Genomic DNA, 55,799 nt, shown 5'->3' with positions numbered 1-55,799 from the left:
AACCAGGCGCACCGCAACATCACGGAGATCCGCGCCGCGCCCAAGGGCACGCTGCGCGTTCACTCGCGGGTGATGTTCGGGCTCGGGGTGCTGCCCACGCTGGTGGCGGCATTCAGTCGCCAGTATCCGGACATTCATGTCGACCTTGTGCTTTCCGAGGACAAGACGGACCTGCGTCGCAACAACTTCGATATCGACTTCCGGATTACACCGCCGGTGGAGGCCGGCCTGAAGCGCCGCATCCTCTTCCGGAGCCAGCGCTACCTGGTGGCGTCGCCGGCCTATCTGGAGCGGCGGAGGTCGCTGGCGCAACCAGGCGATATCGTCGATCACGATTGCCTGGCCTATCTGTTGCCGGGCAGCCACTATAGCTGGCACTTCAAGCGTGGGGAGGCCGTCGAGGAAGTGAATTTCAAGCCGCGGCACGTTACCAACAGCGGCATGGCGCTACTCGAGCTGGCGCGCCTGGGGGAGGGTATCGCGCTGCTGGACGACTACACGGTCCAGAACGACATCTCGCGCGGCACGCTGGCGCGGCTGCTGCCGGATTTCCGGGTGACCAACACCACGTTCGAGGAAGGGATGTACGCAACCATCCTGGACACGGCGATGATCCCGGCCAAGATTCGCCTCTTCCTCGACTTCGTCGCCGCACATGTTTCGGGCGACGAGCTTCGCTTCAGCGCGTACGGCAAGACGGGCGCACTCGCCGAGAACACGGGCGACTAGACGAGCAGGCGACACCGCGGGCGCGGCGCGGCGCGAAGTCCCGTCCCGCGCACGCGCAGGAGGGCGCCGTCCAGCGGGCCATCGGCCCGCAGCCTGCCGCTGTCGCGGATTGATGTGATGTAGAGATTTTTCAGATCCGGCCCGCCGAAGCATAGCGAGGTGGGGTGCGCCACTGGCAGGTCGATGCGGTGCGACAGCCTGCCTCATGGCATTTATTTGCCAACCCAGATACGCCCTCGACATCTCGCGCTCCACTGGAGTGGCGGGGCGCGTTCATACCGTCAGCTTTTCAGATTGCCGGACGGCGCCGGCGTTGCCTCGGCACGCGAGGCCTGGCGGACAAATCCTATTGGCTTTTGGCCGCCGGGAATATGCCGAATTCTCGCAGAACACAATCAACATCATTGGCGGGAATTGCAGGCAAGGGCCGTTCATATAATCGGTCCCAAGCCGATCGCAGCCAGGTGATCGACGCGCAATCGGCGCGTTATCGACGATTTGCGCAACGCAGCGATATACGGCAGCCATTCGATTCAAGGGGACTCCTATGAGACATGTACACGGCGCGCTGCAGCGCGCATTTTTCCTGGTGAGTGGCGCCCGTTCCGCCTCGGGAGTCCAGGCATGAGCGAGAAGCCGGTCCTGATGGAGGTTTCCGACGGCGTGGCGCTGGTGACGCTGAATCGCGCGCCAGTCAACGCACTGAACCGCGAGATGCGCCGCCAGATCGTGGCGACCTTCGATGAAATCTCGGAGCGTGACGATGTCCGCTGTGCGGTCCTGACCGGTAGCGGCAAGGTGTTCTGCGCCGGCGCCGACCTGCGAGACCGGCCGAATGCCGAGGTCGCTGGCGACTTCCTGGAGCACAACCGCATCACGCGAGAAACCGGCAATGCCATCAAGGAATGCGCGAAGCCGGTCATCGCGGCTGTCAACGGCGCCGCGCTGGGCGCGGGCCTGGGGCTGATGGCCGCCTGCGACATCCTCTACGCCTCCGAGGACGCTACCTTCGGCATGCCGGAGATCAACGTCGGCCTGGCGGGCGGCGCCTCGATGCTGCGCACGCTGTTCAGCCGTTCCACCGTGCGCCGCATGTTCTTTACCGGCCAGCGGCTGTCGGCCCACGACCTGCTGCGGCGGAACGTGCTGGAAGACGTCCTGCCCGCTGGCGAGTTGCTGTCCGCGACGATGGACCTGGCGCGCGAGATCGCGTCCAAGGCGCCGCTGGCGGTCGTGTACGCCAAGCGCGCGACCAATATGGTGGACGTGATGCCGCAACGCGACGCGTACCGCCTCGAGCAGGAATTCACGATGGCGCTGTCCCGCACGGAGGACGCCCGCGAAGCGCGCATGGCGTTCCTGGAAAAGCGCGCTCCGCAATTCAAGGGACGCTAATCATGACGCAACAGACTGAACGGCCGGGCGGGCGTCCAGGAAGGGGGCTGGAAGCCTTCTTCCACGCGCGCAGCATCGCCATCGTCGGCGTCTCGGAAGATCCCACCAAGATAGGCGGACCGCCGGTGCACATGCTGCTGAAGCATGGCTATGCCGGCACCGTATATCCCGTCAACCCGAAGGGTGGCACCGTCCAGGGGCTGCCGGTCTACACGTCGGTAAGCGAAAGGCCCACGGCGCCGGACCTCGCCATCCTGGCGGTGCCGGCGGGCGCCACGGCAGTTGCGCTGCGCGACAGCGCGGCGCGCGGCGTGAAGGGCGTGATCGTCCTGTCTTCCGGCTTCGCGGAACTGGGCGCCGAGGGCGCCGCGCTGCAGGCCGAACTGGTCGACATCGCGCATCGACGCAGTCTTCCGCCGCCACGGCGCGCTGCGCGTGCGCTCGGCCGAGGAACTGATCGACGTCGGCCACGCTGCCGCGCTGCTGATGCCGGGGCGCCCGCTGCGCAACGATGGCCTCTGGCCCTCGTGCGGCCAGAGGGGCAGGGTATCGTCGTGCTGGACGCGTTGATGATTCCCGTCGCACAAAGTGCAAAAGCCGTACAGAGTGCACAGGCCGAGCAGGCCCCCCGAGTATGAGCATGCAAACCGAATATCGCGAAAGTCGCGTGACGATCCCCGATCCGACTGCCGGGTCCGAGGTCTACCGCCAGCACGCACGCCAGTGGCTGCGTGCCAATTTGCCCGGCTTCATGCGTGCCGAGAGCCTGGACTACCGCACACCGACGCTGGACGAGTCGCGCGCCTGGGAGGCGGCCATGTACGACGCCGGCCTCGCCGGCATGACATGGCCGAAAGCCTACGGCGGCTACGGCCTGACCCTGCGCGAGCATCTGGCCGTCAACAAGGAGATCGGCGCGCTGCCGATGCCGGAAAGCGTCAGTTCGATCGGCAAGGAGCTGGCCGGTCCGATCATCATGACTGTCGGTACGGAAGCGCAGAAGCAGTCCTTCCTGCCCAGTATCCTCGCCATGCGCGAATACTGGTGCCAGGGCTTCTCGGAGCCTGACGCCGGCTCCGACCTGGCCAGGCTGCGCACCAGGGCCGTGCAGGAAGGCAATCACTGGCGCATCAACGGCCAGAAGATCTGGACCAGCGGCGCGGCCAAGGCGCACTACTGTCTGCTGCTGACCCGCACTGGCACAGTGGTCGACAAGCATCGCGGACTGCTGATGTTCGCGGTGCCGATGAATACGCCGGGCATCCGCGTGGTCCCGATCAAGTCGATCGATGGCAAGGTGTCGTTTGCGGAGGTCTTCTTCGACGACGTGATTGTACCGGACAGCGCCCGCTTGGGCGTGCCGGACGAAGGCTGGAACGCGGCGATCCGCGTGCTGTCAATCGAACGCGCCACGAATCGCATGTACCGTCCGTGGCGCTTCGAATGCGAACTGGGTCACCTGGTCAGGGCGTGCAAGTCGGACGCGCAGCTATCGCGCATGCTCGACGACGGCTACATCCTGCGCCGCATTGGTGACGTGGTGTGCGAGATCGACGCGCTCAAAGGCCTCGTCGAGCGCACTGTCGAGCGCATGGAGGCGGGCGAAGCCATCGGCGCGCGCGGCTCGCTGACCAAGTTGTACTGGTCGGAGTGCCATCAGGCATTCGCGTCGCTCGCGCTGTCGCTGATGTCGAAGGTGGGTCCGCTGTCGAGCGCGGAGGCCCGGCGGGCGCGCCAGGCATTCAGCACCGCCTACCTGTTCTCGCGCGCCGAGACGATCTACGCCGGCACCTCGGAAGTGCAGCTCGACGTCATTGCGCAGCGCATCCTCAATCTGCCCAAGGATTTGAAATGACGACGCGAGATGACGATCTGCGGCCGGAGGAATTTGCCGAGGCCGCCTGCGCGGCGATTGACGATGCGCTGCCGCGCGTTTTCCGCGATGCCGCCCGTGTACTGGCCGAGGCGGGACTGTTCGGCGTATGCGCCGGGGAGGGCGAGGGCGGCCTCGGGCTGCCCATCGACTTCGCGCTGCCCATCGCGAACGCGGCCGGCAAGCTGCAACTGCGTATGCCACTGCCCGAGCAGATCCTGCTGGCGCGCGCGTTTGGCGGCACGCCGGTTGCCGCCGAACTGGCGTCGGGCGGGAAGGTTGCAACCATCGCATGGCAAGGCGACCTGCGCAACGGGCTGGCCAGCCATGCGCGCCATGCAGCGCTGTGCGACTGGGTGCTCGTGCAGGATGACGACGGCGCCGCACTGCTCGACATGGCTAGCCTTACCGTGCAGGAGGACGGCGCGCTGGACCCGGAAGCACCGCAAGTCTGGCTCAACCTGCGCGGCGCGAGCGTGGTGGCGCGCCTCGACGCAACGGCACGTGCGACGTTGGATCACGAGTCGGCCCTCCTGATGGCGGAACTGGCCAACGGGGCGGCCGAAGGGGCGCTGGCGATGGCTGCGACCTATATGGCCACGCGCGTGCAGTTCGGACGGCCGCTGTCGGCCAAACAGGCGGTGCGTCACCTGCTGGCGCGCATGAAGCTGTTGCAGGAGGCGTCATCGGCGGCGGTGCGGCGCGCGATGACGTGCAACGAGTATGGCCAGCCGCGCAGAGCCCGCCCGGCGCTGGCCGGCGCCATCGCGAACGCGGCATTCGTCATCGAGAAAGCCATTCACTTGCACGGCGGCATGGGCTTTAGCTGGGAGTTGCCGCTGCATTACTCGCTGCGCGAGGTGCGCAAGCTCGATGCGGCATTCGGCGCGGGCGCGCTGGCGCGTGCCGTGGGACAGGAATTCATCGGGAGTATCTGAAGAATGAGCAAGCTACAGGATCTGGCCGGGCGCGTGGCGCTCGTAACCGGCGCGGGCGCCGGTATTGGACGCGCGACGGCGCGCCAATTGGCTGCCCGCGGCGCGATTGTCGGGGTGAACGACCTCAAGAACGAACTTGTCGATGCGGCCGTGGCGGAAATCCGCGCGGCCGGCGGGGATGCGTTCGCGGTGACGCAGAACGTCTCGACGCGCGACGGCATCGCGCAGGCGGTGGGCCGCGCCATGGAGCACGGCGGACGATTCGACATCCTCGTCAACAACGCGGCGTGGGTGCGCTACCAGTCGGTGCCGGAGATCATGCCTGAGACGCTCGACCGCATGCTCGACATTGGCTTCAAGGCGGTGATCTGGGGCATCCAGGCCGCCACCGAAGCGATGGACCCGGAATGCGGCGGCACCATCGTCAATGTCGCATCCACGGCTGCGCTGTCGTCGGCGCCGAATTCGGTGGTCTATTCCGGCATCAAGTCGGGCATCCTGGGCATCACCCGCGCGGCGGCGGCGGAACTGGGCGCCCGTCGCATCCGCGTCAACGCGGTCTGCCCGTCGGCCGTGCCGACCGAAGGCACGCAGCGCAATCGCAATGCCGAGCGCGATGCCAACCGCGTCGTCCGCACCCCGATGGGCCGCCTCGGCAACGTCGACGACGTGGCCGCCGGCATCTGCTTTCTCGCCAGCGACGAGGCACGCTTCATCACGGCACAGGCGCTGGTGGTGGACGGCGGCATCACCTTCAGCAATATCTGACGATGCAGACGGTCCTCATCACTGGCGCCGCATCGGGTATCGGCCGGGCCGCGGCACGCCGCTTCGCCCGCGAGGGCCGGCGGCGCGTGCTGGTCGATCGTGACGCTGCCGGCCTTGTGGCCACGCTATCCGGCATGGACGGCTGCGGGCAGGGCAGCCGCCGGGTACTGCGCGGCAACGGCCGGGCTTGAACGTGACGGTGCTGTGCCCCGGTTTTGTGCGCACGGAACTGGTCGAAAGCCTGATCGCGTCGGGCCGCCTGGACCCGGAGCAGGCCGTGGCGAAGATTCCGCTCGGCCGGATGGCGGATCCCGCTGAAATGGCCGAGGCGCTTTGCTTTCTCGCCCTGACGGCAGCCCATCTGAAACGGGCCAATTCGGGATCGGCCCGCTCGTCTCATCCGTCTCAATCGCCTCGCAGCAGCGCGTAGTAGGGATCGTCCGGGCAGCGCGCGCCGTTTGGCACGCGCGGGCCGAAGCGCTCGGCCTCGGTGCCTTCCGGCGTGCCGAGCGGACGGATCCAGTCGTAGACCACCACGCGGCGCGCAATGCGCCATTCTCCGTTTCGCTTCTCGAAGCGGTCGACATAGCGTCCGGCCAGGAACACCTCGTGCTGGACGCCGGCCGAGTCGGCATCGCGCTGCAACGCCTGGAAATATGATTCGACCGCTGCCCAGTCGCCCCGCAGCGTGATCGACAGGTTTGACACGATGTGGACCGATCGCTCGCTTTTCCTCAGCTTGGCCAGTGCCAGGTCGATGAAGCCGGCGGCGCTGCCGGAGTAAGCGCCGTGCCGGTCGGTCGCGTCTTCCCAGTACGCGCTGCTCAGCGCCGCCTCGTCGCAGCGGTCGATGCCCCGGCAGTAGCGATACATGCACTCGCGGATCGCTTCGCGATCAAGCAACTGTTCGATGGCAGAATAAGCGTCGGTGGGTGGTGTTGTCATTCGGGAGTCTCCTTGGCAACAAGCGGGCGGCCATCGGCACGGCCATCCCGCGGGTGGGAAATCGGGCCTACCGGGCCGGCTTCGCGGCGTAGCCGGGCGGGAGCATGGCCATCAGGTTGCGGGCCAGGCCGCCGTCCACGAGGATCTCCTGGCCGTTGACATAAGACGCGCGCTCGCTGACGGCGAACAACACCGCGTCGGCAATGTCCTCCGGCATGGCGATGCGGCGTGCCGGCACAAGCTCGGCGCGCCGGATCAGCACATCGTTGTCCTGGTAGAAGCGCTCGCTCAGCGGCGTGCGCACCAGGCCGGGACTGACCACGTTGCTGCGGATGCCATGGTCGGCCAGTTCCAGCGCAAGCTGGCTGGACAACATCAGCAGCCCGGCCTTGCTCACGCTGTATGCGCCGCCGAACGGCAGCGGCACGCTACCGCCGATCGAGGCGACATGCGCGAGCGCGCCAGCGCCGCGTTCGATCATGTGCGCGCCGAACGCCTGGGTGCACGCCAGCGCGCCGGTCAGGTTGACGGCCAGCGTGGCGTTCCAGCGTTCGAGGTGCATCTCCATCAGCGCCGACGGCATACTGACTGCGGCATTGTTGACGAGCACTTCGCACGGTCCGAGCAAGTTCCGGCATGTATCGGCGGCCTTCCGCACGCTTTCGGTATTGGCGATGTCGCAACCGAGAGCGATTGCGGTACCGCCGCCCGCGCGCACCTGTCCGACGACGCGTTCAATGGCTGCCTCGTGTTGTGTCCCGGGCCGATCGAGTACGCCGACGGCGGCGCCGGCGCGGCCAAATGCCAAGGCGATTGCGGCGCCGATGCCGCCCGCACCGCCTGTGACGACGCAGACCTTGCCGCGCAGGCCGAGCCAGTCGGCGCCCGTGTCGAAAGCACGGTCTACGGCGCCATCAGATGCTGGATAGTCCATCATTCGTTCTGTTTTTGAGGCAACTCGAGCGAATCGAGCATTGCGGAAGGGTTATTCGGCACATCCGGCCGTCGGATACACGTCTCCAGCTCGATTATCCAGCATACGAATTCCGCTATTGCAGGGCATTCGGTTGATTGTGTTCTGCAGGGCAGGGGCATATTCGCCGGCCCCCCGGACTCCTAAGATACCGGGGAAGATGTGCCGCCCAGGGCGATCGGCGGCCGCACGAGGCCGCGAAATCAGGCGGTCCTCCAAGACAGCGACATCAATGGAGACAACCAAGGCTGTCTTGCAGTATGCCTTCGGTAGAAGGGTCCGGCGTCAAAGGTGATCGTCACGCTCCTGCAGCCGTATTTGCAGCCCGATAATTATTAAATCTATTTACGGGATGTTGTACTAGGCCAATTTCATCAACCAGCTGGCGCTCTCTCGGGAGCGCCATTTTCTTGCCCACTTCCCTATGATCCTCGAACTTGGCCGGGTCGATCCGGCATCCGCCGCTCGGAGCAAGCCCATTCTGTCTGCCGTGAACCTCGTCATGCTGCATGCGGGCGCAGGATGCCCTGCCGGCCGCCGAGTCCACACACAGCGGGTGGCAGTGCCAGGGCACAGCCGTACCACAAGTTTGGTCGCTCAACAGCAATCCCTTTCAAAATTCAAGGAATGAGAAGCAATCGTATTTAGTTGGATACATTAGGCGGCCTATGTTTTCCGGATTGCCGTCATGATTGTTTTCCCATTTTCCGTTCGCCGCTTCGCCTGGCATGCCGGCCTCGCGCTGCTCCCCGTTGCCCAGTCCGTCCACGCCGCATCGCAGGACGCGGCCGCACCGACGGAACTGCCTGAAGTGCGCGTCAGCGCAGGCACTAGCGGGTACATGCCATCCGTCGCCAGCGGTGCCACCCGAACAGAAACGCCGCTACACGAGGTACCGCAGTCGGTTCGCGTCGTGACTTCGCAACTGATCGACGACCTGGGTGCAACGCGCCTGTCCGAAACCGTGGACTACGTCAGCGGTATTGCCCGCCTGAACGATTTTGGTGGTACCTGGGACAATTACGCGATCCGCGGCTTCAGCAGCACCGATATGGGTTTTCTGGTCAATGGCTTCCCCGGTGCCCGCGGCTATAACCCAATGCGAGACACTGCCACGGTGGATCGGTTCGAGTTCCTGAAAGGCCCGGCCGCAGCGCTCTATGGCAACAGCGAACCCGGCGGCACCATCAACATCGTTACCAAAAAGCCGCAGTTCACCCGGGCCAATACCGCAGACCTGAGTATCGGCTCGCTCGGTTTCCGGCGAGCGGCGCTGGACAGCACTGGCCCAATCACGGAGAACGTGGCCTACCGGCTCAATGTAATGGCGGAAGACGGGGCCAACCGCAGTTCGCTGCTCGACAACAGCAAGTACCTCGTGGCCCCTGCTTTCGCCTGGGTAATCGACAATAAGACGCTACTGCAGTACGAGGGCGAGTTCATGCGCGCGCGCACGCCGCTGGACCGGGGCCTGATCAACGTCAACGGCCGCATCGACCTGCCTCGCGACCGCGTCTTGGGTGAACCAGGGGACCCCAACCTGCATCTGTCCAGCGACACCCATCAGCTCACACTGGACCGTGAACTGGCGCCTGGCTGGCGCACGCGCATCGGCATGAGCTACAAGGAATCCGGCTTCTACGGCGAAGCCGCAGAGTTCGGCAGCCTGCTAGCCGATGGTCGCACCCTGACCCGCCGCAACAGCTGGCGCAGCCTGCCGTCGCGGGACACCTCGGCACAGGCCGAAGTGGAAGGCAAGTTCCAGACCGGTGGTCTGGGGCACACTGTGCTGGCGGGAGTGGACGCATCGCGCCTCTATATGGGCATGGATATCGCCTACTCCAGCATTGCATCCAATCCGTATGCTATCGACATCTACCAGCCGGTGTACGGCCAGCCGCAGCCGCCGGTGGCGCCGAGCATCAGCACCCGCGAGAATCAGCGCAGCCTCGGTGTGTACCTGCAGGACCAGATCGATCTCTCCGAACAATGGAAGCTACTTGCCGGCGTGCGGCTGGACAACTATCGCCAGACGGTGGACAACCTGATCACGGCGAAATCCACCAGCCAAAGCCAGAGCGCGGTGTCGCCACGCGTGGGCCTGACTTGGCTGCCGGGCGCGCAGACCTCGCTCTACCTGTCGCTGGGCAAGTCCTTCCGTCCCAACAGCGGTGTGGACGAGGCGGGGAATGCCTTCGACCCGCAGCACTGCCGGGCGCTGGAGGCCGGCGCAAAGTGGCAGTCGGCCGACCAGCGGCTGGGTGCGACGCTGGCAGTGTTCGATATAGTCAAGCAAAACGTGCTGACCCGCAGCCCCACCAATGCCAACTTCAGCGTGGCTGCAGGCGAGGTACAAAGCCGCGGACTGGAGTTCGATGCGTTCGGCCAACTCGACGCGCACTGGCGCGTTAGCGGCAGTTTCGCCCTCGTCAACGCCAGAGTGACGAAGGACAACGCAATTGCCGTGGGCACGCGCCTGACCAACATCCCCAAGGTAAGCGCGAGCCTGCTGGCGATCAGAGAGGACGCAATGCCGCTAGGCGGGCGTTACGGTGTAGGCAGCGGCCTGGTCTACGTGGGCTCGCGCTCCGGCAATGCAACCGACACCTATTCGCTGCCTGCCTACGCCACCGTCAAGCTGGTGACATACTGGCAGATTGATCGAAACACCCGGATCTCGCTGGACGTGCACAACCTGTTCAACAAGAATTACTACCCCGCATCATGGGGAAACCTAGCGGTCACCCCGGGCTTGGGCCGGCAGATCGTTGCCGGCCTGCGGTACCAGTTCTGAAGAAAACCGCCCACGCCCCTGAATCTCTGAATTCCGGAATGTCTGCCTTTGCAGGGCTCGCCGCGTATCCACCCTGTTCACCCGTCGTTCGGGACCCGCAGGTCGGTGAGGCGCCTTCTCTTTTGCCAGCCCGGCGTAAAAAAATGGAGCCTCGCGGGCTCCATTCGTTCAGCAGGTCGGTACACCTTACAGCGCGGCGTCCTTCAGTTTCTTCAACGGGCGAACCTTGACCTTGACGGTGGCCGGCTTTGCAGCGAACCACTGATCTTCGCCGGTGAACGGGTTCTTTCCGAAGCGCTTCTTGGTCGCCGGCACTTGCAGGGCGGTGACCTTGAGCAGGCCGGGGAGCGTGAACTCGCCCGCGCCCTTCTTGTGCACCGCGCTCAGGACGGTGTTTTCCAAGTGGGCCAGCACGGTCTTGACGGTCTTGGCGTCCAGCTCGGTCTGGGCGACCAGGTGGGCCAGCAAGCTCGCCTTGGTGAAAGTGTCCTTCAGCGGCTTCGCTACCGGTGCAGCCGCAGCGGCCTTCTTTGCCGGTGCTACTGCTTTTTTGGCCGGCGCTGCCTTTTTGGCGGCGGGCTTGGCCGGGGTCTTTACGACAGCTTTCGCTTTGGTTGCCATGGATTCTCTGGTCTGGTTACTCGTTGATATGTCGCCGTAGAGGCATTCGCGAGAATAGCAAATTCCATGCGATGTGTGCGACTACGCGAAACCAACAATTACAACTGCGCATCGATGGTGGCAGCGATCCGGTCGCAGGTACGCAGGCTGGCCAGGCCGAGCAGGGCGGCCACGTCTAGCCTGGAAACGCCGGCAAGCAGTTGGCGCCGGCAGAAGGTGTTGCGCAGGACGCGCGGGCTCATGTCATCGCCCTCGAACCCGACCGCCTGCAGTGCATCTCGCACTATCTTTCCTAGGCTAGCGTCGGTGGTCGGCTTGCCGAGTTCAGTGAGCGTGAACAGAAGGTCGCCGGCGATCGGCAGCGCGGCTCGCCGATCGAGCCACAGGCGCAGAATTGGCAGGGCGAAGTCGGGAACGCTGACCGTCCGGGCATCCCGGGCTCCATGCGCTGGGATGGAGAGTGCAGGGTGCCGCTGGTCCAGTATCAGATGTGGAAGGGCCGCTGCCCTTCCTTCAGCCGCAGTGAGATCTGTGGCCAGGAATAGGGCCACGATCGCTCGGCCGCGCAATTGGGCCAGATCGTCGTTGGCTTGCGGCTGTACGTGCTCCTGCAACCGTGCGTCTTCGCTTGCATCGAGGAAGAGCGGAATCGGCTCCCCATCTGGCCAATGCCCTTCCCTGACTAGCTTTTCCGCTGGATTGCTCTTGCGCACGCCGGCGGCGACCAACTGGCGGCATAGTCGATCGCTCAGCTTCAGGTAGCGCATCCGGGTGCTGGCGGTGTACGCGCGGGCCTCTGGGGTGAGCCAAAAGCTAGCGATATGATCAGGCCCGAAGCTGGTCAGTGAGGAATCGGTAGCCATACCATGTGGCCCTTGGCGCAGACCGGGCAATCGCGTAACGACCTGCCAGTGAGTCGCGGGTAACGGTCACGGTAGTCGTCCATGGCGCTGCAAGTGTCTTCCGCAGGGGCCACGACGCCTAGCAGCCTGCGGCAGGTGGCAAGTTTGGCGGCGCGGTGGCGATTGGCCAGCAGGCCGTAACTGCGGATGTGCTTGAAGCCGCTGGGCGGAATATGCAACAGGAAGCGACGGATGAACTCGTCGGCCGCGAGCTCATGGTCGGCTTGCGGCCCCATGTTTGTAGTCCTTCCACTGGAAGGTCACCGCGTCGCCGTTGAAGCGCTGCAGCCGGTGGTTGCAGATAAGCCGGGACGGCAGGCGGTCCAGTGCTCGCCATCGTGCGCGATATCGCCGCCCGGCACCACGCAGCGCACGTGCGGATGATGCTGCAGGTTCTGCCCCCAGGTATGCACGATCATGATGCTGCCGATGGCAGCGCCCAGGTGCTTCGGATCGGCAGCGATCGTGCGCAGGGCGTCTGCGCCGTCAACATTTTTCTGGGAAAACATTATTTCGCGTGTGCCCCCGGTGTATCCATGCACGTATATGGCATTGGCGGGAATGGCTTTGCAGTGGATTCAGAATTTTTGCATATGTCTATGCAATTATTATTGGGATAAATCTATAAGCGAAAAATATAACCAGGGCTCGTGCACCATCCCTCCCATTATCCAGATCCACTTTTTCTCCAGCGACCAGAATAACTAAGTGCTCGCAAACCGGGTCATCCTCGTTTTATGACAACCTCCACCTATCTGGCACCTTCATTTCAAATGGTATGGGAATAATTAATTCTGTGTTGAATAAAAATCGACGGCTATATTTTTCTTCGCAAAATATTTCCGCACGTAAAATACAATTTTTGTGTCAAAAATCTAATTTACCGACCGAATCATACGCTTTACACCTTCAACAGAAGAACCATGTCCCATCGGTCAATACCCGGTCCGTAGCCATCCGGCGTCATGTCCACGGGGACAAAGCCAAACCGGAGGTAGAACTGCTTCGTATGCTGGCTGGTGCCTAAAGTCACGCGTGATATGCTGCCGGATGCGCTTATAGCTGCGAGCCGCGTTTCCATCAGCCTGCGACCCAGGCCCTGCCCGTGCAGGATTTGATCGACCATACCCCAGCAGAGAGATGCTGTTTCGTTGTCCGATTGAACGATATGGCCCCCGCAGGCGACAATCCGGCCATCCCGCTCGATAACGTGGTATTGCTGCATCAATCCCGCCAAGAATTGTTGAAACGAAGCCAGCTCTGATTTATCAAAGAATCGCGGCGTGTTACCGTCGAAAAGACGCAGACAGGCGTCGCTATCAATGATTTTATAAGGACGGATATTATCCATTTTGGCTCAAATTGAGACTTCTATTGGTGATACCGTACAGTGAGTATATCGGCATGGCCTCGCAGGTTATCTCGCCATGCGCTCGTCGTAGTGCATCGTGGTCGCTAGAACGATCCGGCATTTGATCCTCGAGAGCCCGAGTCGGCGTACTAAGGGCAGGGAGAAGATCGTCGGAAGGACACTCGCTGAGCAATAGCTGCAACGCACCCCGCGCCGCTGCAGGGCGTCGGCAACATCATTGCGTAGCATTACATCGCGGCTGTGAGCAAAGATATCGAGTTGCATCGACTTCAACACCCAGAATAATGTGACCGTTCAAGGCATGAGGAGGGATTCTAATCCATCTGGCTGCTCAGGAGCCGGTGGGGAGTGGACGCATCAGCGGCGACCAGGCGGAAACCATGCCAGCGCGGCCAATGGGCGGATACGCGCTGGAGTAGCCAATGGGATACTCCGTCCATACCGAATCCACTTCCCGCATCAAGCGCCCGGCGAGAACATGGTCGCCCAGCTTGGATGCCTTTGCCTCGAGGCTCTCCAGCTCAGTTGCCGGCAGCTCGGACAGATCAAATTGACAATTGAGTTTTCGTTGTCGGAAGGTCGTTTTTGGCCGCATCAGGCACCTGAGGAACAACGCGCATACGTTGGTCAACTACGGCGCTCGGCATCGAAAGGGCCTGCCGATCAGCAGTAGCATCGCGGAGTCCGCGCTGACCCAGGTCGTCAGCCATCGCATGGGACAGGAGGCGACAGATGCGCTGGACGGACGAAGGGGCGCACTGCATGGTGCAGGTCGGGGTCGCGGTTTTGAACGAGGAGTTCTTGCCCGACCGCATCTCCGCACTCGAGATCGCCGCCTCGCGTCACCGCCAATGAGCCGGACATGTATCGCCAGACCGGCACGCCCTGCTTGATTTCCTCGGCAAGCGCCGGCCAGGAAGTCTCCCCTGGGCCCAACTCGATGAGGCGAGTTATGACTTTTGCGTCATATGCGCCAAGCTGAGCGAGGCAGAACGACCGAAACGATAAAAATGTTGCCAATCATGGACTTTAATAGCAGTAAAGTCTAAGTTTGTGAACATATCTCGGTCTTGATCGCCAGCGCCACCAGCACTATAATGTTCGCAATAGCAGACCTAAAGCGTTTTATAGTTCAGGATTACAGACATTATGAAACGAGACGAATCTCCACTTCTGCCTCTTTCCCGGCTCACTGAAGCCAAGCAGCTTGGTGCGCGTATCACCCAGCTGCGCCAAGGCCTGAGGCTACGCCAGGCGGAGGTTGCTGCACGCGCCGGGCTCTCCCGGGGAACCGCGATCCTGATCGAAAAAGGCGATCCGGGGCGGACTCTTACGCAGATCCTGCGCTATGTTCATGCCCTGGCGCCGGAAGTCACCCTGCAGGCGCTCCTTGCAGGGGATGTGCCGGCATTGATCGCCTTGCATGCGCGCAAGCTGCCACAGCGCATTCGCTCCGCAAGCAAGGCGGAACTGCGTGAACTCGATTTCTAAGGAGAAGCCTTGGCCCCTCGTCGCGCTCCCAGTAAGGTAGCGGTATTCGCCCACATCGCCGATCAGGCGGAAGGGCATCACTTCGTGCCCGCAGGACTGCTCGGTCGCGAGGCGTCCGCGGGTCGGGAAACCGTCAGCTTCGCCTATGGCACGCGTTACCTGCAGCGGCCGAACGCCATCGAGGTAGACCCTCGCGCGCTCACCTTGGCGCAGGCGCGGCAGGCGGAGCCCGGCACGGTGTGGTACCCGCTGCCCGAGGTGAACGAATTCGGGGGGATCCGCGATGCTGCGCCCGATGCCTGGGGCCGCCGCGTCATCGAGGCCCAGCTCAATGCCGCGCCGAACTCGCTCGACGAATTCACCTACCTGCTGGAGGCTGGCAGTGACCGCGTTGGTGCGCTGGACGTGCGGGAGGACACCAAGAGTCCCGCTCGCAAGGGGGCCGGGGGGCTGATCGATCTGCCATACCTCTTGCAGGTGGCTGACGCGGTCGAGAACGGCGAGCCCATTCCGGCGAACCTGCAGCCATACCTCGGCGGCGTGCCGTCGGCCGGCGGCGCGCGCCCGAAAGCTTCCGTGCGGGAGGCCGACAGCGTCCTGTGGCTGGCCAAGTTCCCGTCCAAGACCGACACGCTCAACATGGCAGTCCTCGAGGCAGGCGCCCTGGAGATCGCGCGGGCCGCTGGGCTTTCCGTTCCGCCGGTGAAGGTGATCGCGGTCGGGGGCAAGCCGGTGCTGCTGATCCGTCGGTTCGACCGGTACTGGGCGCCGGCCGGGCAACCGCTCGCGGCCATGGCGCGCGGCTACGACACCGAGCCCATGCCTGGCTATACCGAGGGCCGCATAGCGCAAGTCAGCGCCTTGACCCTGATGGGATGCCCGGAGATGGAGTCGATGGCCAAGGGCTACAAGGATCTGGCCCAGACGATTCGCGAGCAGGTCGTGGCGTCGTGCGTGAAAGCCGACAACGAGGAGCTGTTTGCCCGCATGGTGCTCAACATCTTCCTGACCAACGACGATGACCACCTGCGCAACCACGCGTTTGCCTACGACACGCAGCTGCAGGGCTGGCGCCTCAGCCCGCTGTATGACGTCGTGCCGCGGGCGTCCGTCTCCATGGAGCGCCGCCTGCACCTGAGCGTGGGCACGCAAGGGAAGCTTGCAACCCTCGACAATGCGATGAGCGAATTCTCTGCCTTCGTGGCGGACCGGCCTACGGCGCTCGACGTGATCCGCCGGGTATGGGGTGCAGTGCGGGGCTGGAAGAACATCTATGAAGCCCTGGGAGCCACCCTGGATCTGATCCGCACGCTCGAGCAGGCCGTCCGAAGCCTCTCGGACATTGCGAGTCCGGCGCTAGAGAAGGACATCCGGCGCGGCGTGGACGCCAAGGCAGCATAGGGGTGAGGTCTCTTGGCCACGCCGTTTCATCGACGAACGCCGCCGCTGGCGCGCTATCGCCACGCGACAAGGGCCGGGGCGCCCGGGGCTGGCCAATGACTGGCAGCACCAGGGGGTGCTCTTCGCCGGGCATCGGGCTGGGCGGCAGGCCGTGGACGCGGCGATAGCGCGCCAGTTCTGCCACCAGTTCGTCGGTGGCCGGCACCAGCCGCGTCTTATTGCCCTTGCCGGTCACCTCCAGCCACCAGCGCTTCATCCCGTGGACATCGCGCCGGCAAAAAAATGCCCCCATGCGGGTCTCGGCCACCTCGGCCGCTCGCAAGCCCCTCAGGTACAGCGAGCCCCGGTGCTGTACATGGTGGTGGCATGGCGCATTGCCCGGCTGATGCGACTGGGCAGAACCTTCCCGGAGTTGGACGCGTCGCCGTTCTTCGACGCTGATGAGGTGCGCGGTGCATACGTGCTCGCGAAAAAGGCTCGTCCAAAGACACCGGCTAGGCTCAATCAGATGATTCGTCTGGTGGCCTCTCTGGGCGGATTCCTTGGGCGCAAGAGTGAGGCGATCCCGGCGCCAAAACGATCTGGATCGGCATGCAGCGAACAATGGATGCCGCCTTCATGATTCAGGCGATGCGGGAGGACTCATGAGTTCTGTATAACGAATGGGTCAAGTCGGCAAAGGATCGTTCAACACTCGCTTTCGGTGATCGCCGAAATCTCGCCGGCATCGCCATCGGGCAGCGTCGACCTGGCCGGATCTATACCTTGGCCGCGGTAGGCTGCAGGCGGTACGCCGAACTGTTTGCGAAAGTCACGGCCGAGGTGTGATGCGTCGGCAAAGCCGCAGCTCAACGCGATGTCGACGACTGTGCGGTCCGAGCTGGTCAACAACCACGCAGCGGTCCGCAGCCGCACATGCTTGGCGAATGCCTGCGGGCTCTTGCCGGTCTCCGCCTTGAACAGGCGCTCGAGCTGGCGTGGCGACAGGTCGAGCTTGCAGGCGAGCGCTTCAAGCGGGAGCGCCCGGCCGACGTGCTGCTCCATCAGCAGAATCGCGCGCTTGACCTTTGGGTGCGTCGCGGGCTCGAGGCCGGGCGGATGCGGCTGCGGCGCATTGCCCTTTTGCATCTCGCCGACGAGCAGGATCCGCAGCGCCTTCTGCACGGTGGCGTGATCGAAGTGGCGCAGCAGGATGGCGGCGGCGACGTCGATCGACGCGCGCCCGCCTGAGCAGGTGATGCGCCGGCGGTCGATCACGAACAGCCGGTCGGCAATCAGCAGGTCCGCATCCACCGACGGGAAGCGCTCTATAAAATCCCAGTAGTGGAACCAGCTGACGCAGGCGCGGTGCCCCTCGAGCACGCCCGCGCGCATCAGCGCAAAAACGCCGGTGCAGATGCCGACGATCGTCGCGCCGCCGCCCGCCGCGCGACGGATGAAGTCAAGCGTCTCAGGTCCGGCCTGTGGTCCCGAGTGCAGTAGCCCGCCGACCACGACCACATAGTCGAATGGCTCCGCGTCGTCGAAGGTCTCCCACGGCGCGACCTGGATCCCGCAGCTCGCGCGTACCGGCGCGAGTGTGTTTCCGATCACGCTCCAGACGCACCGCACCGGCTTGCTGTAGTCGCCGTCGTCCGCCGATAGCCGCAGCATGTCGACGAAACCCGAAAACGCGGTCAGCGTGAAGTTCGGCAGCAGCACGATGCCGAAGCGGACGCGCCGTGGCGCCGGCTCGGCGACAGGGGAAATGGGAACGTCGGTTGTCATGGCTGCATCCATCTTGAGATGGCTCGCGCAAGCGGGCGGATCTGGGTTGCGGGGCGGCGGCGTATCGGTAGCGAACACCGGTGATGCGTACGGCATCCATGCAGCCCTCGCCGCCTACCTGCACGACGCGGCTCCGTCACAGCCAGCGTCGCCGATCCGCATGCCGCGGACTTGCACTTTTCCGACGCGAATCATCGCCAAAGCGAACTTCCGGCCTGTTTGGACGCGCGCCTGGCGGCGGTGTCCCACGTCGATGCCGCTTTTGTTCTATCGGCAAATTCTACGCTTTGATGTACTGACATCCAACGACACCTACCAGGCAATAGCAAAGAGGCAGCCAGATGAATGTCAGCGTTTTCGACCTGTTCAAAATCGGCATCGGTCCATCGAGTTCGCACACGGTCGGCCCGATGATCGCCGCATGCCGCTTCGTATCGCACCTTGAGGATGCGAACCTGCTCGGTTTCGTGCGCCGCGTGCGGGCGGAGCTGTACGGTTCGCTCGGCGCAACCGGCAAGGGCCACGGCACCGACAAAGCGGTGCTCCTTGGCCTTGAGGGGCGCTTGCCAGACCGGATCGACCCGGACCTTATTGAACCGCGCCTCGCGCGGATCCGCAAGGACAAGCGCTTGTTGCTGCTTGGCAAGCATGAGATCGGCTTCGACGAAAAGGAGCACATCGGCTTCTTTCGCCGTCTGATGAGCAGTACAGGCAGCGTCGTGCATTCGAACGGCATGCGCTTCCAGGCGTTCGACGAGCAGGGGCAGTTGCTCGTGGAAAAGGAGTATTACTCGATCGGCGGTGGGTTCGTGGTCAATCGCGATGGCGATCGCGTGAATGGTGCGCGAGCCGCAGCCGACGCGCCGTATCCGTTCCTCACCGGCGCCGACCTGATCCGGGCGTGCCGCGACAGTGGGTTGTCGATCGCCGAACTGATCTTTCGCAATGAATGTGCCTTGCGCCCGGCCGATTCCGTGCGCGCCGGGCTGCTGGCGATCTGGCAGGCGATGGCTGCCTGCGTCGAGCGTGGCTGCAAGGTCGAGGGGGAGTTGCCCGGACCGATGCGCGTGAAACGCCGCGCGGCCGAACTCTACAACCGGTTGCGCGCGCGTTCCGAGGAATCGCTGCGCGATCCGCTGTCGATGCTTGACTGGGTCAACCTGTACGCGATGGCCGTCAACGAAGAGAACGCGGCGGGCGGGCGTGTCGTCACCGCGCCGACCAACGGTGCGGCCGGCGTGATCCCTGCGGTGCTCCATTACTACGTGAAGTTCGTGCCGGGCTCGAATGACGACGGCATTGTCGAGTTCCTGCTGACCGCAGCGGCGATCGGGATGATCTACAAGGAGACGGCGTCTATCTCGGGCGCCGAGGTCGGTTGCCAGGGCGAGGTCGGCGTTGCGTGCTCGATGGCCGCGGCCGCGCTCGCTGCGGTGATGGGCGGCACGCCAGACCAGGTCGAGAATGCCGCCGAAATCGGCATGGAGCACAACCTAGGGATGACCTGCGATCCGGTCGGTGGGCTGGTGCAGATCCCATGTATCGAGCGCAACGCGATGGGAGCGATCAAGGCGCTCAACGCATCGCGCATGGCGCTGAAGGGCGACGGCCAGCACTATGTGTCGCTCGATTCGGTGATCAAGACGATGCGGGAGACCGGCGCCGACATGAAGACGAAGTACAAGGAGACGTCGCGCGGCGGCCTGGCCGTGAACGTCATTGAATGCTAACGAAAGGGTCCACGAAATGAGCCGCTATTCGATATTCAGTCTGTTCCGCAACGGCCTGTCTTATCACGAGAACTGGGAAAAGCAATGGAAGAGCCCGGAGCCCAAGCGCGAGTATGACGTGGTGATCGTCGGTGGCGGCGGGCATGGTCTCGCGACTGCGTACTACCTCGCGAAGGAGCACGGGATCACTAACGTTGCCGTGCTCGAGAAGGGCTGGATCGGCGGTGGCAACACCGCGCGCAACACGACGATCGTCCGCTCGAACTATCTGTGGGACGAATCCGCGGCGCTCTACGAGAAAGCGATGAAGCTGTGGGAAGGGCTGTCGCAGGACCTGAACTACAACGTGATGTTCAGCCAGCGCGGCGTGATGAACCTGGCGCACACGCTGCAGGATGTGCGCGACACCGAGCGCCGGGTGAATGCGAACCGCCTGAACGGCGTCGACGCGGAGTTTCTGACGCCGCAGGAGGTCAAGGAGATCGAACCGACGATCAACCTGAACAGCCGCTACCCCGTGCTTGGTGCCTCGATCCAGCGCCGCGCCGGCGTCGCCCGGCACGACGCGGTCGCGTGGGGCTTCGCGCGGGGCGCCGATCGGGCCGGTGTCGACATCATCCAGAACTGCCAGGTGACCGGCATCCGGCGCGATCACGGCGCGGTCGTCGGTGTCGACACGGTGAAGGGCTTTATCAAGGCAAAGAAGGTCGCGGTGGTCGCGGCCGGCAACACGACCACGCTCGCCGACATGGCGGGCGTGCGCCTTCCGATCGAGAGCCATCCGCTGCAGGCGCTGGTGTCGGAGCCGATCAAGCCGGTTGTCAACTCGGTGATCATGTCGAACGCGGTGCACGCGTACATCAGCCAGTCCGACAAGGGCGACCTTGTGATCGGCGCGGGCATCGACCAGTACACCGGCTTCGGCCAGCGCGGCAGCTTCCAGGTCATCGAAGGGACGCTGCAGGCGATCGTCGAGATGTTCCCGGTGTTCTCGCGCGTGCGCATGAACCGCCAGTGGGGCGGCATCGTCGATGTGTCGCCGGATGCCTGCCCGATCATCGGCAAGACCGACGTGAAGGGCCTCTACTTCAACTGCGGCTGGGGCACGGGCGGCTTCAAGGCGACGCCGGGCTCGGGATGGGTGTTCGCGCACACCATCGCGCGCGACCAGCCGCATCCGCTGAACGCGCCGTTTTCGCTCGACCGCTTCTATACCGGCCACCTGATCGATGAGCACGGCGCCGCCGCCGTCGCGCACTGAACGCCACCAGGAGAAAGAAATGTTGCTGATCGAATGTCCGTGGTGCGGCCCGCGCGCCGAATCCGAATTTTCATGCGGCGGCGAGGCCGACATCGCGCGTCCGCTCGAGACCGAGAAGCTGTCTGACCGCGAATGGGGGGACTACCTGTTCATGCGCACCAATACCCGGGGCGAGCATCGCGAGCAATGGATCCACGCCCAGGGCTGCCGCCGCTGGTTCAAGGTGGAGCGCGATACGGTCAGCTATGACATCAAGGGCTACGAGACCTTCGGCCAGCCCGGCGCCACCGCACCGCATGAAGCACCGCAAGTAAGGGGCAAGAAATGAGCCAGAAAGACCGTCTCGGCACCGGTGGCCGCATCAATCGCGCGGTTCCGCTGACCTTCACGTTCAACGGGCGCACGTATCAGGGGTTCCAGGGCGATACGCTTGCGTCGGCGCTGCTCGCCAACGGCGTGCGTTTTGTCGCGCGCAGCTTCAAGTATCACCGTCCGCGTGGCATCGTGACGGCGGACGTCGCGGAGCCGAATGCCGTGGTGCAGCTCGAACGTGGCGCGTATACGGTGCCGAACGCGCGCGCGACGGAAGTCGAGCTGTATCACGGACTCATCGCGACGAGCGTGAATGCGCAGCCCGATCTCGAACGTGATCGCATGGCGATCAACCAGAAGTTCGCGCGCTTTATGCCAGCGGGCTTCTACTACAAGACCTTTATGTGGCCGCGCAAGATGTGGCCGAAGTACGAAGAGAAGATCCGCCATGCGGCCGGTCTTGGCAAGGCGCCCGACATGCGCGACGCCGATCGCTACGACAAGTGCTACGCGCACTGCGACGTGCTGGTGGTTGGCGGCGGCCCGACGGGCCTCGCGGCAGCGCATGCGGCGGCAGTATCCGGTGCGCGCGTGCTCCTGGTCGAAGATCAGTGCGAGCTTGGCGGCAGCCTGCTTTCCGCTCGCGCCGAGATCAACGGCAAGCCCGCGCTGCAGTGGGCCGAGCAGATCGAGGCTGAACTGCGCAAGATGCCGGAGGTGACGATCCTGTCGCGCAGCACCGCGTTCGGCTATCAGGACCACAATCTCGTGACCGTGACGCAGCGCCTCACCGACCACCTGCCGGCAGCGAAGCGCCAGGGCACGCGCGAGCTGCTGTGGAAGATCCGTGCAAGGCGGGTGATTCTGGCCACCGGCGCGCACGAACGTCCGCTCGTGTTCGGCAACAACGACCTGCCGGGCGTGATGATCGCGTCGGCGGTGTCGACCTACATCCATCGCTACAGCGTGCTGCCGGGACGCGACGCGGTCGTGTTCACCAACAACGATCGCGGCTACCAGGCGGCGCTCGACCTGAAGGCGTGCGGCGCGAAGGTGACGATCGTCGATGCGCGCGCATCGACCAATGGCGCGCTGCCGGCCGCCGCGAAGCGGCAGGGCCTGACCGTGCTGAATGGCGCAGTGGTGACGGCTGCATCCGGCAAGCGGCACGTCTCGTCTGTCGACGTGGCGGCTTATGCAAACGGCAAGACCGGGCGCAAGCTGTCGACGATCCCGTGCGATCTGGTCGCGATGTCGGGCGGCCTCAGCCCGGTCCTTCACCTGTTCGCGCAATCGGGCGGCAAGGCGCGGTGGAGCGATGAGAAGGTGTGCTTCGTGCCGGGCAAGTCGATGCAGGCCGAGGCGAGCGTTGGCGCGGCGGCGGGCGAGTTCAGCCTGGCGCAGGCGCTGCCGCTCGCGATCGAAGCGGGGGCCGCCGCTGCCAAGGCTGCCGGCTTCAGTAACGCCAGGCGCCCCGCCGCGCCAAAGGTGACAGCCGTCGCCGAAGGCGCACTGCTGCCGCTGTGGCTCGTCGGCAGCCAGGAGGCCGCCGCGCGCGGGCCGAAGCAGTTCGTCGACTTCCAGAACGACGTGGCCGCGTCAGACATCCTGCTCGCCGCGCGCGAAGGCTTTGAATCGGTCGAACACGTGAAGCGCTACACCGCGATGGGCTTCGGCACCGACCAGGGCAAGCTCGGCAACATCAACGGCATGGGGATCCTGGCGCAGGCGCTCGGCAAGTCGATTCCCGAAACCGGCACGACGACGTTCCGCCCCAACTACACGCCGGTCACGTTCGGCACGTTGGCGGGGCGCGAGCTCGGCGACTTCCTCGACCCGGTGCGCAAGACCTGCATCCATGAATGGCACGTCGAGCATGGCGCGCTGTTCGAGGACGTCGGCAACTGGAAGCGTCCGTGGTACTTCCCGAAGAAGGGCGAGGACCTGCATGCGGCGGTGAAGCGCGAATGCCTCGCGGTGCGCAACAGCGTCGGCATCCTCGATGCATCGACGCTCGGCAAGATCGACATCCAGGGCCCGGACGCGGTGACGCTGCTGAACTGGATGTACACCAATCCGTGGAACAAGCTCGAAGTCGGCAAGTGCCGCTATGGCCTGATGCTCGACGAGAACGGCATGGTGTTCGACGACGGCGTCACGGTGCGGCTCAGCGAGCAGCATTTCATGATGACGACGACGACGGGCGGCGCCGCGCGTGTGCTGACCTGGCTCGAGCGCTGGCTGCAGACCGAGTGGCCGGACATGAAGGTGCGGCTTGGGTCGGTGACCGATCACTGGGCAACCTTTGCGGTGGTCGGCCCGAAGAGCCGCAAGGTACTGCGCAAGGTCTGCGATGACATCGACTTCGGCAACGAGGCCTTCCCGTTCATGAGCTATCGGAACGGCACCGTCGCCGGCGCGAAGGCGCGCGTGATGCGGATCAGCTTCTCGGGCGAGCTGGCGTACGAAGTGAACGTGCCCGCGAACGCCGGCCGCGCGGTGTGGGAAGCGCTGATGGCCGCGGGGGCCGAGTTCGACATCACGCCGTACGGCACGGAAACGATGCACGTGCTGCGCGCGGAGAAGGGCTACATCATCGTCGGCCAGGACACGGACGGCTCGATCACGCCGTACGACCTCGGTATGGGCGGAGTCGTGGCGAAGTCGAAGGACTTCCTCGGCAAGCGCTCGCTGACGCGTTCGGATACCGCGAAGGAAGGCCGCAAGCAGTTCGTCGGCCTGCTGACCGACGACGCGCAGTTCGTGCTGCCGGAGGGCGCGCAGATCATTGCGCTGGACACGCAGGTGTCGACGACCGACCCGACGCCGATGCTCGGCCACGTGACGTCGAGCTATTACAGCCCGATCCTGAAGCGCTCGATCGCGCTGGCCGTGGTGAAGGGCGGCCTGAACAAGATGGGCGAGAGCGTGGCGATTCCGCTGGCAAACGGCCGGCGCGTGACCGCGAAGATCTCGAGCCCGGTTTTCTACGATACGGAAGGGGTGCGCCAGAATGTGGAATGAATCGAATATCGCTACGCCGGCGGCAGGCGTGCCGGCGTCTGACGCGCGCAAGCGCGGCGTGCGGCTTGAGTCGCCGTTCGTCGGCGCGGCCGATCTGCTGAACGCGCACCAGGCGCGTGCGTCGGAGCACTTCGTGATGCGCGAGCGCGCCTTTCTTGATCTCGTCAACGTGCGCGGTGATCTCTCCGACCCTGCGTTCGTCGACGCGTTCGAGGGCGTGGTCGGCTGTTGTCCGCCGGCCGCACCGAACACGGTCGCGCGCGGCGCCGCCTATGACGTGCTGTGGCTCGGCCCCGACGAGTGGCTGGTGCGCTCGAACGAACCGGTGCCGGCGGGCGTGCTCGAGCCTGAACTCGCCCAGGCGATCGTCGGTGCGTACGCGGCGGCGGTCGACGTCGGCAGCGGCTACACGGTCGTCGAGATCAGCGGCGGGCGCGTACGCGACGTACTGGCGCGCGGCTGTCCGCTCGACCTGCATCCGCGCGTGTTCAAGCCGGGCCAGTGCGCGCAGAGCCACTACTTCAAGGCGTCGATCGTGCTGGTGCCGACCGGCGTCGAGCGCTTCGAGGTCGTCCTGCGGCGCAGCTTCGCCGATTATTTCTGCCGCATCATGCTCGACGCCGCGACGCCGTTGACATCATGAAGCCGGTCGACAACGCGTTCAGCGCACCACTCGCCGGGCTCGATGGGCCACTGCTGCCGGGCCGGGGCTGGAGTGTGTTTATCGATGCGTTGGCGGTGCCGGTGCGGATCGGCATCCATCCGCACGAGCACGAAGCACCGCAGCCGATCGTGATCGACGCGCGTCTGGGATATCGCCACGAGCCGAGCGAGGACGGTGAGTGGATCGACTACGACGGCTATTGTGCGCGCCTCGCCGCGTTTCTTGCGTACAAGCCGCATACGCGCCTGCTCGAGACCCTGGTGGCCGAGATCGCCGAGCTGTCGTTTCGCGAATGGCCGGCGCTCGACACGTTGACGATTGCCGTGCACAAGCCGAAGATCCGGCCCGGCACGCAACGCGTCGGCGTCGCGCTCGAGTGGACACGCGCCGATTACCTCAGGCGCAGCGGGCAGGCGGGCTGAGCGTTTCCCGGGCCGTGTCGGCGCCGTGCAAACGCGTGTCGGTATTGGACATAGGTTTGCCGGGCTCCCCGACTACTCTCATAGACGCTGCCGCGCATGCCGCACCGATCGGCGTGTCGGCAGCGTGAGTCATGTTCATACGAGGAGAGAATTCAATGAAAAAGGGAGCGACTGCGGGCCCGGTCATGGCGCTGATGTTTTCCGCGTCTGCCTTTGCCCAAAGCGGCGTCACGCTGTACGGCGTGATCGACGAAGGCGTCAACTACACCAATAACGTCGGCGGACACAGCCTGACCGAGATGGCAAGCGGCTTTGCGCAAGGCAGCCGTTGGGGCCTGAAGGGGACGGAAGACCTGGGCGGCGGCCTCAAGGCGTTGTTCCAGCTCGAGAACGGCTTCAATGCGAGCAACGGCAAAGCGGCACAGGGCGGATTGCTCTTTGGTCGGCAAGCCTACGTCGGCCTTTCCGACAATCAATTGGGGAGCGTCACGCTCGGGCGCCAATATGATTCGGTGATCGACTATCTCGCGCCGACGACTGTTGCCGGAAACTGGGGGGGAACCATGTTCGGCCACCCCTACGATAACGACAACATGATCTACTCGTTCCGCGCCAACAATACCGTCAAGTACACGAGTCCCTCCCTCGGCGGATTCCAGTTCGGCGGCGCCTACAGCTTCAGCAACGACACCAACTTTGCCAACAACCGCCAGTACGGCGCGGGGATGCAGTACGCGAGCGGAGGCTTGTTGCTGGCGGCGGCCTATCTGCAGGCGGACAACCCGTCGGCCACGTCAGGAGGCGCCATTAATAACGGCGGCGACAAGAACTTCCTTGCCAGGCGTTTGCGCATATTCGGTGCCGGCATCAACTACACGTTCGGTGCGGCGACGGCCGGCTTCGCCTACTCGAATTCGAACTTGACCGCGCCGCAGTCCACCTCGTACATCTCCGGATCGATCCTGCCGGCCGGCGGTACCCTGGACTCGCTCCGGTTCCAGAACCTGGAAGTGAATTTCAAGTACCAGTTCACGCCCGCTTTCTACGCCGGTGCCATGTATACGCTCACGCTGGAGAACTTCCGCGCGTCCTCTGGCGACGCGAAACCGAAGGTTCATTCCTTTGGCCTGATGGCGGATTACAATTTCTCGAAGCGCACGGACGTCTATCTCCAGGCCGCCTACCAGCGCGTCGCCGGCGACAAGACCGGCACCGCACTGGACCTGGCCGACTTGCCCGGGGCGGCGAACGCCTCATCGACGGCGAGGCAGTTCCAGGTCCGTGCTGCGATTCGTCACAAGTTCTGAGTTCAATCCATTGCGGTTATGCCGCGAGTCGCGACAACGACTCGTGGCAGAACCGGGCCTGCAGGTCAGGAAGTCTTGTCAGCTATTCCGGGATAGCAGGCAGTTTCAGCGGACGCGTCGTCCGACGCCAGCGCTTCCAGCGCGACGCCACGGGTCTCGATGCCGAGTACCCACACTGCGAGTGCCGCTACCGCGAACGAGATCGCGCCGAGGGTGAACACGCCGCCCTGTCCGAACACCGGCAACACCACGCCAACCACATAGGGCCCGATCAGCGAGCCGATCCGCCCAATTGCCGACGCGAAGCCGGACCCCGTCGCGCGCGCGCCGGTGCCGTACTGTTCCGGCGTGTACGTGTAAAGCACCGCCCACATGCCGAACAGGAAGAACTGCATCGCCAGGCCGGTGCCGACGAGCAGCGTGACACTGCCGCCGTACATCGCACTCTGCCCGTACAGGTACGCCATCGCGCCGCCGCCGAGCAGCGACGCGATGCAGGTCGGCTTGCGGCCCCAGCGCTCGACCAGCCACGCGGCACACAGGAAGCCTGGTATGCCGCCGAGAGAGATCAGCACCGTGTAGTACACCGATTGCGTGACCGCGAAACCGCCCTGTTGCAGCAGCGCGCCGAGCCAGGACGTCAGGCCGTAGAAGCCGAGCAGCGCAAAGAACCAGAGCAGCCATACCATGGTCGTGCGGCGGCGGTATGCGCCGCTCCAGATCTCGCGCAACGCGCCGCGCCCGCGCACCGGCGCGGCCATCAGGCGCCGTGCGGGCGCAGGCAGCGTCGCGACGCCGGCGGAGCGCATCACCCTGGCTTCGATGTCGCGCATCACTGCGTCGGCCTCTGCGTGCCGGCCCGCGTGTTCGAGCCAGCGCGGCGATTCGGGCACGAGGCGCCGCACGATCAGTACGAACACGGCCGGGATCGCGAGCAGCGCGAACACGGTGCGCCAGCCGAATTCGGGCAGCACGAAGTACGAAACGACGCCTGCCGTGATGAAGCCCAGCGGCCAGAAGCCGTCCATCAGCGCGATCAGGCGCCCTCGGTTCGCGGCGGGGACGAATTCGGACAACAGCGTTTGCGCGACCGGAAACTCCATGCCCATGCCGACCCCCAGCAGGACGCGCCAGGCGATCAGCGCCTCGACACTTTGCGCCGTCGAGCACAGATACGACGCTACGCCCCACAGCACCATGCTCCACTGGAACACGGGCCGGCGCCCGAAGCGGTCCGCGAGCAGGCCGGCGAGCGCCGCTCCCAGCACCATCCCGAAGAAGCTGGCGCTGGCGACCAGGCCGGTCGTCGCGGTGGACAACCCGAACTCCTGCTTGATCGAACCTAGTACGAAGGTCATCGTGGCGAGATCGACCGAGTCGAAGAAGAAGGCAACGGCGATGATGATGAAGATCAGCTGGTGATAGCCGGAAAACGGCAGACGTTCGAGCCGGGCGGCGGCGTTCGCGCGCGCGGAAATGGGGGATGGGATTGGCATGGCGTCCTTGGAAAAAGTAAGGGCCTCGAATCAGCTTGCCTTAAGACCCGGAATCTTAAGTAGACGCGGTAATCGACCGCCGATCTGGGGGAAAACCGTCGCCGGCTTGTGTGAAACCGTCATCGGGGCTGAGCGGAGCGGCTGCGCTCAGGATGGGCGCGGCGAGCGCGGTATAGCTGGCGCAAGCTCCGATGTCGGCGACGTTCAAGTGCGCGTCGGATTTTGCACACAGGCGCCCCGTTGTCCCGGACTACTCTCGAAGGCGCGGCCGCGCATGCCGCGCGCCGATTGGCGCGCCGCGGCACGCTTCAACCATTGATGGAGACAAAGCGATGAGCAGCAACCGAGGTGTCGTATATCTTGAGCCGGGCAAGGTCGAGGTGCAGAAGATCGACTATCCGAAAATGGCCGATCCAAGCGGCCGTGCGATCGGCCACGGCGTGATCCTCAAGGTCGTGAGCACGAACATCTGCGGGTCGGACCAGCATATGGTGCGCGGGCGCACGACCGCACCGGCCGGTCTCGTGCTCGGTCACGAGATCACCGGCGAGGTGATCGAGGTCGGCCGCGACGTCGAGACGCTGAGGATCGGCGATCTGGTTTCGGTGCCGTTCAACGTCGCGTGCGGGCGCTGCGCGATGTGCAAGGAGCAGCACACCGGCGTATGCCTGAATGTCAACCCGGCGCGTGCGGGTGGTGCGTACGGGTATGTCGACATGGGCGGATGGATCGGCGGCCAGGCGGAGTACGTGATGGTGCCGTATGCCGACTTCAACCTGCTGAAGTTCCCCGACCGCGACCAGGCGATGGCGAAAATCCGCGATCTCACCTGCCTGTCGGACATTTTGCCGACCGGCTATCACGGTGCCGTGACTGCGGGCGTGAAGCCCGGCTCGACCGTTTACATCGCCGGCGCGGGTCCGGTCGGCATGGCCGCGGCGGCTTCGGCGCGCCTGCTCGGCGCGGCCTGCACCATCGTCGGCGACATGAACCCGGCGCGTCTCGCCCACGCGAAGGCAATGGGTTTCGAAGTGGTCGATCTGTCCAGGGACGCGACACTTGGCGAGCAGATCGCCGAAATACTTGGCACGCCGGAGATCGATTGCGCGGTCGATTGCGTCGGTTTCGAGGCGCACGGCCATGGAGCGTCCGGCCACGCGGAGGAGGCGCCGGCGACGGTGCTGAATTCACTGATGGAAATTACGCGGCCCGCCGGCGCGATCGGGATTCCGGGGCTCTACGTGACCGACGATCCGGGCGCCAAGGATGCAGCGGCGCAGCACGGCAGCCTGAGTATCCGCTTCGGCCTTGGCTGGGCGAAGTCGCACTCATTCCATACCGGGCAGACACCAGTGCTGAAGTACAACCGCAACCTGATGCAGGCGATCCTGCACGGTCGTCTGCCGATCGCGGAGATCGTCAACGTGTCCGTTATCTCGCTTGAGCAGGCGCCGGAAGGGTACAAGCAGTTTGATGGCGGTGCGCCACGGAAATTCGTCATCGATCCGCACGGGATGCTGGCGGCGGCGTGATCGGGCGATAAAGGCCGTCCGCGCCTGCTGACAAGGCAGAGAATTGCGAGTGTTGTCTCCCCTCTCCAATTTATGGAGAGGGGCGGGAGAGGGGAGCAAACCGGCGACCTGGTCGCTTTGTATCGCCACGCCACCGCATGAGTCAGTGAATCACGCGTGCATCACCGGAGAATACTGCGCCGACCCCACAGACCCGGGCGTCTTCGCCAGCGGCGCGATCTGCTGCCGGCGTTCGCGCGTCGGCGCAACGCCGAACGAGTCGCGGTAGCTCTTGCTGAAATGGCACGCGGACTGGAAGCCGCAGGCCATCGTGATGTGCATGATGGACATGTCGGTCTGCAGCAGCAGCTCGCGCGCGCGGCGCAAACGCAGCGTCAGGTAGTAATGCGTCGGCGTCATCCCGAGATGGTCGCGGAACAGGCGCTGCAACTGCCGCTGCGACATGCTCGCCAGACGCGCGAGCTCTTCGCGCGACAGCGGTTCCTCGATGTTGTTCTCCATCAGCGAGATCACCTCGAACAGCGACTTGTTCGCCGAGCCGAGGCGCGCCACCAGCGGCATCTTCTGCTGCGCGCTCGTGTCGCGCACATGTTCGACGATGAACTGCTCGGCGATCTGCGTGACGCGTGCGCTGCCGACGCGGATGGTGATCAGGTTCAGCATCATGTCGAGCGGCGCGACGCCGCCCGTGCAGGTGATGCGGTCGCGGTCGATCACGAATAGTTCCTTGAGGAAGCGCGTGTCGGGAAACTCTTCCTTCAGCGCCGACATGTTCTCCCAGTGGATGGCGCAGGCGTAGCCGGCGAGCAGCCCGGATTTGGCCAGGGCGTAGGTGCCGGTACACAGGCTGCCCAGCGCGATGCCCTCGCGCGCCGCGCGGCGCAGCGCCGACAGGTAGTCCGCCGTGGTCGAGCGCTGCACGTCGACGCCGCCGCAGACGAACACGATGTCCGGCCGCCCGATGCTGTCGGCGCGGGTGGTGTCAATTGCCAATCCGTTGCTCGCCGTAACCGGGCCGCCTTCCGGGCTGACGATGGACCAACGGTACAGTTCCTGGCCGCTGAGGTAGTTTGCCATCCGCAGCACCTCGATCGCGCTGGTAAACGCAATCATCGTGAAGTTGGGCAACGGCATGAAGGCGAAGTGGGACAGCGACGCGGTTCGGTCGGGCGACATGGGGGCGTTCCTTGAATTCGGATGGCGTTCAGGTCTGAAGCCTGGCGACCGTCGATGGCTTTAGTGATAAATCGGGCGCAACAAACGTGCCATACGGCGAAACCCTATGTTTTGGGGCGGCGAGCTCGTTTGGGCCGAGCGGTGTTGCACTGGATGCGTGACAAGCCGCACTCGCGCTGCCGCGCGCGGCACTACCGTAGTGCAATGCAGCATGCGGGAGTGACGTGATAGGAATCCGCTTTTTTTGCACTTGCCCGTGTGCGTCCCATGACCGACTTGTGCAAATCGGACGCGAATGGCGGAAAAGGAAAAGAACGCGTCTGAATTCACCAATCGACCCAATACCCGAACGACAAGAATAGACCCGTCGGCAACGCTGCGCCGACGAGGCAGGAAGACCCGGCAACGAGGGCCTGTCCCGCCTGTCAGGCAGCCATCTCAATCCCTCACGGAAGCTCTATGTCGAACACCCAGTCATTCTTCTCGCAGCCCTTGGCCGAGCGCGACGCGCTGGTGCGCGGCGCACTCCTGAAAGAACTCGAGCGGCAGCAGTCGCAAGTCGAGCTGATCGCTTCGGAAAACATCGTGTCGCGCGCCGTGCTCGAAGCGCAAGGCTCGGTGCTGACCAACAAGTACGCGGAAGGATACCCGGGCAAGCGCTACTACGGCGGCTGCGAGTTCGCGGACCAGGTTGAGTCGCTTGCGATCGAACGCGTGAAGCAGCTCTTCAACGCCGGCTTCGCCAACGTCCAGCCGCACTCCGGCGCACAGGCGAACGGCTCGGTCATGCTCGCACTGGCGAAGCCGGGCGACACCGTGCTCGGCATGTCGCTCGACGCAGGTGGTCACCTGACCCATGGGGCGAAGCCCGCACTGTCGGGCAAGTGGTTCAATGCCGTGCAGTACGGCGTGAACCGCGACACGATGCTGATCGACTACGACCAGGTCGAAGCGCTTGCGCACGAGCACAAGCCGAGCCTGATCATCGCCGGCTTCTCCGCCTATCCGCGCAAGCTGGATTTCGCCCGCTTCCGCGCGATTGCCGATAGCGTCGGCGCGAAGCTGATGGTCGATATGGCGCACATCGCCGGCGTGATCGCCGCGGGCCGTCATCCGAACCCGGTCGAGCACGCGCATGTGGTCACGTCGACGACGCACAAGACCCTGCGCGGCCCGCGCGGCGGCTTTGTGCTGACCAACGACGAAGAGATTGCGAAAAAGATCAACTCGGCCGTGTTCCCGGGCCTGCAGGGCGGCCCGTTGATGCACGTGATCGCGGGCAAGGCGGTCGCCTTCGGCGAGGCGCTGCAGCCGGAATTCAAGACCTACATCGACAACGTGCTTGCCAACGCAGCAGCGCTCGGCGAAGTGCTGAAGTCTGGCGGCGTCGACCTGGTCACGGGCGGCACCGACAACCACCTGCTGCTGGTCGACCTGCGGCCGAAGGGGCTGAAGGGCACCCAGGTGGAGCAGGCGCTCGAGCGCGCCGGCATCACCTGCAACAAGAACGGCATTCCGTTCGATACCGAGAAGCCAACCATCACCTCGGGCATCCGGCTCGGCGCCCCGGCCGCGACAACGCGAGGCTTCGGCGTCACGGAGTTCCGCGAGGTCGGCCGCCTGATCCTCGAAGTGTTCGAGGCGCTGCGCGCCAACCCGGAAGGCGACCAGGCCACCGAACAGCGCGTGCGCCGCGAGATCTTCGCGCTTTGCGAACGCTTCCCGATCTACTGAACCGCGTACCGACAAGACTGGAGCAACCAATGAGCGCGCTGCATCAGGACAGCATCATCATCGACGGCCTGAACATCTCCAAGTTCGAGCGCTCGGTGTTCGAAGACATGCACAAGGGCGGCATCACCGCGGCGAACTGTACGGTGTCGGTGTGGGAGAACTTCACCAAGACCGTCGACAACATCGCACTGATGAAGAAGCAGATCCGCGACAACGGCGCGCTGCTGACGCTGGTGCGGACTACCGACGACATCCTGCGCGCGAAGCGGGAAGGCAAGACCGGCGTGATCCTCGGCTTCCAGAACGCCCACGCTTTCGAGGACAACCTTGGCTATGTCGAAGCGTTCGCAGACATGGGCGTGCGCGTGGTGCAGCTCTGCTACAACACCCAGAACCTGGTCGGCACCGGTTGCTACGAGCGCGATGGCGGGCTGTCCGACTTCGGCCGGGAAGTCATCTCCGAGATGAACCGCGTCGGGATCATGGTCGATCTGTCGCACGTCGGCGGCAACACGTCGTCCGAAGCGATTGCGTTCTCGAAGAAGCCGGTCTGCTATTCGCACTGCCTGCCATCGGGCCTGAAGGAGCATCCGCGCAACAAGAGCGATGCGCAGCTGCGGGAGATCGCCGATGCGGGCGGCTTCGTCGGCGTGACGATGTTCGCGCCGTTCCTCAAGCGCGGCATCGCGGCGACGGTCGATGACTACATCGAGGCGATCGACTACGTCGTGAACCTGGTCGGCGAGGATGCGGTCGGTATCGGCACCGACTTCACGCAGGGCTACAGCACTGATTTTTTCGACATGCTGACGCACGACAAGGGCCGCTATCGCCGCCTGACCGATTTCGGCAAGGTGATCAACCCGGAAGGCATCCGGACCATCGGCGATTTCCCGAACCTGACCGCGGCGATGGTGCGCGCGGGCTGGAAGGCGTCGCGCATCCGCAAGATCATGGGTGAGAACTGGGTGCGCGTGTTCAAGGACGTGTGGGGCGCGTAATCCACACATAAGCCGCCAGTTCTTTCACGCAATCACAAAACACGGGACGTGCCCGCGCGACACAAGCGGGCACGCTGGCGATGCCGCGCCTGCGCGATGACGCGATCGGCCATTTTTCCTCACGGAGTCACCACGATGCAACCGCAACTGCCGATCGACGTCGATCCCGATACCGGCGTCTGGACCACCGATGCGCTGCCCATGCTGTATGTGCCGCGCCACTTCTTCACCAACAACCACGTCGCCGTGGAAGAGGCGCTCGGCCGCGATACGTACGCGGAAATCCTCTACAAGGCCGGCTACAAGTCCGCGTACCACTGGTGCGACAAGGAAGCGATGCTGCACGCGATCAGCGGGATGGCGGTGTTCGAGCACTACCTGAAGCGGCTGTCGCAGCGCGGCTGGGGACTGTTCTCGATCCTGGACGCCGATCCGGCGACGGCCCGCGCGCGCATTGCGCTGCGGCACTCGTCGTTCGTGCTCGCGCAGCCGGAAAAGGAGGGCAAGCTCTGCTACATGTTCGCCGGCTGGTTCGCTGGCGCGATGGACTGGGTCAATGACACGACGCCAGCAGGCAAGGGCGCACCGCGCGCGCAGTCGAAGGAGGTGCAGTGCGCGGGCGAGGGTCACGATCATTGCGTGTTCGAAGTGTCGCCAATCGCCCACTAAGCAAACTCCACCGACCGAACCAGTCCGCACTACGAAACATACAAACGCCAGAGGTCGTCCGCGATGCGTTATCCCCACTTGTTCAAACCTTTGCAGCTGAACCAGCTGACGCTGCGCAACCGGATCGTCAGCACCGCGCACGCCGAGGTGTATGCGGAGCCGGGCGGCCTGCCGGGCGACCGTTACATTCGCTATTACGAGGAGAAGGCAAAGGGCGGCGTCGGCCTGGCGATCTGCGGTGGCTCGAGCCCGGTGTCCATCGACAGTCCCCAGGGCTGGTGGAAGTCGGTAAACCTGGCGACCGACCAGATCATCGATCCGCTGTCGCGTCTCGCGGAGACGATGCACCGCCACGGCGCCAAGATCATGATCCAGGCCACGCATATGGGACGCCGCTCGGCGTTCCACGGCGAGCACTGGCCACACCTGATGACGCCTTCCGGCGTGCGCGAGCCGGTGCACCGCGGCAACGCGAAGATCATCGAGATCGAGGAGATCCGCCGGATCATCGCCGACTTCGCCGCCGCCGCGAAGCGCGTGCAGGACGCGGGGATGGACGGCATCGAAATCTCGGCCGCGCACCAGCACCTGATCGACCAGTTCTGGAGCCCCCGCACCAACTTCCGTACCGACGAATGGGGCGGCAGCCTGGAGAATCGCCTGCGCTTCGGCGTCGAGGTGCTGCAGGCGGTGCGCGAGGCTGTTGGGAAGGATTTCTGCGTCGGCCTGCGCATGTGCGGCGATGAGTTCCATGAGGACGGGCTCGATCACGAGCAGCTCAAGGAAATCGCGCAGGCGATGTCCGAATCGGGGCTGATCGACTATCTCGGCGTGATCGGCTCCGGCGCGGACACGCACAACACGCTCGCCAACTGCATGCCGCCGATGGCGCTGCCGCCCGAGCCGTTCGTGCATCTCGCCGCGGGCATCAAGGCGGTGGTCAAGGTGCCGGTGATGCACGCGCAGAGCATCCGCGACGCGGGCCAGGCCGAGCGCCTGCTCGCCAGCGGCATGGTCGACCTGGTCGGCATGACGCGTGCGCAGATGGCCGATCCGCATATGGTCATCAAGATCCGCGACGGGCGCGAGGACGAGATCAAGCAATGCGTCGGCGCGAACTACTGCATCGACCGCCAGTACAACGGCCTGGACGTGTTGTGCGTGCAAAATGCCGCGACGTCGCGCGAGGCGACCATGCCTCACCTGATCGAGAAGTCGCGCGGCCCGAAGCGCAAGGTCGTCGTGGTCGGCGCGGGTCCGGCGGGGCTGGAGGCGGCACGCGTCGCACGTTCGCGCGGACATGACGTCGTGCTGTTCGAGAAGAACGCCGAAGTGGGCGGGCAGATCATGCTGGCGTCGAAGGCGCCGCAGCGCGAGCAGATGGCGGGCATCGTGCGCTGGTTCGACATGGAGACCAAGCGCCTCGGCGTCGACCGGCGCCTGGGCGTCGAAGCCGACGCGAAGATGATCATGGCGGAGAAGCCGGACATCATCGTGCTGGCGACCGGCGGCCGCGCATTCTCCGACCAGGTGCCCGGGTGGGGCGTCGCCGAGGGGCTGGCGGTCAGCTCGTGGGATGTGCTGTCCGGGCGCGTCGAAGCGAAGCAGAACGTGCTGGTCTACGACGGCGTGAGCACGCACGCAGGCGCGGGCGTGGCCGACTACCTGGCCAGCCGCGGCGCGAAGGTGGAGATCGTCACGCCGGACGTGAAGGTTGCCGACGACTGCGGCGGCACGACGTTCCCGATCTTCTATCGCCGGCTGTACGAGCAGGGCGTGATCCACACCCCGAACTACTGGCTCGATCGCGTCTACGAGGAGGACGGCAAGAAGATCGCGGTGCTGCGCAACGAATACACCGAAGAACTCGAGGAGCGCGCGGTCGACCAGGTGGTGATCGAGAATGGTTCGACGCCGAACGACACCCTGTACTGGAAGCTGAAGCCGGAATCGGTCAACCGCGGCCAGGTCGACGTGCACAAGCTGTTCGCGGCGGAACCACAACCGTGCCTGTTGGAGACGCTCGGCAACGGCCGCTTCCTGTTGTTCCGGGTTGGCGACTGCATCTCGATGCACAACATCCACGGCGCGATCTACGACGCGCTGCGGCTCGTGAAGGATTTCTGACGATGAACCCGTCCAACCTGATTACCGTCCTGCTCTGGCTGTCGGTGGCGGGGCTCGCCTTCGCGGTGTTGAAGCGCGCGTCGTACTGGCGGCTTGGGCGGGCGAGCGCGCCCGGCGCGTTCGGCATTGCCAATCTGTTCACGATTCCCAAGCGCTATTTCGTCGACCTGCACCACGTGGTCGCACGCGATCCGTATATCGCCAAGACGCACGTCGCGACGGCCGGCGGTGCGATCGGCGCGCTTGCGCTCGTGTTCGTCAACTACGGTCTCGCCATCTACTCGCCCTGGCTCGACAAGCTGACCTTTGCCGCGGCGCTGGTGATGCTGGTCGGTGCGGTGTTCGTGTGGCGCCGGCGCCGGGCGAAAGACGTGCCCGCGCGCTTGTCGAAGGGGCCGTGGAATACGCTGCCATGGTTGCTCGGTTCGTTCGCGCTCGGGCTCGCCCTGTTCTCACTGGTGCCGGCCGGTCTGATGTCGGGGGCGTTCGCCGTGTTCTGCGCGGTGCTGATCGCCGTCGGCGCGCTGGCCCTGACGGTCGGCGCAGCGCAAGGCGGGCCCATGAAGCATGCGATCGCGGGCCTGCTGCATCTCGCATTCCATCCGCGCCAGGAGCGCTTCGCGGCATCGCCCGAGTCGTACACCGGAAATGGCGCCGCCACGCCGCCGACCGCACTCAAGCTGCCCGACATCGAGCACCAGGAGTATGGCGTCGCCAAGCCGGTCGAGTTCCGCTGGAACCAGCTGCTGAGCTTCGACGCGTGCGTGCAGTGCGGCAAGTGCGAGGCCGCATGTCCGGCGTTCGCTTCGGGCCAGCCGCTGAACCCGAAGAAGCTGATCCAGGATCTTGTCGTCGGGATGGCGGGCGGCTCCGATGCCGCGTACGCAGGCAGCCCGACGCCCGGCGTTCCGGTCGGCCGGCATCGCGGCGAGCCGAACGGCCCGATCGTATCCGGGCTGATCGAAGCGCAGACATTGTGGTCGTGTACCACGTGCCGCGCTTGCGTGCAGGAGTGCCCGATGCTGATCGAGCACGTCGATGCCATCGTCGACATGCGCCGCAACCAGACGCTTGAGCATGGCACCGTGCCGGGCAAGGGTGCGGAAGTGCTCGCGAACCTGCGCGAAACCGGCACGATGGGCGGCTACGATACGGCTGCGCGCTATGACTGGTCGGTCGACCTGAACGCCCCGGTGGCGCAGCCGGGCAAGACGGTCGACGTGCTGATCGTCGCCGGCGAAGGCGCGTTCGACATGCGCTATCAGCGCACGCTGCGCGCCTTTGTCAAGGTGCTGAACCAGGCGGGCATCGACTATGCGGTGCTCGGCGAGGTGGAAACCGACACCGGCGATGTCGCGCGCCGCCTGGGCGACGAGGCGACCTTCCAGCAGCTGGCGAAGCACCTGATCGGCACGCTCGGCACGCTATCGTTCGGGCAGATCGTGACGGCCGATCCGCACGTGATGCACAGCCTGCGCAACGAGTACCGCGCGCTGGGTCTGCGCGTCACGGTCAAGCATCACACGAGCTATCTGGCCGAGCTTGCGTCGAGCGGGCTGATCGCGCCGAAAGCGGTCGAGGCGCTGCGCGACAAGCGCATCACCTATCACGATCCCTGTTATCTCGGCCGCTACAACGGCGAAACCGAAGCCCCGCGCAAGCTGCTGAAGACGATCGGCATCCAGGTGGTCGAGATGGAACGCAACGGCATGCGCGGGCGCTGCTGCGGCGGCGGGGGTGGCGCACCATTGACGGATATTCCCGGCAAGCAGCGCATTCCCGACATCCGCATCGCCGACGCGCGCGCGGTGGGCGCGGACGTGGTTGCGGTTGGGTGCCCGAACTGCACGGCGATGCTGGAAGGCGTCGTCGGCCCGCGCCCTGACGTGCTCGACGTGGCTGAGCTGGTCGCCGCCTCGCTGGAGTGAATCGATGGACACGACTAAACGAATCGACCCGCGCCGGCCGTTCATCATCACGGCGGCGGGCCTCAGGCGGGTCACGCTGGGCGAGTCCGGCAGCGCGGACGCAAGCGCCGCGCACTGGCCCGCGCACGGCCACGCAGCCGAGGCGGCAAAGCCGCGGAGGATGGTGAAGGCGCCGCGCTATGTGCTGCTCGTCGCCGCGCGCAGCGAACGCGGCGCGCTGGACGAGCATGCGCGCCAGGCAGTCGCGGCGGCCGCGCTGCTCGCCGATGCGCAGACCGAAGTGGTGCTGATGGTGTTCGGGGAACTGAAGGACGACGCGGCGGAGCTCGGCGTCGACAAGCTGATCGCGCTGCCCGAGTTCGACCGGCGCACGTTCGCGCCAGACAGCGAGCTGCGGGCACTGCAGGCGTGCGCGACGGCGCTGTCACCCCGGCATGTCTTCCTGCCCGACAACGCAAACGGCGACGGCGATCTCGGCCGGCGATACGCGGCTGCGGCGGGCGCCAGCGTCGCGACGGAAGTGGTCGAGATCGACGCGCGGCACGTCGGCGTGTATGCGCACGCCAAGCGTGCGTTCGCGACCCGCGCGCTGCCCGAGGTCATTCTGCTCGCGCCGGGGGCGGTTGACACGAAGCTGCCGTTCACCGGCGCGGGCGAGCGCCTGTCCGGCGAGTTCCTGCACGCCAGGGGAGGGGCGCAACTGTATCGCGACCTCGGTGTCGAGGAAATCGATGCCGCCCAGGTCGCGCTGGAGGAGGCGGACTTCATCGTGGCGGCCGGCAACGGCGTGACCGACGTCGGCGCGTTCGCGCGGCTTGCGGGCGCGTTCGGCGCGGCGATCGCCGCCAGCCGCGTCGCGGTCGACAACGGGAATTTCGCGCGTGACAAGCAGGTCGGCGCGACCGGCAAGACGGTCGAGGCCAGCGTCTACATTGCGTTCGGCATCTCTGGCGCGGTGCAGCACCTGCAAGGCATCAAGGACTGCCGTCACGTGATCGCAGTCAATCTGGACGGCAGCGCGCCGATCGCCAGACGCGCGAACCTGACCATCGTCGGCGATGCGCAGGCAACGATCGCCGCACTGATCGAGCAGGTGCAGGCCGCGCGCCCCGCACGGGGACAGCAGCAGGCCGCAGCCCGTCCCCGCGAAGCCGCAGGAGCCGCAGCATGAACTCCCCCACACAAGTGCAACGTATCGCGGTGCTGGTGTCCGTCGGCCGCCATCCAGTCAGCGGCGCACCGCGCTACAGCCGCAACGACGCCGCCGCGCTCGAGCTCGGCCGTGGCCTCGCGGAAAAATATCGCGCGCAGCTCGCCGTGATTCACGCGGGCGACGCCGCCGATCCCGCGCTCAACGACTACCTGGCGCTCGGCGCGAGCGAAGTCCAGGTGCTCGCTTGCGCGGGTGGCGAAGACGCCGCGCGCGCGCTTGCGGCGTACGTGAAGGACTATGACCTCGTGCTGACCGGCACCCGCGCCGAGGGCGCATACGACACAGGAATGTTGCCCTACCGCGTTGCAGCGGCGCTCGGCCGGCCACTGGTCGGATCGGCCGTCGACGTCGACATCGCCGGTGGTCGCGTCGCCGTGCGGCAGTTCCTGCCAAAGGGCCTGCGCCGGCGCGTCGATGCCACGCTGCCCGCGGTGGTTGCCGTACATCCGCTCGCGAACGCCCAGCCGCGCTATGCGTACGCGCGGCTGCGCGCGGGCACGATCCGGCCGGTGCCGGCGGCGCGATGCGAAGACGGCGCCGCCGCCGCATGGACGCTCGGCGCCGTCGAGCGCAAGCCGGTCCGGCTGGCCGCCGCCGAGAAGCGCTCAGGGCATGCCCGGATGCTGTCGGCGACGACGACCGAGAGCCGCGGTGGGAACGTCGTAAATGGTGGGACTTCGGTCGAAAAAGCACAAGTGATCCTCGCCTACTTGCGCGAGCATCAACTCATCGACTACTGACACGTTGCCGGTCTGTCGGCAAGCAACCAGGGATGCAGGAAATCCGGAGCAAACAATGAACGTATCGGCAGACATTCGCGCGCTGGTGGAGCGGCGCAAGGCGGGATACAGCCTCGAGGCGCCTTTCTATCTGAGCGAGGAGATTTTCGCGCTGGACATGGAGGCGATTTTCCGCAAGCACTGGGTCCAGGTGGCGGTCGAGCCTGACGTGCCAGAGCCGGGCGATTTTGTGACGGTCGAGCTCGGCCACGACTCGATCCTGATCGTGCGCGACGATGACATGCAGATCCGCGCGTTCCACAACGTCTGCCGCCATCGCGGCGCGCGGCTGTGCAACGCGGACAAGGGTACGGTCGGCAACATCGTCTGCCCGTATCACAGCTGGACCTACAACCTGAACGGCGACCTGATGTTCGCCGAGCACATGGGCGAGAAGTTCGACCGCTGCAAGCACAGCCTGAAGTCCGTTCACGTCGAGAACCTTGCCGGCCTGATCTTCGTCTGCCTCGCGGACGAGCCGCCAGCCGACTTCGCGGCGATGCGCGCCGCGATGGAGCCGTACCTGCTGCCGCACAACCTGGCGGGCACCAAGGTCGCGGCGCAGATCGATGTGCTCGAGAAAGGCAACTGGAAGCTCACGATGGAGAACAACCGCGAGTGCTATCACTGCGTGGCGAACCATCCGGAGCTGACCATTTCGTTGTACGAGTACGGTTTCGGCTATCAGCGCTCGCCCGCCAACGCCGAGGGCATGGAAGCGTTCGAGCGCACCTGCATCGAGCGTGCCGCGGAATGGGAGGCGATGAGCCTGCCATCGGCGGAGATCGAGCAACTGCTCGACACCACTGGCTTCCGTACCCAGCGCCTGCCGCTCGACCGCAGCGGCGAATCGCAGACGCTTGACGCCAGGGTAGCGTCGAAGAAGTTGCTCGGCAAGTTCGAGCAAGCCGACCTGGGCGGGCTCTCGTTCTGGACGCAGCCGAACTCGTGGCATCACTTCATGAGCGACCACATCGTCACGTTCTCGGTGATCCCGCTGTCGGCCGGCGAAACGCTGGTTCGCACCAAGTGGCTGGTCCACAAAGATGCGCGGGAGGGCGTCGATTATGACGTGAAGAACCTGACCGCGGTGTGGAACGCGACCAACGACCAGGATCGCGCGCTGGTTGAGTACTCGCAGTGTGGCGCGGGCAGCAGCGCGTACGAGCCCGGCCCGTACTCGCCATTCACCGAAGGCCTGGTCGAGAAGTTCTCGGCCTGGTATATCGGCCGGCTGGCCGAGCAGATCGGCGCGTAGGCGCAACAGCGGAGGCAGACATGATGCGCGATGCGGTCTTTACCGAGCCAGCGGAGAGCCGGGTGACCCGCCCGGCGTTCTGGAGCGCGCTCCCCGAGCGCTGGACGAGCGAGGTCGAGGAGGCGCTCGTGTGCTGCCACGTGCGGCAGGAAACGCACGACGTGAAGAGTTTCTTCTTCCGCTCGCCGGAGGGGAGGGCGTTTGTGTTCGAGCCGGGGCAGTTCATCACGCTCGAGCTGGATATCGAGGGCGAGACGATCAATCGCTGCTACACGATCTCGTCGTCGCCGGCGCGGCCGCACACCATCTCGATCACGGTCAAGCGCGTGCCGGACGGCAGGGTGTCGAACTGGCTGCATGACCATCTGAAGCCGGGGTCGTCGATCCGCGTGCTCGGCCCGGCCGGCGAGTTCACGTGCACGCGCCATCCGGCGCGCAAGTACCTGTTCCTGTCCGCGGGCTCCGGCATCACGCCACTGATGTCGATGAGCCGGGCGCACCACGATCTCGCCGAGGATCGGGACATCGTGTTCGTGCACAGCGCGCGCACGCCGGACGACATCATCTTCGCGCGCGAGCTCGATCTGATCGCGGCAAGCCATGCGAACTTCCGCACGTCCTTTGTCTGCGAGCGGGTTGGCGCGCGCACCAGCTGGCCGGGCGTGACGGGCTTCCTGTCGCTGCCGTTGCTCAAGCTGGTCGCGCCGGACTTCATGGAGCGCGAGATCTTCACGTGCGGGCCAGCGCCGTACATGAAGGCGGTGCGCGGCCTGCTCGACGAGGCGGGCTTCGAGCGCAGCCGCTACCACGAGGAGAGCTTCTCGTTCGAGGCACTGACCGCAGAGGCCAACGAGCCGGTCGCCGATGCCGCCGCGGCGGCATCGGCGCAGTTCAATGTCAGCTTCGCCAGGAGCCAACGCGAGATCCTCTGCGGCGCGGCGCAGCATGTGCTCGACGCGGCGCGCCAATCTGGCGTGCGGCTGCCGGCGTCGTGCACGCAGGGGATGTGCGGGACCTGCAAGGTCAGGCTGGTTGCCGGGCAGGTCGAGATGAAGCACAACGGCGGCATCCGCCAGCGCGAGATTGACCAGGGCATGGTGCTGCTGTGCTGCAGCAAGCCGCTGTCGGATCTCGTGATCGATAAGTAAGAAGGGACGCCTGCCAGGCGGATGGCGCAGCACGAAGTTCGTCGCAATGCCTGGCCAGGGCGACGACGATTCCAACTAAACGGGGCGCTACCGCTCCGGCCACTGGAGGTATGCCATGAAGCTCTTTGCAAAGGTGTTTTGGGCCGGCGCAGCGTCGGTGATGATGACATGGAGCGCGCTGGCGCTGGGGGATGCCAAGCCGATCTTGAAGATAGGCTACGTCGAGGGTTGGGACGACAGCGTCGCGACGACGAATGTCGCCGCACGGATCATCGAAAAGAAACTGGGGTACCCGGTGCAACTGGTGCCGGTCGCGGCGGGCGTGATGTGGCAGGGCGTCGCGCGCGGCGATCTCGATGCGACGCTGTCCGCCTGGCTGCCGGTGACGCAGGGCGCGTACTGGGATCAGTTCAAGGCCAAGGTCGTCAATCTCGGACCGAACTTCACAGAGGCAAGGATCGGCCTGATCGTTCCCGCGTCGGTGAGCGCGAAGAGCATCGATGAGCTGAACGCGCAGAAGGCGGCGTTCGAAGGCCGCATCGTTGGCATCGATGCCGGTGCCGGCGTGATGCGCAAGGCTTCCGAGGCGATCAAGAGTTATGGGCTCAGTTATTCGCTGATGCCGAGCTCGGGCAGCGCGATGACGGCCGAGCTGGCGCGCTCGATGAACGCGAACAAGCCGGTGATCGTCACGGGCTGGGCGCCGCACTGGATGTTCGCGAAGTGGAAGCTGCGTTTCCTGGAGGATCCGAAGAAGGTGTTCGGCGATGCCGAGCATGTCGACAGCATCGTGAACCCGGGCCTGGAGACGAAGGCCAAGCCGGTTGTCGTATTCCTGAGGAAGTTCCAGTGGAAGCCGGGCGAGATCGATAGCGTGATGCTGGCGATCCAGAGCGGCACCAAGCCCGATGCGGCCGCCGATGCATGGATTGCCGCGAATGCGGAACGCGTGAATGCATGGGTGGAGGGCGAGCATTAATCCGGCACGCGACCCAAGGAGACAGTATGCGCCGGCCATGATCGCATCGCGATCGTGGCCTGTGTGCATTTAGCTTACTGAAACACGACTGTCCGGTCCCCGTTCAGGAACACCCGTCGTTCGATGAACGCCTTGACGGCGCGCGCCAGCGTGATGCACTCAACGTCGCGCCCGACGGCAAGCAGCTGGTCAGGCCGGTAAGAATGATCGACGCGCTCGACGACCTGCTCGATGATCGGGCCTTCGTCGAGATCGTCGGTGACGAAATGCGCGGTCGCGCCAATCAGCTTGACGCCGCGTGCATGCGCCTGGTGATACGGCTTCGCGCCCTTGAAGCCGGGCAGGAACGAGTGGTGGATGTTGATCGCGCAATTGGCCAACCGGGCGCTTGTCTGTGGCGACAGCACCTGCATGTAGCGCGCAAGGATGACCAGCTCCGCGCCGCTCGACCCGAACAGGTCCAGCCATTGCGCTTCCTGCTGCGCCTTGGTTTCGGGCGTGATGGGAAAGTGCCGGAACGGCAGGGCATGCTGCCGGGCGAGCGGCTCCAGGTCGGGATGGTTGGATGCGATCCCAACGATGTCCATCGTCAACTCGCCCATGCGCCAGCGGAACAGCAGGTCCGCGAGGCAATGCTCGAGCTTCGACACCATGATCAGCACCTTCGGGCGCGCGTACGCGTCGTGGATCGCCCATTGCATGCCGAAGCCTTCCGCTATCGGCGTGAACTCCTGGCGCAACACGTCGACGCGCAGTGCTTGTTCGCACGTCGGATGGAAGACGCAGCGCAGGAAGAAGCGGTTGCTCAGGTCGTCGTCGAAGACGGTCAGTTCATCGATGTAGCAGCGGTGACGCTCGAGCAGGCCGACCACGGCGGCGACCTGACCGGGTGCGCTCGGGCACGACAGCGTCAGGATGAATTGTTGTGAACGTGACAGCGCGTCCATACGATTCCTCTGTTGGGTTGAATGGCGCGGCGCGCGCAGCGTGCGCACGCATACCATGCGCGAAGTAGAGCAGGAGGAATGGCGGCCCGGATAGAACCGAAGCGCCGCGGGCATGGTATCGGCCCGTCATGCCGGAGCTTGCGGTGCGGGATGCTGTTGTCACGAACCGGCGGCGGGCATGGGGCGCTACGGAACCATTCGGCGTCGTTTGTGAACAGGCGACGCCAGAGAAAAAATTCCCTTGTTCGCCGTTGTCGTATTTCTGCAAGCGCTTGTCGGAATTAGTCGGCAGGCGGGGGCCTTTTCTGGCAACTATGTAGGTATCGCGCAATTGCGCTTGTAATGCGACGGATCAGGTTGGCCGAGGGCATTCCAGGAAAAAGGTAGCAATACGCCGGCAACGCTCCCCGGACGAGAGGGAAACGCAGGTAAGGCTTTGCTATGTGATGTGTGAGTCCCCGCAGAATCAGGAGAAGATTTCGATGGATAGTCCAAAGGTCGTGGTCGAAGGTCTGTGCAAGGTATTCGGAAGCAATCCGAAGCAGGCGCTCGATATGCTCGCATCCGGTTCGACGAAAGACGAAGTGTTCAGGCGCACCGGCCAGGTCGTCGGCGTGCACAACGTGTCGTTCGAGGTGCAGGAAGGCGAAATCTTCGTGCTGATGGGCCTGTCAGGCTCCGGCAAGTCGACGTTGATCCGTCTCGTGAACCGGCTCGTCGATCCGACCGCCGGCAAGGTGCTGATCGGTGGCCGCGACGTGGCGGCCGTAAGCTGCTCGGAACTGATCGCACTGCGCCGCACGGACATGAGCATGGTGTTCCAGTCGTTCGCGCTGATGCCGCAGCGCACCGTGCTTGCGAACGCCGCATTCGGGCTGGAGGTGGCGGGCGTGAGCAGGAAGGAACGTGAGCGCCGCGCCATGGATGTGCTCGAGCAGGTCGGCCTGGCGACGTTTGCGCAGAAGCTGCCGCGCGAGTTGTCGGGCGGCATGCAGCAGCGCGTCGGCCTTGCGCGCGCGCTCGCCGTCAACCCGTCGCTGATGATCATGGACGAAGCGTTCTCGGCGCTCGATCCGCTCAAGCGCAAGGAGATGCAGAACGTGCTGCTGCAGCTGCAGAAGGAGCATCGGCGCACGATCATGTTCGTGTCGCACGACCTGGAGGAGGCGCTGCGCATTGGCAGCCGGATTGCGATCATGGAAGGCGGCCGCCTGGTCCAGGTCGGCACGCCGCAGGAAATCATCGCGAAGCCGGCCGACGACTACGTCCGCACGTTCTTCGACGGCATCGACACCAGCCGCTACCTGACCGCCGGCGACCTGATGCAGACCGACGCCGTGCCGCTCGTGTCAAAGAACGATGCCGCGAGCATCGCCAGGACCCTGAATGGCCACGCCGGCTATGCCTTTGTGCTGGATGCCCAACGCAGGATCCGTGGCTGCGTCATGCGCGACGCTGCGCCAGACGTGCAGCCGATCGAAAGCATCCGGCGCGATGCGTCGCTCGACCACGTTGTCGCGCGCGTCGTCGCGAGCCCGAACGCGCTGCCGGTCGTGGACGACGACGGCTGCTACTGCGGCTCGGTCGACCGGGCCATCATCCTGAAAGCCATCACGCACTCGCGAGGTAACCATGTCTGATCTTCTTCCGCTTGGCCGCTGGGTCGACCAGTCCGTCCATTACCTGCTCGATCACGACGCGGCGACGTTCGACGCGATCGGGCGCGCGATCGAGGGGCTTGCCGCATTGATCGAGCGCGGCCTGCAGGCGGTGCCGATGTGGCTGATGATGGCGATCTTTATTGGCATCGGACTCTGGCGAGTCGGCTGGCGCTTCGCGCTCTTCACGGCCGCGTCGCTATACGTGATCTTCGCGACAGGATTCTGGGACCAGACCGTCATCACGCTGGGCCTCACGCTGTCGTCGACGATCATCAGCCTGATGCTGGGCATTCCGCTCGGCATCTGGGCGGCGAAGAGCAGGCTGGTTGCCGCCATCGTGCGTCCGATCCTCGACCTGATGCAGACGATGCCGGCGTTCGTCTACCTGATTCCTGCCGCGATGCTGTTCGGTCTCGGGCGCGTGCCGGGCATCCTGTCGACGGTGATCTTCGCGATGCCGCCCGCGGTGCGCCTGACGAGCCTTGGCATCCGCCAGGTGAACATGGAGATCGTCGAGGCCGGCCAGGCGTTCGGTTGCACGCCGTGGCAGCTTCTGTACAAGGTGCAGTTCCCGAACGCGCTGCCGTCTATCATGCAGGGAGTCAACCAGACGATCATGATGGCCCTGTCGATGGTGATCATCGCCTCGATGGTTGGCGCGGGCGGCCTGGGCAACGAGGTGCTGGCGAGCATCCAGCGGCTGGACATCGGCCTGGGCTTTGAGAGCGGCCTGTCGGTCGTGCTGCTGGCAATCATCCTCGACCGCATCACCGAGAGCTTCGGCCGCGCGCCGGGCACGGCGAAGGCACCGCTTTTCTCGGGGCTCAGGCAACTGTTCGGCGCCAAGGCCACGACAGCGCAAGCCTGATCCCGGGGTCAATCCGTTCGCCAGGAGAGCGATGTGAGGTCCGTTGCGTCCGTTGCCGCCGTACCAGCTGACAGCGTTTCACCTTCAATGCCGTCCCTCGCGCATTTCGGCTTCCTGGCGCTGCCTGAGTTCTCGATGATCGCGTTCTCGAGCGCGGTGGAAGTGCTGCGCATGGCGAACTATGTCGGGCGCGCCGAGCATTACACGTGGTCGGTCTATTCGCCAGACGGCGCGCCGGTGCACGCGAGCAACGGCATCGCGGTACGGCCGACGCGTGCATTGGATGGGACAAGACTGCCGGACGTGATGATCGTCTGCGGCGGCATTCGCATCCGCGACGTTGTCGACGACGGCACGCGCGCGGTGCTTAGCCAACTCGCCGGGCTGGATATTCCGCTCGGCGGCATCTGCACCGGTGCCTATGCGTTGATGGCAAGCAGGCTGCTCGACGGATACCGCTGCGCCGTGCATTGGGAGAACCGGTCCGCGCTGCACGACGAGTTCCCGCTGGTCCATTTCGCCGACGAACTGTTCGTCATCGACCGTGACCGGCTTACCTGCACGGGCGGCACCGCACCGATCGACATGATGCTGAATCTCGTCGGTCTGCGCTTCGGCCGACAGCTTGCCGTGCAGGTCTCTGAACAGTTCATTCTCGAGCGGATCCGCAGCGCGACCGATCCGCAGCCGATTCCCGTCGATGCGCGGGTTGGCCTCTCGCGCGCGGAGCTGATCGAGGTGGTGCGGCTGATGGAGGCGAATATTGAGGAACCGCTTTCGCTCGATGAGCTGGCGCGGCTCGTGCGGCTGTCGCAGCGGCATCTGCAGCGGATGTTCAAGCTCTATCTGAATGTGTCGCCGACCCACTACTACCTTACGTTGCGCCTGAAGCGCGCGCGCGACCTGCTGCGCACGACCAACGCGTCAATCGCCCGTGTGACGACCGTGTGCGGATTCCATTCGCCGTGCCATTTCAGCAAAGCGTACCGTGCGCAGTTCGGTCATGCGCCCAGCCACGAGCGCCGACCGACGGGATGATCACCGGAGGCGTAAGCGCCGCTCACTAGAGCCTCAGACGCCATGAACTCTTGCCCGCCGCGGTCGCTCGCGCGCAAAGGCCGGTGATGAGCCTCCAAGGAGAAGTGATTGGGGAGGTCACCAGCGGAACGTATAGTCCGACGCTTCAAATCGCCATCGCCTTGGCACTGATTACCCCTGACATCAAGTTTGGCTCATATGTGAGTGTTGAGGTCTACAACCAGAGAGTCTCTGCGAAAGTTGTTCGTCTGCCTTTCGTACGGGATGGGAGCAAAGTGCAGCAACAATAGGGAGGCTTTGTGCAGCTTCCAGCCAGGGATATCGCCAGACCAGTCGTCGCTGGATGAACCTGCGTTCGGAAAGCCCGGTTCGGCAGACCCTAGGGCCCTTGCATTGTCTAGGGCATGGCTAGAACAGCCACGAAGCTTACACCGCGCCCGCGCCCGCCACGCCACGCCAAAGCCATGATCGTCATCGATCCCGACTCAGGGGGCATGGTGTTCGGCCGGTGCCAGCATGTCGGCGAGCGGTGCCACGTTGGGTCGTCGCATTGCAGACTGACCCGTCCCCATGCCACCATGGCAGAATAGCGGTCGCCATTGGGGACGCCATTAGAATCGGGGGTAGGGTGGGTGCGGCCGGAGGTAGCGCCCGCGCCAATTCCCTTAGTCGCCGGAATCGACCGATGATCCATTTTGCTCGACGGCTGTTCGTTACGAGCCTAAGCGCCCTTTTACTGTCCTTCGCTTGCAACCAGTCATATGGGCAACTGGTTGTCAAAATTGGGGTGTCCAGTCCTCTTACCGGGATCAATGCCGCCAACGGCAAGGACATTGAGAACGGTGTTCGTCTCGCTGTTGAGGAAGCCAACGCGCAGCGCATCAAGGTGGATGGCCGGGACGCCCGCTTCGAGCTTGATTCGGTGGACGACCAAAGTGACCCGCGCATCGGCGTTCAGGCCGCCCAGAAGCTAGTTGATGACGGGGTGGCTGTCGTTGTCGGGTATTACAATTCAGGCGTTGCGCTTCCGTCCACGCTGATCTTCGCCAGCGCAGGTGTCCCGGTGATCCATCCGGCAGCGACCAATCCGGCCATCACGCATCAAGGCCTGAAGACGGTCTTCCGCATCATTGCGACCGATACGCAAAACTCCGGGACCGCGGGGAAGTACGCAGTCAATGTCATGAAGGGGCAGCGCATTGCGGCGATGGACGACCGCACCGCGTTCGGCCAGGGGGCAGTGGACGAATTTAGGAAGGCCGTCACCGGCGCCGGCGGCAAAATCGCGATCGCTGAATACACCAACGACAAGGCGGTCGAGTTCAGCGCGCAGCTCACGAACATCAGGGCCGCCAACGCCGACCTCCTGTTCTTCGCCGGCTTGGATAACCAGGCGGCGCTCATCACGAAACGGATGAGGGAACTCGGCATGCGCACCCAGTTCGTCGGAAGCGGTGGCATCGCCGACAGTATCTTCCTGAACGTTGCGGGTCCCGCTGCGGAAGGCGCGATGGCCTGGGAATACGGACGTCCTGTCGAAACGCTACCACAAGGCAAAGCCTTCATGCAGAAATTCAGGAAGCGCTTCGGCGCCGGCAGCCTCATCTATGCACCCTTCGCGTACGACGCCACGTGGGTGGCCATAAACGCGATCAAGCAGGCAAAGTCTGCGAAGTCGGCCGAATTCGTATCGGCGCTCCGGGCAACTCAATACGAGGGCATCACCGGGAGGATTGCCTTCGATCCGAACGGCGACCTGAAGAATCCGACGTCGACGCTCTATCAGGTAAAAGGTGGCCGCTGGGTTCCGGTAACGACGATCGGTACCGAATGACGTGACGATATTCGCGCCGGGACACGAGCGCGGCATAGTGCAAGGCGGCATCCGCGCCAAAAGGACGCACCCGGACCGCGAATTCCTCATCGGACATCTGCAGCGGGACTTCCCCTAACCCAGTCTTGTTGTCGTGGTCAAGTTTTTTCAGCCTGGTGTTTAGTCTTACTATGCCATAAAGAATTGTGCATTATATGTACTTCTTCATTGGAAGTGTAGAGTGCGTGAGCACGAGCGACCGATTTGCGAAGTACATGAATTACTTGGCGGAAGGATTGGACATGCAGATCGCCGGGCCGGCTTGGAAAGCTATTGCACTGGGCTGATGCTACCGCCGTCACGCAAGCGTATCGACGGCACGGGTTGAACCACTGCATGCCAGTACCCGGCATCAGTCGCTGCACCACTTCGTCTCTAGATCTGATTGGCCGGATGCGGCGTTGATGAGGCGCGTCCGGGAATGGGTGCAGCCTTTAATGCAAGCACCCAGCGGTCGTTATTGGATCATTGTGTGCCCGCCGGGTATCTCGCCGTTGCTGGCCAAACCAGCGATCGGTCGCGGCAGGCCACCGAAGTTATTGCGTCGGGCACCGCGCCATGAGCCTGCTTCGGTGAAGATCCTGGCTATGGCATTGCCTGCGGGTGCTTTCCAGGCGGTGACTTGGAGGGAGGGTACCAACACTGCCCTTATGTGGCGATTTGCGGCCGTCTCCGACGCCGGCTGCTCAACCGAGCTTCGACGAAGAACTTACCTTTACCGATCTTTACCGATCCGGAATTGCTTCTCCCTACGAATGGAGGGGGGAGCAAGGTGGTCTGAACTAGGGAAATGTCCGTATCATCTCCGACTCGAACCGAGCCGCATCGAGCGCGGTTATCCCCTTTCGCATCGCACGGCAATGAGCGGCACAAGCCAAGACCCGGCGAAGCGCACACTTGAGTCGGGCTCGCAATTCTCAAATCATCACACGTAGAACAGCAACATGGTGAACTTACTCGCGGGTCTCAGCATCCTGATCATTGGCGACAGCCACTTGTCGACACCCGGCTACCTCATCTCATCGCTTCACGACAACCTGACAAGGCAAGGCGCCGTCGTGCACACCATCGGGGTATGCGGTGCGCAGCCGGCCGCCTGGATCAAGACCACCCCCTCGGACTGCGGCGGCGCGGAGCGCGTCGGCACGGCCGCACCCGCGGTGTACGCCGGCACGGCGGCGCGCACCGTCAGCATCGAGCGCCTGGTCCAGAGCGAGCATCCAAACCTCATCCTAGTGGTGATGGGCGATACGATGGCGGCCTACAACCAGGCGGTATTCCCGCAAAACTGGATCTGGCAACAGGTCAGCCAGCTCACCGAAGCGCTGGGCAAGACCGGAACCGCTTGCGCGTGGGTCGGGCCGGCCTGGGGAAGTGAAGGCGGCAGATTCAAGAAGAACTTCGCGCGTGTCAAGCAGATGTCGGATTTCCTGGCATCCAATGTCTCGCCATGCACCTATGTCGATTCGCTGGCCATGTCGAAACCGGGACAGTGGCCAACCATCGACGGGCAGCATTTCACCAGCGCCGGCTACCGCTCGTGGGGCGCGGAAATCGCCAAGTCCGTGCTGCGGCTGCCGGTAGCCCAGAAGGCGGGCCGGCCATGATGTGGCGATGCCGGCGGGGAGCCCGTGTGTATCTTGCCGGCTTGCTCGCAACGGCGGTCTGGGCTTCCTTTGCGGGCGCCGCCGAGCCACAGCTGTATGAGACGGGACCGGCCATCGACTCGTCCTTCGTGCGTTTCGTCAACAGCACGGAGATGCCGCTGGAAGTCCGCTCCAACCGTAAGACAAGCCTCTCGGTGCCCACCGGTCAGCGTGTTTCCGCCTTCTTCCCGGTGCGGGCTGGAGCCAGTCTGGCCGGAGAGCTGAGCCAGGGCAGCGCGCGCCGCGCGATCAATATGGCAGTGAAGGCTGGCCAGTTCGTGACGGTAGTGGGCTCGGTCGGCGAGGGCGGTTCCCTGCTCGGCACGGCGGTGGTCGAGCCGCCCGCGGAGTTCACATCCCTGCGCGCTTCGCTTGCTCTCTATAACCTGGACTCCACCTGTGCAAAGGGGCAACTGCTCGCGGTGACGCAAAACGCCTTGGTTTTCCCCGATGTGCCGCCAGGCAGCGCGCAGCGGCGTGTGGTGAATCCGATCGGCCTCAAGGTGCAGGCGCAATGCGGTGGCGTAGCCGCGGGCGCCTCCCTCGATCTCGGCCACCTCGAAGCCGGGAAGCGCTACAGCGTATTCTTGGCAAAGGGGCCGCGCGGCTCCTTCGTGTTCGCCGTCACGGATGCTATCGCTCGGTAGCCCGCCCTGCCATGGTCTTCGCTTCCCTGGAGTTCTTGCTGCTGTTCCTGCCAGCCTTTCTGGCACTCTACATCCTCACTCCCGCCGCGCACAGGAATGTCACGCTCCTGCTGGGCAGCTGGGTGTTTTATGGCTGGTGGAGCCCGCTATACCTGGCCTTGTTCATCGCCCTGACGGGCCTGGCATGGTCGGGGGGAATGGCATTGGCACGCATGAAGGGCGAGCGCTCGGGACGTTGGCTGCTGTGGGTGCTTGTGACCATCAACCTCGCGGTGCTGGGCTGGTTCAAATACGCAAACATCGCGGTCGAGACGGTTGCCGCCGTTGCCATCCCCCTGTTCCCGGAGCTTGCGCGGTGGCAGCAGGTGGTTTTTCCGATCGGTCTCTCCTTCACCGTGTTGCAGGCCATTTCATACCTGGTCGATGTCCACGGGCAAACGGTGCGGGCCGAACGCAGCCCGTTGCGCTTCGCCACCTACCTGGCGATGTTCGGCCATCTGGTCGCCGGCCCCATTATTCGCTACGCGCGGATCGCGGGGGAGCTCAGGCGCCGCTCGCCTACCTGGCTCAGCTTCTCGCGCGGCGCCAAGCGCTTCATGACCGGGCTGTGCATGAAGGTTCTGATCGCCGACTCCCTGGCGCCGGTGGTGGATACTGCGTTTCCCCTCGCCGCGCCTTCCTTCGCGGATGCCTGGCTCGGCTGCCTTGCCTACGCGCTCCAGTTGTACTTCGACTTCGCCGGCTACAGCGCCATGGCGATCGGCCTGGGCCTGATGCTTGGCTTCCATTTCCCCGAGAACTTCCGGCATCCCTATCTCGCGGTGGACATCCAGGACTTCTGGCGGCGCTGGCATATCTCGCTCTCCGGCTGGCTGCGCGACTACCTGTACATTCCCCTGGGCGGCAACCGGCATGGCGCCGCGCGCACCAGCCTCAACCTGCTCGTCACCATGACCCTTGCCGGGATCTGGCATGGCGGAGACAGCTGGAACTATATGTTCTGGGGCGCCGCGCATGGGTTGGCCCTTTGTATCGCGCACTGGTGGCCGACCCGCATGCCGCGTGGCCTGTCCAGGCTGCTCACGCTCCTCTTCGTCATGCTGGCCTGGACCCTCTTCCGTTCGCATGACCTGGCCCAGGCCACGACCATGTACGCCGGCCAACTGGGGCTAAACGGATTCGTGCCGGGCGACGCCATGACCCTGGCACTGCGGCCCACCATGTGGCTGGCGTTCGCCGCAGGCATGGCCTGGATTGCCTGGCCCGCCATCGCCCGGACGCTACCCGTCCTCGCGCGCCTGGGCGGAGCCACCGCGGCGGCATCTTCGGTATCGGCGACGCTTGGTTTTCTGCTCTCGTGTTCGCTGGTTGCGAGCCGAGGTGCCATTCCCTTTCTTTACTTTCAATTCTGATGCCGGCCCGCCTTTCTCGTATCGGCAGGCATTGGGCGGTATCGTTGCCCGGTGTGGCCCTCGCTGTTTTTTGCACGATCGGCCTCCTGGCCGTACTGGCCGAGGCGGGTGGCGTCGCCGTGGACACGGCGCGCGCCGAAGCACGAAGCCACACCACAGATACCACCGGTACCCGTGTGCTGCGCGAGCAGGTGCAGGATTGGCTAGAGGGGACATCGGTTGCGAACCTGCTGGCGGCGCTTGGCAACGGCGCCCAGTGGTTGCTCGCCAGTGACCTCGGGCCCCGCGTGCGCGTCGGCTGCGACGGCTGGCTGTTCCTGGCGGACGAGCTGGTGGTCCATCCTCATGCGCAAGAGAACCGGTGGATGCGGCTCAGGCTGGTCGACACCGTGTCCAGGCAGCTCTCGGTCGACGGGACTCGCCTCCTGGTGGCCGTGGTGCCCGACAAGAGCCGTGTGGAACACCACAGGCTCTGCGGCCTATCCCGCCCAGGCCAGCTTGAACCTCGGCTACCAGACTGGCTCGCAAAGCTCCAGGCGCAGGGCGTGCCCACGCTCGGCCTTGCGCCCGCGCTCGAGCTGGGCACGCGGGACACTTTCCTGCGAACGGACACGCACTGGAACGAAGTGGGCGCGGAGGCGGCCGCGAGGCGGATCGCCGCCGAAGTCGCCGGCTTGCCGCTCGGCACCATGCCTTCGACCGAATACAGCATCGCCGATGGACCGCCTGCAAGCAAAACGGGCGACCTGGTCAGGCTGGCCGGTATTGCCGGTCTTCCGTCCCGGCTTCTGCCCGCCCCCGAACCGGTCCCGGCAAGGCAGGTGCTGCCCCGGCACAGCGCAAGCGGCGACCTCTTCGGTGAGACCGCCTATCCACGCATTGCGCTGATTGGCACGTCTTTTTCGCGAACCTCGAATTTCGCGGGCTATCTGGGCCTGCATCTGGGCTTGGCGGTCGCCAACCTCGCCGAGGACGGAGGCGGCTTCCTTGGCAGCATGAGCGCATACTTGGGCAGCGGCGACCGCAGGAAAACGCCGCCATCGTTGATCATATGGGAGATTCCCGAGCGTTTTCTCGACACACCGCTGTCTCAGGCGGAAGCCGCCTTGCTGCAAGGGCGGCAGGGTGGCCTGCGCCCCCAGCGCTAGCCGCTGGCCGGCATGCTTACTCCACGCCGTCCTCCACCCCGCATGACACGCCGATCTTCTCGATCAGACCGAGCAGCAGCAGCGCATAGCGCTTTTTTCTAGCACCGCTACCGATGGAAACTACGCCCGCCTGCCCGTGCGGGCATTGTGGGGCATGCGGCCTGAGCTGGGCGCCCATCCCGCTTGCGTTGAAAGCTCCCCCTTTCGCATGGCGAACAACGTGCTGTCCGTCCGCTGTGCCGGCAGAACGGCACAGTGAGGGCCAGGTGGCGGGGTTGCGAATACTTTCACGAACGTGAAAAATCCTCGGATGCGCCGACACCCGGGCTCAGCGGCACCGCCTCCGGTCTCGTCTGGGCTGGCGCCGCGGTGGCAGGCTTCCACCCAATCCGGTGCCGTTCTTGCGTGGCTTCGTGCCGCGCATCGTCCTCGGTATGCAGGTAGGCGCTGGTGGTGGCAATGGACGCGTGCCCGAAATTGTCCCGCACGAAGCGCAGGTCCACCTGCTGGTCCGTCATGTGCGAGCCAGCGGTATGGCGCAGCCAGTGCGCCGACGCGCTGGCCAGCAGGCCGGCCTGGCTTTCCCATTCGGGGCCGCGCGCGCGCAGCCGCTCGGCCGCCAGCGCGAACACCTCCTTCAGGATCAGGTGGAGAGCGCCACGCGACAAGGGCCGGGGCGCCCGGGTCTGGCCAATGACTGGCAGCACCAGGGGGCGATCTTCGCCGGGCATCGGGCTGGGCGGCAGGCCGTGGGCGCGGCGGTAGCGCGCCAGTTCTGCCACCAGCTCGTCGGTGGCCGGCACCAGCCGCGTCTTATTGCCCTTGCCGGT

At 64.7% G+C, this 55,799-nt stretch carries 52 protein-coding genes and 4 pseudogenes (1 of these 56 running past the window's edge); 41 read left to right on the top strand and 15 right to left on the bottom strand.

Annotated features, from left to right (window positions below):
- Window positions 1-729: the 3' portion of a LysR substrate-binding domain-containing protein gene (locus AC3FOF_RS26035; RefSeq protein ID WP_017229576.1), read on the top strand. It extends 210 nt beyond the left edge of the window; only the last 729 of its 939 coding nucleotides appear in the window; the start codon falls outside the window, past its left edge; the stop codon is at window positions 727-729.
- On the opposite strand, the gene AC3FOF_RS26030 is transcribed toward AC3FOF_RS26035, so the two are convergent.
- A complete protein-coding gene (locus AC3FOF_RS26030) occupies window positions 726-926 on the bottom strand; it encodes an SMP-30/gluconolactonase/LRE family protein (RefSeq protein WP_488728291.1) in 201 nt (66 codons plus the stop codon). The two genes, AC3FOF_RS26035 and AC3FOF_RS26030, sit on opposite strands and share 4 nt — an antisense overlap.
- A 427-nt stretch (window positions 927-1,353) precedes the next feature.
- Between AC3FOF_RS26030 and AC3FOF_RS26025 the strand changes: the two genes are divergently transcribed.
- The 7 genes from AC3FOF_RS26025 to AC3FOF_RS25995 are packed head-to-tail and all read left to right on the top strand — an operon-like array spanning window position 1,354 to window position 6,133.
- Window positions 1,354-2,124 (top strand): enoyl-CoA hydratase/isomerase family protein, encoded by a 771-nt coding sequence (locus AC3FOF_RS26025; protein WP_017229575.1) that lies wholly within the window; start codon window positions 1,354-1,356, stop codon window positions 2,122-2,124.
- 2 nt (window positions 2,125-2,126) lie between these two features.
- Window positions 2,127-2,762, top strand: a complete 636-nt coding sequence (locus AC3FOF_RS26020) for a CoA-binding protein (protein WP_488728248.1) — start codon at window positions 2,127-2,129, stop codon at window positions 2,760-2,762.
- Between the two features lie 2 nt (window positions 2,763-2,764).
- Entirely contained in the window at window positions 2,765-3,979 is a 1,215-nt protein-coding gene (locus AC3FOF_RS26015) for an acyl-CoA dehydrogenase family protein (protein ID WP_488728247.1), read from the top strand.
- Window positions 3,976-4,935 (top strand): acyl-CoA dehydrogenase family protein, encoded by a 960-nt coding sequence (locus AC3FOF_RS26010; protein ID WP_488728246.1) that lies wholly within the window; start codon window positions 3,976-3,978, stop codon window positions 4,933-4,935. Before AC3FOF_RS26015 ends, AC3FOF_RS26010 begins: the two co-directional genes overlap by 4 nt.
- A 3-nt stretch (window positions 4,936-4,938) precedes the next feature.
- Window positions 4,939-5,703 carry an SDR family NAD(P)-dependent oxidoreductase gene (locus tag AC3FOF_RS26005; RefSeq protein ID WP_488728245.1) on the top strand — a complete coding sequence of 255 codons (765 nt, stop codon included), beginning with the start codon at window positions 4,939-4,941 and terminating at the stop codon, window positions 5,701-5,703.
- 2 nt (window positions 5,704-5,705) lie between these two features.
- A complete protein-coding gene (locus AC3FOF_RS26000) occupies window positions 5,706-5,894 on the top strand; it encodes an SDR family NAD(P)-dependent oxidoreductase (protein WP_488728244.1) in 189 nt (62 codons plus the stop codon).
- A complete protein-coding gene (locus AC3FOF_RS25995) occupies window positions 5,891-6,133 on the top strand; it encodes a hypothetical protein (protein WP_017229570.1) in 243 nt (80 codons plus the stop codon). The genes AC3FOF_RS26000 and AC3FOF_RS25995 overlap by 4 nt, the downstream gene beginning before the upstream one ends.
- Here AC3FOF_RS25995 and AC3FOF_RS25990 read toward each other — a convergent pair.
- Together AC3FOF_RS25990 and AC3FOF_RS25985 are read right to left on the bottom strand one after the other, a co-directional pair.
- Window positions 6,109-6,648: a nuclear transport factor 2 family protein gene (locus AC3FOF_RS25990; protein ID WP_017229569.1), complete on the bottom strand. Its 540-nt coding sequence runs from the start codon at window positions 6,646-6,648 to the stop codon at window positions 6,109-6,111. The genes AC3FOF_RS25995 and AC3FOF_RS25990 overlap by 25 nt on opposite strands.
- 67 nt (window positions 6,649-6,715) lie before the next feature.
- On the bottom strand, window positions 6,716-7,585 hold the full coding sequence (locus AC3FOF_RS25985) for an SDR family NAD(P)-dependent oxidoreductase (protein ID WP_488728243.1): 870 nt from the start codon (window positions 7,583-7,585) through the stop codon (window positions 6,716-6,718).
- 724 nt (window positions 7,586-8,309) lie between these two features.
- Between AC3FOF_RS25985 and AC3FOF_RS25980 the strand changes: the two genes are divergently transcribed.
- Window positions 8,310-10,415, top strand: a complete 2,106-nt coding sequence (locus AC3FOF_RS25980; RefSeq protein ID WP_488728242.1) for a TonB-dependent siderophore receptor — start codon at window positions 8,310-8,312, stop codon at window positions 10,413-10,415.
- 186 nt (window positions 10,416-10,601) lie between these two features.
- Here AC3FOF_RS25980 and AC3FOF_RS25975 read toward each other — a convergent pair whose 3' ends face one another.
- The 5 genes and pseudogenes from AC3FOF_RS25975 to AC3FOF_RS25955 all read right to left on the bottom strand — a co-directional run bounded on the left by AC3FOF_RS25975 (window position 10,602) and on the right by AC3FOF_RS25955 (window position 13,941).
- A complete protein-coding gene (locus tag AC3FOF_RS25975) occupies window positions 10,602-11,036 on the bottom strand; it encodes an HU family DNA-binding protein (RefSeq protein ID WP_488728241.1) in 435 nt (144 codons plus the stop codon).
- Window positions 11,037-11,134: 98 nt separating this feature from the next.
- A complete protein-coding gene (locus AC3FOF_RS25970) occupies window positions 11,135-11,899 on the bottom strand; it encodes a tyrosine-type recombinase/integrase (protein ID WP_488728240.1) in 765 nt (254 codons plus the stop codon).
- A pseudogene (locus AC3FOF_RS25965) lies at window positions 11,878-12,420 on the bottom strand (transposase); the annotation flags it as partial. The gene AC3FOF_RS25970 and the pseudogene AC3FOF_RS25965, both read right to left, overlap by 22 nt.
- Window positions 12,421-12,839: 419 nt before the next feature.
- Window positions 12,840-13,289, bottom strand: coding sequence for a GNAT family N-acetyltransferase (locus AC3FOF_RS25960; RefSeq protein ID WP_488728239.1), 450 nt, complete (start codon window positions 13,287-13,289; stop codon window positions 12,840-12,842).
- Window positions 13,290-13,641: 352 nt separating this feature from the next.
- The gene (locus AC3FOF_RS25955; RefSeq protein WP_488728238.1) at window positions 13,642-13,941 is read right to left on the bottom strand and encodes a hypothetical protein; all 300 of its coding nucleotides are present in this window, start codon (window positions 13,939-13,941) and stop codon (window positions 13,642-13,644) included.
- A 101-nt stretch (window positions 13,942-14,042) separates the two neighbouring features.
- Between AC3FOF_RS25955 and AC3FOF_RS25950 the strand changes: the two genes are divergently transcribed.
- From AC3FOF_RS25950 to AC3FOF_RS25940, 3 genes are all read left to right on the top strand, one after another.
- Window positions 14,043-14,165, top strand: a complete 123-nt coding sequence (locus AC3FOF_RS25950; RefSeq protein WP_488728237.1) for a hypothetical protein — start codon at window positions 14,043-14,045, stop codon at window positions 14,163-14,165.
- A 294-nt stretch (window positions 14,166-14,459) separates the two neighbouring features.
- Window positions 14,460-14,801, top strand: coding sequence for a helix-turn-helix domain-containing protein (locus AC3FOF_RS25945; protein WP_017229564.1), 342 nt, complete (start codon window positions 14,460-14,462; stop codon window positions 14,799-14,801).
- A gap of 9 nt (window positions 14,802-14,810) precedes the next feature.
- Window positions 14,811-16,202 (top strand): type II toxin-antitoxin system HipA family toxin, encoded by a 1,392-nt coding sequence (locus AC3FOF_RS25940; protein WP_488728236.1) that lies wholly within the window; start codon window positions 14,811-14,813, stop codon window positions 16,200-16,202.
- A 58-nt stretch (window positions 16,203-16,260) separates the two neighbouring features.
- Here AC3FOF_RS25940 and AC3FOF_RS25935 read toward each other — a convergent pair.
- Window positions 16,261-16,539, bottom strand: a pseudogene (locus AC3FOF_RS25935) (site-specific integrase); the annotation flags it as partial.
- On the opposite strand from AC3FOF_RS25935, the pseudogene AC3FOF_RS25930 reads away from it, so the two are divergent.
- Window positions 16,540-16,850: pseudogene (locus tag AC3FOF_RS25930) on the top strand (IS4 family transposase); the annotation flags it as partial.
- Window positions 16,851-16,889: 39 nt separating this feature from the next.
- On the opposite strand, the gene AC3FOF_RS25925 reads toward AC3FOF_RS25930, so the two are convergent.
- Window positions 16,890-17,969: a GlxA family transcriptional regulator gene (locus AC3FOF_RS25925; protein ID WP_488728235.1), complete on the bottom strand. Its 1,080-nt coding sequence runs from the start codon at window positions 17,967-17,969 to the stop codon at window positions 16,890-16,892.
- 341 nt (window positions 17,970-18,310) lie between these two features.
- Here AC3FOF_RS25925 and AC3FOF_RS25920 point away from each other — a divergent pair, with 341 nt between their 5' ends.
- The 7 genes from AC3FOF_RS25920 to AC3FOF_RS25890 all read left to right on the top strand — a co-directional run bounded on the left by AC3FOF_RS25920 (window position 18,311) and on the right by AC3FOF_RS25890 (window position 26,689).
- Window positions 18,311-19,699 carry an L-serine ammonia-lyase gene (locus AC3FOF_RS25920; protein ID WP_488728234.1) on the top strand — a complete coding sequence of 463 codons (1,389 nt, stop codon included), beginning with the start codon at window positions 18,311-18,313 and terminating at the stop codon, window positions 19,697-19,699.
- A gap of 16 nt (window positions 19,700-19,715) precedes the next feature.
- On the top strand, window positions 19,716-20,960 hold the full coding sequence (locus tag AC3FOF_RS25915; protein ID WP_276268853.1) for a sarcosine oxidase subunit beta family protein: 1,245 nt from the start codon (window positions 19,716-19,718) through the stop codon (window positions 20,958-20,960).
- A 19-nt stretch (window positions 20,961-20,979) separates the two neighbouring features.
- Complete coding sequence (locus tag AC3FOF_RS25910; protein WP_488728233.1) at window positions 20,980-21,288, top strand: sarcosine oxidase subunit delta; 309 nt, start codon at window positions 20,980-20,982, stop codon at window positions 21,286-21,288.
- A complete protein-coding gene (locus AC3FOF_RS25905; RefSeq protein ID WP_488728232.1) occupies window positions 21,285-24,296 on the top strand; it encodes a sarcosine oxidase subunit alpha family protein in 3,012 nt (1,003 codons plus the stop codon). The genes AC3FOF_RS25910 and AC3FOF_RS25905 overlap by 4 nt, the downstream gene beginning before the upstream one ends.
- The gene (locus AC3FOF_RS25900) at window positions 24,286-24,939 is read left to right on the top strand and encodes a sarcosine oxidase subunit gamma (protein ID WP_488728231.1); all 654 of its coding nucleotides are present in this window, start codon (window positions 24,286-24,288) and stop codon (window positions 24,937-24,939) included. The genes AC3FOF_RS25905 and AC3FOF_RS25900 overlap by 11 nt, the downstream gene beginning before the upstream one ends.
- Window positions 24,936-25,382, top strand: coding sequence for a dihydroneopterin aldolase (locus AC3FOF_RS25895; protein WP_488728230.1), 447 nt, complete (start codon window positions 24,936-24,938; stop codon window positions 25,380-25,382). Before AC3FOF_RS25900 ends, AC3FOF_RS25895 begins: the two co-directional genes overlap by 4 nt.
- 155 nt (window positions 25,383-25,537) lie before the next feature.
- On the top strand, window positions 25,538-26,689 hold the full coding sequence (locus tag AC3FOF_RS25890; protein WP_488728229.1) for a porin: 1,152 nt from the start codon (window positions 25,538-25,540) through the stop codon (window positions 26,687-26,689).
- A 65-nt stretch (window positions 26,690-26,754) separates the two neighbouring features.
- Here AC3FOF_RS25890 and AC3FOF_RS25885 read toward each other — a convergent pair whose 3' ends face one another.
- A complete protein-coding gene (locus AC3FOF_RS25885) occupies window positions 26,755-28,185 on the bottom strand; it encodes an MFS transporter (RefSeq protein WP_488728228.1) in 1,431 nt (476 codons plus the stop codon).
- A 332-nt stretch (window positions 28,186-28,517) separates the two neighbouring features.
- Between AC3FOF_RS25885 and fdhA the strand changes: the two genes are divergently transcribed.
- Window positions 28,518-29,717, top strand: coding sequence for a formaldehyde dehydrogenase, glutathione-independent (fdhA, locus tag AC3FOF_RS25880; RefSeq protein WP_488728227.1), 1,200 nt, complete (start codon window positions 28,518-28,520; stop codon window positions 29,715-29,717).
- A 150-nt stretch (window positions 29,718-29,867) separates the two neighbouring features.
- Here fdhA and AC3FOF_RS25875 read toward each other — a convergent pair whose 3' ends face one another.
- Window positions 29,868-30,893, bottom strand: a complete 1,026-nt coding sequence (locus AC3FOF_RS25875) for a GlxA family transcriptional regulator (RefSeq protein ID WP_488728226.1) — start codon at window positions 30,891-30,893, stop codon at window positions 29,868-29,870.
- Window positions 30,894-31,352: 459 nt separating this feature from the next.
- On the opposite strand from AC3FOF_RS25875, the gene AC3FOF_RS25870 reads away from it, so the two are divergent.
- The 10 genes from AC3FOF_RS25870 to AC3FOF_RS25825 all read left to right on the top strand — a co-directional run bounded on the left by AC3FOF_RS25870 (window position 31,353) and on the right by AC3FOF_RS25825 (window position 43,729).
- Complete coding sequence (locus AC3FOF_RS25870) at window positions 31,353-32,627, top strand: serine hydroxymethyltransferase (RefSeq protein ID WP_488728225.1); 1,275 nt, start codon at window positions 31,353-31,355, stop codon at window positions 32,625-32,627.
- A gap of 29 nt (window positions 32,628-32,656) precedes the next feature.
- On the top strand, window positions 32,657-33,628 hold the full coding sequence (locus tag AC3FOF_RS25865; RefSeq protein WP_488728224.1) for a dipeptidase: 972 nt from the start codon (window positions 32,657-32,659) through the stop codon (window positions 33,626-33,628).
- A 135-nt stretch (window positions 33,629-33,763) separates the two neighbouring features.
- Entirely contained in the window at window positions 33,764-34,297 is a 534-nt protein-coding gene (locus tag AC3FOF_RS25860; RefSeq protein WP_017225311.1) for a 4-vinyl reductase, read from the top strand.
- Between the two features lie 63 nt (window positions 34,298-34,360).
- The gene (locus AC3FOF_RS25855) at window positions 34,361-36,424 is read left to right on the top strand and encodes an oxidoreductase (RefSeq protein WP_488728223.1); all 2,064 of its coding nucleotides are present in this window, start codon (window positions 34,361-34,363) and stop codon (window positions 36,422-36,424) included.
- A 2-nt stretch (window positions 36,425-36,426) separates the two neighbouring features.
- Window positions 36,427-38,352, top strand: coding sequence for a (Fe-S)-binding protein (locus AC3FOF_RS25850; RefSeq protein WP_488728290.1), 1,926 nt, complete (start codon window positions 36,427-36,429; stop codon window positions 38,350-38,352).
- A 4-nt stretch (window positions 38,353-38,356) separates the two neighbouring features.
- On the top strand, window positions 38,357-39,523 hold the full coding sequence (locus AC3FOF_RS25845) for an electron transfer flavoprotein subunit alpha/FixB family protein (RefSeq protein WP_488728222.1): 1,167 nt from the start codon (window positions 38,357-38,359) through the stop codon (window positions 39,521-39,523).
- A complete protein-coding gene (locus tag AC3FOF_RS25840; RefSeq protein ID WP_488728221.1) occupies window positions 39,520-40,305 on the top strand; it encodes an electron transfer flavoprotein subunit beta/FixA family protein in 786 nt (261 codons plus the stop codon). The genes AC3FOF_RS25845 and AC3FOF_RS25840 overlap by 4 nt, the downstream gene beginning before the upstream one ends.
- A 55-nt stretch (window positions 40,306-40,360) precedes the next feature.
- Window positions 40,361-41,602, top strand: a complete 1,242-nt coding sequence (locus AC3FOF_RS25835; protein ID WP_488728220.1) for an aromatic ring-hydroxylating oxygenase subunit alpha — start codon at window positions 40,361-40,363, stop codon at window positions 41,600-41,602.
- A gap of 20 nt (window positions 41,603-41,622) precedes the next feature.
- The gene (locus AC3FOF_RS25830; protein WP_488728219.1) at window positions 41,623-42,750 is read left to right on the top strand and encodes an FAD-binding oxidoreductase; all 1,128 of its coding nucleotides are present in this window, start codon (window positions 41,623-41,625) and stop codon (window positions 42,748-42,750) included.
- A gap of 115 nt (window positions 42,751-42,865) precedes the next feature.
- Window positions 42,866-43,729, top strand: coding sequence for a glycine betaine ABC transporter substrate-binding protein (locus tag AC3FOF_RS25825; protein WP_017226215.1), 864 nt, complete (start codon window positions 42,866-42,868; stop codon window positions 43,727-43,729).
- A gap of 74 nt (window positions 43,730-43,803) precedes the next feature.
- On the opposite strand, the gene purU is transcribed toward AC3FOF_RS25825, so the two are convergent.
- Window positions 43,804-44,676: a formyltetrahydrofolate deformylase gene (gene purU / locus AC3FOF_RS25820; RefSeq protein WP_488728218.1), complete on the bottom strand. Its 873-nt coding sequence runs from the start codon at window positions 44,674-44,676 to the stop codon at window positions 43,804-43,806.
- Between the two features lie 482 nt (window positions 44,677-45,158).
- On the opposite strand from purU, the gene AC3FOF_RS25815 reads away from it, so the two are divergent.
- From AC3FOF_RS25815 to AC3FOF_RS25770, 10 genes and pseudogenes are all read left to right on the top strand, one after another.
- Window positions 45,159-46,316 (top strand): quaternary amine ABC transporter ATP-binding protein, encoded by a 1,158-nt coding sequence (locus AC3FOF_RS25815; RefSeq protein ID WP_488728217.1) that lies wholly within the window; start codon window positions 45,159-45,161, stop codon window positions 46,314-46,316.
- The gene (gene choW / locus AC3FOF_RS25810) at window positions 46,309-47,205 is read left to right on the top strand and encodes a choline ABC transporter permease subunit (RefSeq protein ID WP_488728216.1); all 897 of its coding nucleotides are present in this window, start codon (window positions 46,309-46,311) and stop codon (window positions 47,203-47,205) included. The genes AC3FOF_RS25815 and choW overlap by 8 nt, the downstream gene beginning before the upstream one ends.
- 87 nt (window positions 47,206-47,292) lie before the next feature.
- The gene (locus tag AC3FOF_RS25805; protein WP_276267334.1) at window positions 47,293-48,243 is read left to right on the top strand and encodes a GlxA family transcriptional regulator; all 951 of its coding nucleotides are present in this window, start codon (window positions 47,293-47,295) and stop codon (window positions 48,241-48,243) included.
- 50 nt (window positions 48,244-48,293) lie between these two features.
- A complete protein-coding gene (locus AC3FOF_RS25800) occupies window positions 48,294-48,533 on the top strand; it encodes a glycine cleavage T C-terminal barrel domain-containing protein (RefSeq protein WP_488728215.1) in 240 nt (79 codons plus the stop codon).
- A 395-nt stretch (window positions 48,534-48,928) separates the two neighbouring features.
- The gene (locus AC3FOF_RS25795; protein ID WP_488728214.1) at window positions 48,929-50,077 is read left to right on the top strand and encodes a branched-chain amino acid ABC transporter substrate-binding protein; all 1,149 of its coding nucleotides are present in this window, start codon (window positions 48,929-48,931) and stop codon (window positions 50,075-50,077) included.
- Window positions 50,078-50,301: 224 nt separating this feature from the next.
- A pseudogene (locus AC3FOF_RS25790) lies at window positions 50,302-50,787 on the top strand (transposase); the annotation flags it as partial.
- Window positions 50,788-51,060: 273 nt separating this feature from the next.
- On the top strand, window positions 51,061-51,723 hold the full coding sequence (locus AC3FOF_RS25785) for an SGNH/GDSL hydrolase family protein (RefSeq protein ID WP_017226207.1): 663 nt from the start codon (window positions 51,061-51,063) through the stop codon (window positions 51,721-51,723).
- Entirely contained in the window at window positions 51,720-52,409 is a 690-nt protein-coding gene (locus tag AC3FOF_RS25780) for a cell division protein FtsQ (protein ID WP_488728213.1), read from the top strand. The genes AC3FOF_RS25785 and AC3FOF_RS25780 overlap by 4 nt, the downstream gene beginning before the upstream one ends.
- A gap of 11 nt (window positions 52,410-52,420) precedes the next feature.
- On the top strand, window positions 52,421-53,821 hold the full coding sequence (locus AC3FOF_RS25775) for an MBOAT family O-acyltransferase (RefSeq protein ID WP_488728212.1): 1,401 nt from the start codon (window positions 52,421-52,423) through the stop codon (window positions 53,819-53,821).
- The gene (locus tag AC3FOF_RS25770; RefSeq protein ID WP_488728211.1) at window positions 53,821-54,969 is read left to right on the top strand and encodes an alginate O-acetyltransferase AlgX-related protein; all 1,149 of its coding nucleotides are present in this window, start codon (window positions 53,821-53,823) and stop codon (window positions 54,967-54,969) included. The genes AC3FOF_RS25775 and AC3FOF_RS25770 overlap by 1 nt, the downstream gene beginning before the upstream one ends.
- A 16-nt stretch (window positions 54,970-54,985) precedes the next feature.
- Here AC3FOF_RS25770 and AC3FOF_RS25765 read toward each other — a convergent pair whose 3' ends face one another.
- Both AC3FOF_RS25765 and AC3FOF_RS25760 read right to left on the bottom strand, forming a co-directional pair.
- Window positions 54,986-55,147, bottom strand: a complete 162-nt coding sequence (locus tag AC3FOF_RS25765; RefSeq protein WP_488728210.1) for a hypothetical protein — start codon at window positions 55,145-55,147, stop codon at window positions 54,986-54,988.
- Window positions 55,148-55,256: 109 nt separating this feature from the next.
- Window positions 55,257-55,799, bottom strand: a 543-nt coding sequence (locus AC3FOF_RS25760) for a tyrosine-type recombinase/integrase (protein ID WP_488728209.1), incomplete at its 5' end; no start/stop codon positions are given.

Source organism: Cupriavidus sp. 96C5-1, assembly GCF_057798855.1.
This window is presented reverse-complemented; position numbering and strand designations above follow the sequence as displayed.

Excerpts from the sequence above, each read along its gene's own strand:
- AC3FOF_RS25805 (WP_276267334.1), top strand. The coding sequence starts at position 47,293 with ATGCCGTCCCTCGCGCATTTCGGCTTCCTGGCGCTGCCTGAGTTCTCG.
- AC3FOF_RS26020 (WP_488728248.1), top strand. The coding sequence starts at position 2,127 with ATGACGCAACAGACTGAACGGCCGGGCGGGCGTCCAGGAAGGGGGCTG.
- AC3FOF_RS25875 (WP_488728226.1), bottom strand. The coding sequence starts at position 30,893 with ATGTCGCCCGACCGAACCGCGTCGCTGTCCCACTTCGCCTTCATGCCG.
- AC3FOF_RS25945 (WP_017229564.1), top strand. The coding sequence starts at position 14,460 with ATGAAACGAGACGAATCTCCACTTCTGCCTCTTTCCCGGCTCACTGAA.
- AC3FOF_RS25855 (WP_488728223.1), top strand. The coding sequence starts at position 34,361 with ATGCGTTATCCCCACTTGTTCAAACCTTTGCAGCTGAACCAGCTGACG.
- AC3FOF_RS25815 (WP_488728217.1), top strand. The coding sequence starts at position 45,159 with ATGGATAGTCCAAAGGTCGTGGTCGAAGGTCTGTGCAAGGTATTCGGA.
- AC3FOF_RS25890 (WP_488728229.1), top strand. The coding sequence starts at position 25,538 with ATGAAAAAGGGAGCGACTGCGGGCCCGGTCATGGCGCTGATGTTTTCC.
- fdhA (WP_488728227.1), top strand. The coding sequence starts at position 28,518 with ATGAGCAGCAACCGAGGTGTCGTATATCTTGAGCCGGGCAAGGTCGAG.
- AC3FOF_RS25975 (WP_488728241.1), bottom strand. The coding sequence starts at position 11,036 with ATGGCAACCAAAGCGAAAGCTGTCGTAAAGACCCCGGCCAAGCCCGCC.
- AC3FOF_RS25780 (WP_488728213.1), top strand. The coding sequence starts at position 51,720 with ATGATGTGGCGATGCCGGCGGGGAGCCCGTGTGTATCTTGCCGGCTTG.
- AC3FOF_RS25840 (WP_488728221.1), top strand. The coding sequence starts at position 39,520 with ATGAACTCCCCCACACAAGTGCAACGTATCGCGGTGCTGGTGTCCGTC.
- AC3FOF_RS26000 (WP_488728244.1), top strand. The coding sequence starts at position 5,706 with ATGCAGACGGTCCTCATCACTGGCGCCGCATCGGGTATCGGCCGGGCC.
- choW (WP_488728216.1), top strand. The coding sequence starts at position 46,309 with ATGTCTGATCTTCTTCCGCTTGGCCGCTGGGTCGACCAGTCCGTCCAT.
- AC3FOF_RS25850 (WP_488728290.1), top strand. The coding sequence starts at position 36,427 with ATGAACCCGTCCAACCTGATTACCGTCCTGCTCTGGCTGTCGGTGGCG.
- AC3FOF_RS25920 (WP_488728234.1), top strand. The coding sequence starts at position 18,311 with ATGAATGTCAGCGTTTTCGACCTGTTCAAAATCGGCATCGGTCCATCG.
- AC3FOF_RS25825 (WP_017226215.1), top strand. The coding sequence starts at position 42,866 with ATGAAGCTCTTTGCAAAGGTGTTTTGGGCCGGCGCAGCGTCGGTGATG.
- AC3FOF_RS25950 (WP_488728237.1), top strand. The coding sequence starts at position 14,043 with ATGCGCTGGACGGACGAAGGGGCGCACTGCATGGTGCAGGTCGGGGTC.
- AC3FOF_RS26005 (WP_488728245.1), top strand. The coding sequence starts at position 4,939 with ATGAGCAAGCTACAGGATCTGGCCGGGCGCGTGGCGCTCGTAACCGGC.
- AC3FOF_RS26025 (WP_017229575.1), top strand. The coding sequence starts at position 1,354 with ATGAGCGAGAAGCCGGTCCTGATGGAGGTTTCCGACGGCGTGGCGCTG.
- AC3FOF_RS25910 (WP_488728233.1), top strand. The coding sequence starts at position 20,980 with ATGTTGCTGATCGAATGTCCGTGGTGCGGCCCGCGCGCCGAATCCGAA.
- AC3FOF_RS26015 (WP_488728247.1), top strand. The coding sequence starts at position 2,765 with ATGCAAACCGAATATCGCGAAAGTCGCGTGACGATCCCCGATCCGACT.
- AC3FOF_RS25775 (WP_488728212.1), top strand. The coding sequence starts at position 52,421 with ATGGTCTTCGCTTCCCTGGAGTTCTTGCTGCTGTTCCTGCCAGCCTTT.
- AC3FOF_RS25970 (WP_488728240.1), bottom strand. The coding sequence starts at position 11,899 with ATGGCTACCGATTCCTCACTGACCAGCTTCGGGCCTGATCATATCGCT.
- AC3FOF_RS25845 (WP_488728222.1), top strand. The coding sequence starts at position 38,357 with ATGGACACGACTAAACGAATCGACCCGCGCCGGCCGTTCATCATCACG.
- AC3FOF_RS25960 (WP_488728239.1), bottom strand. The coding sequence starts at position 13,289 with ATGGATAATATCCGTCCTTATAAAATCATTGATAGCGACGCCTGTCTG.
- AC3FOF_RS25885 (WP_488728228.1), bottom strand. The coding sequence starts at position 28,185 with ATGCCAATCCCATCCCCCATTTCCGCGCGCGCGAACGCCGCCGCCCGG.
- AC3FOF_RS26010 (WP_488728246.1), top strand. The coding sequence starts at position 3,976 with ATGACGACGCGAGATGACGATCTGCGGCCGGAGGAATTTGCCGAGGCC.
- AC3FOF_RS25980 (WP_488728242.1), top strand. The coding sequence starts at position 8,310 with ATGATTGTTTTCCCATTTTCCGTTCGCCGCTTCGCCTGGCATGCCGGC.
- purU (WP_488728218.1), bottom strand. The coding sequence starts at position 44,676 with ATGGACGCGCTGTCACGTTCACAACAATTCATCCTGACGCTGTCGTGC.
- AC3FOF_RS25900 (WP_488728231.1), top strand. The coding sequence starts at position 24,286 with ATGTGGAATGAATCGAATATCGCTACGCCGGCGGCAGGCGTGCCGGCG.
- AC3FOF_RS25865 (WP_488728224.1), top strand. The coding sequence starts at position 32,657 with ATGAGCGCGCTGCATCAGGACAGCATCATCATCGACGGCCTGAACATC.
- AC3FOF_RS25765 (WP_488728210.1), bottom strand. The coding sequence starts at position 55,147 with ATGGGCGCCCAGCTCAGGCCGCATGCCCCACAATGCCCGCACGGGCAG.
- AC3FOF_RS25830 (WP_488728219.1), top strand. The coding sequence starts at position 41,623 with ATGATGCGCGATGCGGTCTTTACCGAGCCAGCGGAGAGCCGGGTGACC.
- AC3FOF_RS25785 (WP_017226207.1), top strand. The coding sequence starts at position 51,061 with ATGGTGAACTTACTCGCGGGTCTCAGCATCCTGATCATTGGCGACAGC.
- AC3FOF_RS25895 (WP_488728230.1), top strand. The coding sequence starts at position 24,936 with ATGAAGCCGGTCGACAACGCGTTCAGCGCACCACTCGCCGGGCTCGAT.
- AC3FOF_RS25925 (WP_488728235.1), bottom strand. The coding sequence starts at position 17,969 with ATGACAACCGACGTTCCCATTTCCCCTGTCGCCGAGCCGGCGCCACGG.
- AC3FOF_RS25990 (WP_017229569.1), bottom strand. The coding sequence starts at position 6,648 with ATGACAACACCACCCACCGACGCTTATTCTGCCATCGAACAGTTGCTT.
- AC3FOF_RS25835 (WP_488728220.1), top strand. The coding sequence starts at position 40,361 with ATGAACGTATCGGCAGACATTCGCGCGCTGGTGGAGCGGCGCAAGGCG.
- AC3FOF_RS25870 (WP_488728225.1), top strand. The coding sequence starts at position 31,353 with ATGTCGAACACCCAGTCATTCTTCTCGCAGCCCTTGGCCGAGCGCGAC.
- AC3FOF_RS25985 (WP_488728243.1), bottom strand. The coding sequence starts at position 7,585 with ATGATGGACTATCCAGCATCTGATGGCGCCGTAGACCGTGCTTTCGAC.
- AC3FOF_RS25860 (WP_017225311.1), top strand. The coding sequence starts at position 33,764 with ATGCAACCGCAACTGCCGATCGACGTCGATCCCGATACCGGCGTCTGG.
- AC3FOF_RS25915 (WP_276268853.1), top strand. The coding sequence starts at position 19,716 with ATGAGCCGCTATTCGATATTCAGTCTGTTCCGCAACGGCCTGTCTTAT.
- AC3FOF_RS25770 (WP_488728211.1), top strand. The coding sequence starts at position 53,821 with ATGCCGGCCCGCCTTTCTCGTATCGGCAGGCATTGGGCGGTATCGTTG.
- AC3FOF_RS25795 (WP_488728214.1), top strand. The coding sequence starts at position 48,929 with ATGATCCATTTTGCTCGACGGCTGTTCGTTACGAGCCTAAGCGCCCTT.
- AC3FOF_RS25905 (WP_488728232.1), top strand. The coding sequence starts at position 21,285 with ATGAGCCAGAAAGACCGTCTCGGCACCGGTGGCCGCATCAATCGCGCG.